The 45,598-nt window shown below is 65.8% G+C and carries 39 protein-coding genes and 1 pseudogene; 6 read left to right on the top strand and 34 right to left on the bottom strand.

Going from position 1 to position 45,598, the window contains the following annotated elements:
• Nucleotides 1-507: 507 nt before the first annotated feature.
• Complete coding sequence (locus SMD10_RS19425) at nucleotides 508-2,481, top strand: methyl-accepting chemotaxis protein (RefSeq protein WP_331687390.1); 1,974 nt, start codon at nucleotides 508-510, stop codon at nucleotides 2,479-2,481.
• 170 nt (nucleotides 2,482-2,651) lie between these two features.
• Here SMD10_RS19425 and irrA read toward each other — a convergent pair whose 3' ends face one another.
• Nucleotides 2,652-3,095: an iron response transcriptional regulator IrrA gene (gene irrA, locus SMD10_RS19420; protein WP_331687389.1), complete on the bottom strand. Its 444-nt coding sequence runs from the start codon at nucleotides 3,093-3,095 to the stop codon at nucleotides 2,652-2,654.
• A gap of 106 nt (nucleotides 3,096-3,201) precedes the next feature.
• Nucleotides 3,202-3,666 (bottom strand): hypothetical protein, encoded by a 465-nt coding sequence (locus SMD10_RS19415; protein WP_331687388.1) that lies wholly within the window; start codon nucleotides 3,664-3,666, stop codon nucleotides 3,202-3,204.
• A 216-nt stretch (nucleotides 3,667-3,882) separates the two neighbouring features.
• On the opposite strand from SMD10_RS19415, the gene fabA reads away from it, so the two are divergent.
• Genes fabA through fabI form a run of 3 tightly spaced genes read left to right on the top strand, consistent with a single transcriptional unit; the run spans nucleotide 3,883 to nucleotide 6,555 of the window.
• Entirely contained in the window at nucleotides 3,883-4,422 is a 540-nt protein-coding gene (gene fabA, locus SMD10_RS19410) for a 3-hydroxyacyl-[acyl-carrier-protein] dehydratase FabA (RefSeq protein WP_331687387.1), read from the top strand.
• Between the two features lie 52 nt (nucleotides 4,423-4,474).
• Nucleotides 4,475-5,692 carry a beta-ketoacyl-ACP synthase I gene (fabB, locus tag SMD10_RS19405; RefSeq protein ID WP_331687386.1) on the top strand — a complete coding sequence of 406 codons (1,218 nt, stop codon included), beginning with the start codon at nucleotides 4,475-4,477 and terminating at the stop codon, nucleotides 5,690-5,692.
• An 11-nt stretch (nucleotides 5,693-5,703) separates the two neighbouring features.
• Nucleotides 5,704-6,555, top strand: coding sequence for an enoyl-ACP reductase FabI (gene fabI / locus SMD10_RS19400; protein ID WP_331687385.1), 852 nt, complete (start codon nucleotides 5,704-5,706; stop codon nucleotides 6,553-6,555).
• 45 nt (nucleotides 6,556-6,600) lie between these two features.
• Here fabI and SMD10_RS19395 read toward each other — a convergent pair whose 3' ends face one another.
• The 7 genes from SMD10_RS19395 to rbfA form a co-directional block, all read right to left on the bottom strand.
• Nucleotides 6,601-7,524, bottom strand: a complete 924-nt coding sequence (locus SMD10_RS19395; protein ID WP_331687384.1) for an EAL domain-containing protein — start codon at nucleotides 7,522-7,524, stop codon at nucleotides 6,601-6,603.
• Between the two features lie 346 nt (nucleotides 7,525-7,870).
• Nucleotides 7,871-8,548, bottom strand: coding sequence for an alpha/beta fold hydrolase (locus SMD10_RS19390; protein ID WP_331687383.1), 678 nt, complete (start codon nucleotides 8,546-8,548; stop codon nucleotides 7,871-7,873).
• 134 nt (nucleotides 8,549-8,682) lie between these two features.
• On the bottom strand, nucleotides 8,683-10,818 hold the full coding sequence (gene pnp / locus SMD10_RS19385; protein WP_331687382.1) for a polyribonucleotide nucleotidyltransferase: 2,136 nt from the start codon (nucleotides 10,816-10,818) through the stop codon (nucleotides 8,683-8,685).
• 493 nt (nucleotides 10,819-11,311) lie between these two features.
• Complete coding sequence (gene rpsO, locus SMD10_RS19380; protein ID WP_331687381.1) at nucleotides 11,312-11,692, bottom strand: 30S ribosomal protein S15; 381 nt, start codon at nucleotides 11,690-11,692, stop codon at nucleotides 11,312-11,314.
• A gap of 92 nt (nucleotides 11,693-11,784) precedes the next feature.
• Nucleotides 11,785-12,957: a magnesium/cobalt transporter CorA gene (corA, locus tag SMD10_RS19375; protein WP_331687380.1), complete on the bottom strand. Its 1,173-nt coding sequence runs from the start codon at nucleotides 12,955-12,957 to the stop codon at nucleotides 11,785-11,787.
• The gene (gene truB, locus SMD10_RS19370) at nucleotides 12,954-13,940 is read right to left on the bottom strand and encodes a tRNA pseudouridine(55) synthase TruB (protein WP_331687379.1); all 987 of its coding nucleotides are present in this window, start codon (nucleotides 13,938-13,940) and stop codon (nucleotides 12,954-12,956) included. Before truB ends, corA begins: the two co-directional genes overlap by 4 nt.
• Entirely contained in the window at nucleotides 13,940-14,359 is a 420-nt protein-coding gene (rbfA, locus tag SMD10_RS19365; RefSeq protein ID WP_331687378.1) for a 30S ribosome-binding factor RbfA, read from the bottom strand. The genes truB and rbfA overlap by 1 nt, the downstream gene beginning before the upstream one ends.
• A 130-nt stretch (nucleotides 14,360-14,489) precedes the next feature.
• Between rbfA and SMD10_RS19360 the strand changes: the two genes are divergently transcribed.
• Entirely contained in the window at nucleotides 14,490-15,086 is a 597-nt protein-coding gene (locus tag SMD10_RS19360; protein ID WP_331687377.1) for an acyloxyacyl hydrolase, read from the top strand.
• 131 nt (nucleotides 15,087-15,217) lie between these two features.
• Here SMD10_RS19360 and SMD10_RS19355 read toward each other — a convergent pair whose 3' ends face one another.
• The 24 genes from SMD10_RS19355 to mutS form a co-directional block, all read right to left on the bottom strand.
• Nucleotides 15,218-15,724, bottom strand: coding sequence for a YcxB family protein (locus SMD10_RS19355; RefSeq protein WP_331687376.1), 507 nt, complete (start codon nucleotides 15,722-15,724; stop codon nucleotides 15,218-15,220).
• Between the two features lie 69 nt (nucleotides 15,725-15,793).
• The gene (gene infB, locus SMD10_RS19350) at nucleotides 15,794-18,835 is read right to left on the bottom strand and encodes a translation initiation factor IF-2 (protein ID WP_331687375.1); all 3,042 of its coding nucleotides are present in this window, start codon (nucleotides 18,833-18,835) and stop codon (nucleotides 15,794-15,796) included.
• Entirely contained in the window at nucleotides 18,832-19,503 is a 672-nt protein-coding gene (locus SMD10_RS19345) for an RNA-binding protein (protein ID WP_331687374.1), read from the bottom strand. Before SMD10_RS19345 ends, infB begins: the two co-directional genes overlap by 4 nt.
• Before the next feature lie 15 nt (nucleotides 19,504-19,518).
• A complete protein-coding gene (gene nusA, locus SMD10_RS19340; protein WP_331687373.1) occupies nucleotides 19,519-21,120 on the bottom strand; it encodes a transcription termination factor NusA in 1,602 nt (533 codons plus the stop codon).
• Between the two features lie 118 nt (nucleotides 21,121-21,238).
• A complete protein-coding gene (rimP, locus tag SMD10_RS19335) occupies nucleotides 21,239-21,829 on the bottom strand; it encodes a ribosome maturation factor RimP (protein WP_331687372.1) in 591 nt (196 codons plus the stop codon).
• A 221-nt stretch (nucleotides 21,830-22,050) separates the two neighbouring features.
• Nucleotides 22,051-22,758 (bottom strand): tRNA (guanine(46)-N(7))-methyltransferase TrmB, encoded by a 708-nt coding sequence (gene trmB / locus SMD10_RS19330; protein WP_331687371.1) that lies wholly within the window; start codon nucleotides 22,756-22,758, stop codon nucleotides 22,051-22,053.
• 134 nt (nucleotides 22,759-22,892) lie between these two features.
• Nucleotides 22,893-24,101: a methionine adenosyltransferase gene (gene metK / locus SMD10_RS19325; RefSeq protein ID WP_331687370.1), complete on the bottom strand. Its 1,209-nt coding sequence runs from the start codon at nucleotides 24,099-24,101 to the stop codon at nucleotides 22,893-22,895.
• A 495-nt stretch (nucleotides 24,102-24,596) separates the two neighbouring features.
• The gene (locus SMD10_RS19320; RefSeq protein ID WP_331687391.1) at nucleotides 24,597-25,028 is read right to left on the bottom strand and encodes a helix-turn-helix domain-containing protein; all 432 of its coding nucleotides are present in this window, start codon (nucleotides 25,026-25,028) and stop codon (nucleotides 24,597-24,599) included.
• Nucleotides 25,029-25,160: 132 nt separating this feature from the next.
• Complete coding sequence (gene lnt / locus SMD10_RS19315; RefSeq protein ID WP_331687369.1) at nucleotides 25,161-26,867, bottom strand: apolipoprotein N-acyltransferase; 1,707 nt, start codon at nucleotides 26,865-26,867, stop codon at nucleotides 25,161-25,163.
• 129 nt (nucleotides 26,868-26,996) lie between these two features.
• The gene (locus tag SMD10_RS19310; protein ID WP_331687368.1) at nucleotides 26,997-28,088 is read right to left on the bottom strand and encodes a hemolysin family protein; all 1,092 of its coding nucleotides are present in this window, start codon (nucleotides 28,086-28,088) and stop codon (nucleotides 26,997-26,999) included.
• Between the two features lie 103 nt (nucleotides 28,089-28,191).
• Nucleotides 28,192-28,743, bottom strand: a complete 552-nt coding sequence (gene ybeY, locus SMD10_RS19305; protein WP_331687367.1) for an rRNA maturation RNase YbeY — start codon at nucleotides 28,741-28,743, stop codon at nucleotides 28,192-28,194.
• Complete coding sequence (locus SMD10_RS19300) at nucleotides 28,740-29,786, bottom strand: PhoH family protein (protein WP_331687366.1); 1,047 nt, start codon at nucleotides 29,784-29,786, stop codon at nucleotides 28,740-28,742. The genes ybeY and SMD10_RS19300 overlap by 4 nt, the downstream gene beginning before the upstream one ends.
• Nucleotides 29,783-31,213 carry a tRNA (N6-isopentenyl adenosine(37)-C2)-methylthiotransferase MiaB gene (gene miaB, locus SMD10_RS19295; protein WP_331687365.1) on the bottom strand — a complete coding sequence of 477 codons (1,431 nt, stop codon included), beginning with the start codon at nucleotides 31,211-31,213 and terminating at the stop codon, nucleotides 29,783-29,785. Before miaB ends, SMD10_RS19300 begins: the two co-directional genes overlap by 4 nt.
• A gap of 8 nt (nucleotides 31,214-31,221) precedes the next feature.
• The gene (olsA, locus tag SMD10_RS19290; RefSeq protein ID WP_331687364.1) at nucleotides 31,222-32,139 is read right to left on the bottom strand and encodes a lyso-ornithine lipid O-acyltransferase; all 918 of its coding nucleotides are present in this window, start codon (nucleotides 32,137-32,139) and stop codon (nucleotides 31,222-31,224) included.
• Nucleotides 32,140-32,196: 57 nt separating this feature from the next.
• Nucleotides 32,197-32,721 carry a ribosomal protein S18-alanine N-acetyltransferase gene (gene rimI, locus SMD10_RS19285; protein ID WP_331687363.1) on the bottom strand — a complete coding sequence of 175 codons (525 nt, stop codon included), beginning with the start codon at nucleotides 32,719-32,721 and terminating at the stop codon, nucleotides 32,197-32,199.
• Between the two features lie 200 nt (nucleotides 32,722-32,921).
• Entirely contained in the window at nucleotides 32,922-33,629 is a 708-nt protein-coding gene (tsaB, locus tag SMD10_RS19280) for a tRNA (adenosine(37)-N6)-threonylcarbamoyltransferase complex dimerization subunit type 1 TsaB (protein WP_331687362.1), read from the bottom strand.
• 25 nt (nucleotides 33,630-33,654) lie between these two features.
• A complete protein-coding gene (locus tag SMD10_RS19275; RefSeq protein WP_331687361.1) occupies nucleotides 33,655-34,218 on the bottom strand; it encodes a NifU family protein in 564 nt (187 codons plus the stop codon).
• A gap of 219 nt (nucleotides 34,219-34,437) precedes the next feature.
• Nucleotides 34,438-34,929 (bottom strand): universal stress protein, encoded by a 492-nt coding sequence (locus tag SMD10_RS19270; protein WP_331687360.1) that lies wholly within the window; start codon nucleotides 34,927-34,929, stop codon nucleotides 34,438-34,440.
• A 72-nt stretch (nucleotides 34,930-35,001) separates the two neighbouring features.
• Nucleotides 35,002-36,066 (bottom strand): tryptophan--tRNA ligase, encoded by a 1,065-nt coding sequence (gene trpS, locus SMD10_RS19265; RefSeq protein WP_331687359.1) that lies wholly within the window; start codon nucleotides 36,064-36,066, stop codon nucleotides 35,002-35,004.
• Nucleotides 36,067-36,166: 100 nt separating this feature from the next.
• Complete coding sequence (locus SMD10_RS19260) at nucleotides 36,167-36,565, bottom strand: VOC family protein (RefSeq protein WP_331687358.1); 399 nt, start codon at nucleotides 36,563-36,565, stop codon at nucleotides 36,167-36,169.
• A complete protein-coding gene (gene murJ / locus SMD10_RS19255; RefSeq protein ID WP_331687357.1) occupies nucleotides 36,562-38,169 on the bottom strand; it encodes a murein biosynthesis integral membrane protein MurJ in 1,608 nt (535 codons plus the stop codon). The genes SMD10_RS19260 and murJ overlap by 4 nt, the downstream gene beginning before the upstream one ends.
• Nucleotides 38,166-41,030 (bottom strand): [protein-PII] uridylyltransferase, encoded by a 2,865-nt coding sequence (locus tag SMD10_RS19250; RefSeq protein WP_331687356.1) that lies wholly within the window; start codon nucleotides 41,028-41,030, stop codon nucleotides 38,166-38,168. The genes murJ and SMD10_RS19250 overlap by 4 nt, the downstream gene beginning before the upstream one ends.
• A gap of 115 nt (nucleotides 41,031-41,145) precedes the next feature.
• The gene (locus SMD10_RS19245) at nucleotides 41,146-41,997 is read right to left on the bottom strand and encodes an SDR family oxidoreductase (RefSeq protein ID WP_331687355.1); all 852 of its coding nucleotides are present in this window, start codon (nucleotides 41,995-41,997) and stop codon (nucleotides 41,146-41,148) included.
• A gap of 179 nt (nucleotides 41,998-42,176) precedes the next feature.
• Nucleotides 42,177-44,882: a DNA mismatch repair protein MutS gene (gene mutS, locus SMD10_RS19240; RefSeq protein ID WP_331687354.1), complete on the bottom strand. Its 2,706-nt coding sequence runs from the start codon at nucleotides 44,880-44,882 to the stop codon at nucleotides 42,177-42,179.
• 253 nt (nucleotides 44,883-45,135) lie between these two features.
• On the opposite strand from mutS, the gene SMD10_RS19235 reads away from it, so the two are divergent.
• The gene (locus SMD10_RS19235; protein WP_331687353.1) at nucleotides 45,136-45,435 is read left to right on the top strand and encodes a DUF1236 domain-containing protein; all 300 of its coding nucleotides are present in this window, start codon (nucleotides 45,136-45,138) and stop codon (nucleotides 45,433-45,435) included.
• 12 nt (nucleotides 45,436-45,447) lie between these two features.
• On the opposite strand, the pseudogene SMD10_RS19230 reads toward SMD10_RS19235, so the two are convergent.
• A pseudogene (locus tag SMD10_RS19230) lies at nucleotides 45,448-45,598 on the bottom strand (IS630 family transposase); the annotation flags it as partial.

Below are 45,598 nucleotides of genomic sequence, written 5' to 3'. Positions count from 1 at the left end.
ATCAGGCGCAGGGCGCGCGCACCGCGCGCCGCCAGGCGGCGGCTCCGGCTGCCCGCCCTGCCGCGCCGGCACGTCCTGCCGCCAAGCCGATGCCGCAGATGAAGGTGATCGGCACCGGCGGCGCTGCCCCCGCATCCGCACCGGCGGAGGACGGTTGGGAGGAATTCTGAGGCGATCTTACAGCGGGCCGTTACGGCCTCGCTGGGCCTCCGGCCGCTGACCTTCGCGCTCAGCTACGAGGCAGCGGCCACCGGCGGCGGTTGAATTTCGAAATCATCGAGCGATTTCTCTTCGGCAGCGACGGCTGCGACCGATGCCGAACCCGGCTCGGCACATCACATCCCACCTTCCTATAACGGCGGCCTGCGGGCCGCCGTTACCGCATATTGCCGACTATTTCCTTACGTAAACAACGCTTACTATTATAGGACCATACGACAGGATTAATACTTGCTTGACCCATAAGAAGTATTGTCATCGGCACAGTAGATACCGGAGCAGCGTTGCATGAGTTTCCTCGGTTCGTTCTCGATTGCCGCCCGATTGAAGTCGGTCGTGGCACTGGTTGGCGCCACCTTCATCGTCATGGGATCCCTGACGTGGATGCAGGGCGAGCGTATCAACAGCAAGATGCTCGAATCGGAACGCATCCGGTCGGATGCCGCGATCATCTCGGAGATGCGGCTGCGCAACATCGAGCTCGTTCTGGCGGCGATGGACAGCATCATCGACCGCGAAGACGGGGTGATCGCACCGGAGCGGATGGCGATCATCAACGACGCATTCGACAGCCTTCGCCAGAATGCCACCTCGGCGGAACACCTCGCTATGGCGCTCGGCCATCGCGAGGTGGTCGCGACCTTTTTGCAGGATGTGGACGCGCTGGCCGAAGCGGTTCAGAACCAGTTGCCGGATCTGATCCTGCGTCGCGCCTCCGTCGACGACTTCGCCGCCATCGATGATGCCATCGACGGCGCCGGCGAGCGTGTCGCCACGGCACTGCAGATCTTGAGCGAGGGTGCATCCGAGGAACTGAGAAACCAGCTCGCCAGCGTTGCCGAGGGCACCAACCGCTCGAAATGGATCCAGTTCATCACGATCGCATGCGGCCTCGGCTTGCTGGCGCCGTTCATCCTACTGATCAGCAGTTCCATTACACGCGCCATCGGTGTCTTGCGTGACGACATGGTGATGCTCGCCAACGGCAAGCTCGACATCGTGGTGCCGTTCAAGGACCGCAAGGACGAGATCGGTTCCATGGCCCAGGCCGTCGAGCGCTTCCGCCAGGCAGCGCTCAAGCAGGAGCAGTTGGAGGCCGAAGCCGAGCAGATGCGCCGGGAGCAGGAGCGGGAGCGGGAGCGCCAGACGGCCGAGGCCCAGGCCAAGGCCGACGAACTCGGGTCTTTCGTCGCCATGATCCGCGACGGTTTCGAGCGCCTTTCCGACGGCGATCTGACGGTGCGCCTCACCCGGCCCGTGGCCGCGGCCTACGAGGAAGTTCGGACCCGATTCAACGCTTCGGTGGAGAAGCTGGAGACGACCTTCGGCACGGTGATCGGCTCGATCGGCTCGATCCGCTCCGGCCTCGACGAAATCAACACGGCCACCGGCGATCTTGCACAGCGCACCGAGCAGCAGGCGGCAAGCCTCGAAGAAACGACCGCCGCCCTCAGCGAGGTGACGCGCGGCGTCAACGAGACGGCCAAGAGCGCCAGCGAGGCTCAGACCTCGGCCGAACTGGCGCAACGCAACGCGGAAAAGAGCGGCGGGATCGTCAATCAAGCGGTCGAGGCGATGACCGAGATCGAAAAGAGCTCCGAGGAAATCGGCAAGATCATCGGCGTCATCGACGAAATCGCCTTCCAGACCAACCTCTTGGCCTTGAACGCCGGAGTCGAGGCGGCGCGGGCCGGCGAGGCCGGCAAGGGCTTCGCCGTCGTCGCCCAGGAGGTGCGCGCGCTGGCGCAGCGTTCGGCGGAAGCCGCCAAGGAGATCAAGGAGCTGATCTCCAAGTCCGGAGAGCAGGTCGGCCGGGGCGTGGAACTGGTCACGGCTTCGGGCAAGAGCCTGGAGGAGATCGTGTCCGAGGTCGCCGCCATGTCCGGCGTCGTCTCACGGATCGCCAAGAGCGCCCGCGAGCAGGCCGTGAGCCTGAAGGAAGTCTCGTCGGCGGCCGACCAGATGGACAAGGTCACCCAGCAGAACGCGGCGATGGTGGAGGAGACCACGGCCGCCGCCCAGTCGCTGGCCGCCGAGACCGACAACCTCGCCCGCCTGATCGCGCAGTTCAAGACGGCGACGACGGCCGGTCACCAGGCCCAGGGCACGCGAACGGCAACTCGCCGGGCGGCAGTCGCAACGCCGCGTCCGGCTGCTCCAGCGAAAACCGCCACCAAGCCGGTTGCGCAGATGAAGACCACCGGCACCGGCGGTGCCGCTGCCAAGCCGGTCGCGCAGGAGGACGGCTGGGAGGAATTCTAGATCGACCGGCACGGTTCGCCGCACAATCGCGGATCGCGTTCCGCACGCGCATCAGCCTCCCCGCCGGCAAAAGCCGACACCTGCGGGGAGGCGCCGAACTGGAGCGTTCGTCCGGACGGATCGAAAGGCACGGCGTGATGCGAAACGGCTTGCCGGCACGGCGCCCGTTTCTAGAGTTCCCGCGTCTCGCTCCCCTTGCGGCGCACCCGCACGACCACGTCGACATTGACGATCTCCATCCCGTCCGGCGCGACCGGCAGGTCGTTCAGTCGAACCATGCCGTTGGGGATATCGATGATCTCGTTGTCGCCTTCGACGAAGAAATGGTGATGGTCGGAGGTGTTGGTGTCGAAATAGGTGCGCTGCCCCTCCGCCGAGATCGGCCGGACCAGACCGGCCTGGGTGAATTGGTGCAGCGTGTTGTAGACCGTCGCCAGCGAGACGGACTCGCCGGCCCGATGAGCTTCGTCATGCAGCTCTTCGGCCGACAGATGCCGATCGCCGGCGCTGAAGATGAGGTTGCAGAGCGCCACACGTTGGCGCGTGGGGCGCAGGCCGCTCGAACGCAAGCGTTCAAACGCGCAAAAACTCGGGCGTCCCGTTCGTGTGTCCATCGTCTTGAGCCATCGTCCTTTCGAAAGACCGCCGTTCAGCGACGGCAACCCAACAGCCTATTGCCCTTATATAACCTGTCCGGCCATCAAGAACAAATCAGCCGTCCTATCGCCCTCCCGCCGCTAGCGGACAGGCCGCCAGCAAGGTGCCGAGCGCGGCGCCCGATCCGTCGAGCGGAATCGTATAGCGGCCGAGCGGCGTGGCGATCTCGACCTGCCGCCCGCGCCGCAGGGCCGGCAGGACGGTCTGGCGGTCGTGGGCGTCCAGCCGGTGCACCAGGACGTCGCCGTCCGGCCCGGACACCGCCTTTGAGGGTAGAATGAAGGCCGTGTCGTCGACGGTGGCCACCACCGTATAGGCCAACCCCTGCTGCAACGACCAATCGTCCACCGAAAACACCAGCCGCAAGGCACCGTCGGCGCAATCGGCCGAAATACCGACATATCGACCGGCGTCGACGAAACCGGCGCTTCGTCCGGAGCCGCCGAGATTGGCCCAATCCGCGGCGGCCGACGACAGGCCGCCCGCCATGAGAGCGATTGCGATCACGATCCGCATTATCGTTGTCATCACACTTGTCCTCGCGCCTTGGCAAACACATCTGCCGGCAGACGGCCATCGAGCGCCGTCGCGATGCAGCCTGCCGATCGATCCTGTTGAAAGACGTGCGTCAGATGGCATCAAACCGAGAGAAGGCCAACAAGCGGATTTTGCCGTGGGGCTTTGGCGTGCTATGGGCTCGCCGTTTGGTTAATAAAGGCGCTGCGGGGGAAGCAGAAGGGCATCATGGCGACACGCAAGACGCGATTCGAATATGACGATTTGCTGGCCTGTGCGCGCGGGCTGCTGTTCGGACCGGGCAATGCTCAGCTGCCGTCGCCGCCCATGCTGATGTTCGACCGCATCACCGAGGTCAGCGAGACCGGTGGCGAATTCGGCAAGGGCACGATCCGCGCGGAGTTCGACGTGCATCCCGATCTGTGGTTTTTCGGCTGCCATTTCGAGGGCGACCCGGTGATGCCGGGATGTCTGGGCCTCGATGCGCTCTGGCAACTGACCGGCTTCTTCCTGGGTTGGCTCGGTGAGCCGGGCCGTGGCCGGGCACTCGGCGTCGGCGAGGTCAAGTTCTCCGGTCAGGTGACGCCTCTGGTCAAGCTCGTCGAGTATGGCGTCGAGTTCAAGCGGGTGATGCGCTCGCGGCTGAAGCTCGGCATCGCCGAGGGCTGGGTGAAGGCCGACGGCGAGGTGATCTACCGGGCAAAAGACCTGCGCGTCGGCCTGTTCCAGGACGAAGACGTGCCGGCGGCAGCGGCTCAGCCGGCTTGAGGCATTCGATGCGCCGCAGGGAATGGATTGCTCCAGTTTGGAGGGACGGACGATGAAGCGTGTCGTCGTGACCGGAATGGGTATCGTGTCGTCGATCGGCAACGACCTCGACGAAGTCACGGCCTCTCTCAGGGAGGCCCGCTCCGGGATCAGCTTCGCACCCGAATATGCCGAGCTCGGCTTCCGGTCCCATGTTCACGGCAAGCCGACGCTCGACCCGACCACGATTCTGGACCGTCGGGCGCTGCGCTTCCACGGCGGCGGGACCGCGTGGAATCACGTCGCCATGAACGAGGCGATCAAGACGGCGGGGCTCGGCCCCGAGCTGATCTCCAACGAGCGCACCGGCATCATCATGGGCTCGGGCGGCGCATCCACGCAGTCGATCGTGGCGGCGGCCGACACGACCCGCGAGAAGGGGCCGAAGCGTGTCGGTCCGACCGTCGTGCCCAAGGCGATGTCGTCCACCGCCTCCGCGACGCTCGCCACCTGGTTCAAGATCAAGGGCGTCAACTATTCGATCTCGTCGGCCTGCTCGACTTCGAGCCATTGCATCGGCAATGCCTACGAGACCATCCAGATGGGCAAGCAGGACATCATCTTCGCCGGCGGCTGCGAGGATACGCACTGGACGCTGTCGGTGCTGTTCGATGCCATGGGCGCCTTGTCGGCCGACTTCAACGAGACGCCGTCGCGTGCCTCGCGCGCCTACGACAAGGATCGCGACGGTTTCGTCATCGCCGGCGGCGCGGGCGTCCTCGTTCTCGAAGAATACGAGCACGCGCGGGCCCGGGGCGCCGACATCGTCGCAGAGCTCGTCGGCTATGGCGCGACCTCGGACGGCGTCGACATGGTCGCGCCTTCCGGCGAGGGTGCGGTGCGCTGCATGAACATGGCGTTGCGCGACCTCGACGGACCGATCGACTACATCAATCCACACGCCACCTCGACGACCATCGGCGACCGGATCGAAATCCAGGCGGTCCGCGAGGTGTTCGGGTCCGAAATCCCGCCGATTTCGGCGACCAAGTCGCTGACCGGACACTCCCAGGGCGCCACGGGAGCGCACGAGGCGATCTATTCGCTGCTGATGCTGCGCAACAATTTCATCGCCGAGAGCGCGCACATCGACGAACTCGATCCCGAATTCGCCGACATACCCATTCTGCGCCAGCGGGCCGACGACGTGCGCCTCAATCGCGTGCTGTCCAACTCCTTCGGCTTTGGCGGCACCAACGCGTCACTCGTGTTTCAGCGGGTCGAGGACTGAACGAGGGGATCATGAGTGACCTGATGAAGGGTAAGCGCGGCCTGGTGATGGGCGTGGCCAACCACAATTCCATCGCCTGGGGCGCGGCAAAGGCGCTCGCCTCCCAGGGCGCTGAAGTCGCGCTCACCTATCAGGGCGAGGCGTTCGGTCGTCGCGTCAAGCCATTGGCCGAGGAGCTAGGCACCGGCCTGACGATCCCCTGTGACGTCGAGGACATCGCGTCCGTCGACGCGGTCTTCGAGACCCTGAAGAAACGCTGGGGCACCATCGACTTCCTCGTGCATGCCATCGCCTTTTCCGACAAGAGCGAGCTCAAGGGCCTCTACGCCGATACCACGCGGGAAAACTTCTCGCGCACCATGCTGATTTCCTGCTTCTCCTTCACCGAGATCGCCCGCCGCGCGGTCGACATCATGGAGAACGGCGGCTCGCTGGTGACCCTCACCTATGGCGGCTCGACGCACGTCATGCCGAACTACAATGTCATGGGCGTCGCAAAGGCGGCGCTGGAGGCGTCGGTCCGCTATCTCGCAGCCGATTTCGGTCCGCGCAACATCCGCGTCAACGCGGTCTCGGCCGGCCCGGTGCGCACGCTGGCCGGGGCCGGGGTTTCGGACGCGCGCCTGATGTTCAACTACCAGCGCCGCAATGCGCCCATGCGTCGCAACGTGACCATCCAGGAGGTCGGCGGCGCAGTGCTCTACCTCTTGTCGGATCTGGCGAACGGCGTCACCGGCGAAATTCACTTCGTCGATTCGGGCTACAACATCATGTCGATGCCGGCGCTCGACGAGCTCAAGGCGCAGGAGCGTCGCGCGGTGTTCGTCGAGGGTGAGGAGATCGACGAGGTCGAGGGCAAGTAACGGTCCGCGTCGGCAGCCGAGCAGCAGAGGCCTTCCTTTGCGACTCTACCGAACCATGTTCAGTGCCTCGGCCGCGGGAACGGCCTGGGACACGAGGAATCCTTGTCCGAGCGGGCAGCCGAGGCTTTCAAGAAGCCGCCGCTGATCTTCCGTTTCGATACCTTCCGCCGTCACCGTCATCTTCAGCGCCTTGGCCATCGCGATGATCATCCGCAGGACCTGCCGCTGCCGGGGCGCGGCCGCCCCCGGCTGAACCAGGCTGCGGTCGATCTTCAGGTTGCTGAAGGAACACGACGTCAGCAAGGCCAGATTGGAATAGCCCGCGCCGAAGTCGTCGAGCGCCAGTTGCACTCCGGCCGTGCGCAGCAGATCCAGCATTCGTTGCGCGTTGTCGATATGCAGCGTCGGCGCCGTTTCGGTCACCTCGATCTGGAGGCGGCTTGGCTGGAAGCCGGCCCGCTCGGCGATATCGACAAGCTTCGGCACCCACTGCGCACCGGCCCGCTCCAGTTGCGAGGGACTGATGTTGAAGGACAAAAGAACGTCGTCGGGCCATAGGCGGGCGTCACGACAGGCGCGGTCGAGCAGTTGTTCGGACAGGGTCTCGGCCAGACCGCAATGCTCGGCCGCCGGAAAGAAGATCGCCGGAGAAACCGATTGTCCGTCCGGCTTGCGCCAGCGCGCCAGGGCCTCGAACGCGCGAATGCGAAAGGTCCTGATCTCGAAGATCGGCTGATAGCACAGGCCGATCTCCTTGCGCTCGACCGCCCGCTCCAGCTGCCGCCGGCATTCCGCCGGCGGTTCATCCAGGACCGGCTGCAAGCAATCGCAGGTCGGCGGCTCTTTGCCGACGGGCTTCGTTTCGACCTGTTCGGTCGGGTGACTGCGCATGATACCCCCCATAGCCATGAAGGTCGCCCAGTCCTGCGCCATCGCACTACCGCGAGGCAGGCATTCAGGGTTGCTCATAACCTTCCTCCATTGCCTGATGGTCCAAGTCCGATGGTCGTTTCCTTGGACAACACTCCGGCCAATTCCGGAATTGCCGACCTGCCGGCGAGGATCCTTTTCCCAGTAAAGCTATGGTTCGACATTCGAGCGGTTCGTGTTTCATGAACGAAGCTCAGTTGCCATCGCCCTCCCCAGGGCGCCACAGCACGACGAGTCCAAGGCCGCAGACAAGGCGATAATTTAGCCAGGAGACAAAAAGTTTCTGTAGACTTAGATTTATAGTTAACAAAAAATTACTTTGGTTGACGCAAAGTCACGTCCGTATTTTCGAGATTGAATTCTTCTGCCCGAATAACCGAGTTGTTTAGGGTAGAAAAACCCGGCGGATTTCGGAGGCGACCCGCATTGGGCGTTCCAGGGCCGGCAAATGGCCGCACTCGGCCAGGACGGACAGCTCGGAATCGGGGATCGCCGAAGCCATCCGGCGCGCTTCCGATGGATCGGAAAACACGTCCTTCTCTCCCCACAGGAGCAGCGTCCGACAGGCGATCCGTTCGAGATCCGCCGTTCGGTCGGGCCGCGTCGCCAGGGCGGCGCTCTGGTTCAAGAAAACCTCGGGCGAAACCGAGCGGGCCATCGCGCGGAAGGCATCCGCGGCGGCCTCGCCGCGTTTTTCCGATTCGAACACGATGGTCCGTGCCATGGTCTCCAGCAGGTCGTCGAGCCGACCCTGGTCGACCGCCCGGCGCCGTTCCTCGTAGACCTGTGAACCGGCTGGAGCTGACGCTCCCGCGCCCATCACCAGCAGTCCCGACACGCGCTCGGGCGCCGCAAGAGCGACCTCGCGCGCCACGTGGCCGCCGAAGGACGTGCCGGCCAGGATGAAAGGCTTGGACGGCGTCGCTTTCAGCACGGCATCGACGCACTCCGCCATAGTCGGTGCGGACGGAACCACGACTTGGCAGTCGAAGCCGCCGCGCAGCAGCTCGATCAGCTCCGTGTAGAGCCGTTCGTCACAGGCCAGGGCTGGGATCAGGACCATCTGCATGGCCCCGATATTTACGGAGCCAAGGCCGGGCGGCAAGGGTCAGCGGAACCAGGAGAAGGGCGGAAACAAAAACGAGGCAGGAGCGCGTAGCCCCTGCCCCGTTCAATCGGGATCGATGAGATGGCCGCTCAGGCGGCCGACTCTTCCTTGTCCTTCTTGACCTCCTCGCCGGTCTCCTGATCGACGACCTTCATCGACAGGCGGACCTTGCCGCGCTCGTCGAAGCCCATCAGCTTGACGAAGACCTTGTCGCCTTCCTTGACCACGTCGGTGGTCTTGGCGACGCGCTCGGAGGCGAGCTGCGAAATGTGGACGAGGCCGTCACGCGAACCGAAGAAGTTGACGAACGCGCCGAACTCCATGGTCTTGACCACGGTACCCTCGTAGATCTCGCCCACTTCCGGCTCGGCCACGATCGAGTGGATCCACTTCTTCGCCGCCTCGATCTCCTTGCCCGAGGCGGAGGCGATCTTCACCGTGCCGTCGTCCTCGATGTTGATCTTGGCGCCCGTCTTTTCGACGATCTCGCGGATCACCTTGCCGCCGGAGCCGATCACGTCGCGGATCTTGTCGACGGGGACCATCATCACTTCGATGCGCGGTGCGAACTCGCCGAGTTCGGCGCGGCTTTCCGACAGCGCCTTGGACATCTCGCCGAGGATGTGCAGACGGCCGCCCTTGGCCTGGTCGAGGGCGACCTTCATGATCTCCTCGGTGATGCCCTGGATCTTGATGTCCATCTGCAGCGAGGTCACGCCTTCCGACGTGCCGGCCACCTTGAAGTCCATGTCGCCGAGATGATCCTCGTCGCCGAGAATGTCGGAGAGCACCGCGAAGCGCTCGTCTTCCTTGATCAGCCCCATGGCGATGCCCGCCACCGGACGGCCCAGCGGAACGCCCGCATCCATCAGCGCCAGCGAGGTGCCGCAGACGGTCGCCATCGAGGACGAGCCGTTCGACTCGGTGATCTCGGAGACCGCGCGCAACGTATAGGGGAACTGCTCCTTGGCCGGCAGCATCGGATGGATGGCGCGCCAGGCGAGTTTGCCGTGACCGATCTCGCGGCGACCCGGCGAGCCCATGCGGCCCGTCTCACCGACCGAGAACGGCGGGAAGTTGTAGTGCAGAAGGAAGGTTTCCTTGTAGGTGCCGGTCAGCGCGTCGACGAACTGCTCGTCCTCGCCGGTGCCGAGCGTGGCCACCACCATCGCCTGGGTTTCGCCGCGGGTGAACAGCGCCGAGCCATGGGTGCGCGGCAGGATGCCGACCTCGGCGACGATCGGGCGAACCGTCTTCAGGTCGCGGCCGTCGATCCGGCTGCCGGTGTCGAGGATGTTCCAGCGGACGATCTTGGCCTGCAGGTGCTTGAACACCGTGCCGACCTGCTCCTTGGACCACTTGGTCTCCTCGGCGCCCTCCGGCAGGAAGTGGCCCGTCACCTTGGCCTTGACCGCGTCGACGGAGGCATAGCGCTGCTGCTTGTCGGTGATCTTGTAGGCGTCGCGCAGCTCGCCCTCGACCAGGCCGAGCATTTCGCTCTCGAGTGCCGAAAGGTCGTCGAGCGTGTGCTCGCGCGGCTCCTTGGCGGTGTGCTCGGCAAGCTTGATGACCGCGTCGATGACCGGCTGGAAGCCCTTATGGCCGAACATCACGGCGCCGAGCATGATGTCCTCGGGCAGCTCCTGCGCTTCCGACTCCACCATCAGCACCGCTTCATCGGTGCCGGCGACGACGAGGTCGAGCTTCGATTCCGCCATCTCGTCGACATGCGGATTGAGCTTGTACTCGCCGTTGATGTAGCCGACGCGGGCGCCGCCGATCGGGCCCATGAAGGGCACGCCGGACAAGGTCAGAGCGGCGGAGGCCGCCACCATCGCGAGCACGTCCGGATTGTTCTCCAGATCATGCTGCAGCACGGTGATGATCACCTGGGTGTCGTTCTTGTAGCCTTCGGCGAAGAGCGGACGGATCGGCCGGTCGATCAGGCGCGAGATCAGCGTCTCGGACTCCGACGGACGGCCCTCGCGCTTGAAATAGCCGCCGGGGATCTTGCCGGCTGCAAACGCCTTTTCCTGATAGTTGACGGTCAGCGGAAAGAAGTCGAAGCCGGGCTTCGGCTGCTTTTCCGACACGACGGTCGCCAGCACCGTGGTCTCGCCGTAGCTGGCCAGCACTGCGCCGTCGGCCTGGCGGGCCACCTTGCCCGTCTCCAACGTCAGCTTGCGGCCGGCCCAGTCGATTTCCACTTTGTGAGAATTGAACATATCGTTGCCTCATCATGGCCCGTCGGCGACATCGCCTGACGGGACGTTTCGGGTCGACCCAACCGCGCCATGGGCAAGACAACCGGATGCTTCGGGCTCTGTGCTCCGAGAGACCGATCGGACGATGATGTCCCATCGAAAATCCCGCGGACGGGAAGCATCCGGCAATCCTGCCCCATGACCGTTCGGGTCGTATTGGGCGGGGGATCCGGCCGGTTCGAACCGCCTCCCCCATCTACACTGCGGCAGCAGGCGCGATCCGGCCGATCAGCCTCCGCGCCATTGCCTCGTTTCCTGCATGATCCGCCCGAAAAGTCCGCGACTTCGCGGGTTCATGCTTCATGTTTTGACACGATCCGGTCCGGATGCCGGACAAATTTTCGAGATCGTGCGGCGTGTCCGGCAACATGAACCCCGCCGGACCGATCGGTATCGGCCTTCATAGCCGAAAGCGGCCCGGCGAGGACGCAAGCCTTCGCCGGGCCGGGGTGATCTAGCGGCGCAGTCCGAGACGGCCGATGAGATCGGTATAGCGCGGCTGTTCCTTGGCCTTCAGATAGTCCAGGAGGCGGCGGCGCTGCGAAACGAGCTTCAGAAGACCCCGACGAGAATGGTTGTCCTTCTTGTGAGTCTTGAAGTGCTCGGTCAGATTGGCGATGCGCTCGGTCAGGATGGCGACCTGGACCTCGGGCGAACCGGTGTCGCCTTCCTTGGTCGCATATTCCTTGAGCAGCTCGGCCTTACGCTCGGGCGTGATCGACATCGCACGGTCCCTTTCTTGTCTTGGGAGGGTTCGGGTCGCCCACAGCCGGGATGTCGTCCAGCCAGGGCCATCATACGGCGCGGCAGGCTCGCTGCGGCGCTCGGCCGCCATATAGGCGAAAACGCAACCGATTACCAGCCACTTCGCAGGCTCTGAGAATCACCGCAACCCCAGCGCTTGCCGGGATCGCGGCGCATGGTGCCCTAGATCCAGCGCCGCCTGCGGAAATAGGCCAGCAGGCCGATGCCGATCGCCGCCATCACCGCGAGCGCGATCGGATAGCCGTAGCGCGACTGGGTGAGCGGCATGTTCCAGTCGGACATGTCGGGATTGAAGTTCATGCCCCAGAGCCCCGCCAGAAAGCCGAGCGGAATGAAGATCGCCGAGATCACCGTCAGCAGATTGACGACTTCGTTGGTGCGCGCCGCCGACAGCGTCATGTGCAGGTCGATCAGACCCGACACCGTGTCGCGATAGGTGTCGTTGAGGTCGATGAGCTGATCCGCATGATCCCGGATATCGGCGAAATAGACCTTGGTGTCGTCGCGCAGCCAGCGCCGGTCGAGGCGCAGCAGGACGCCGATGGCATCGCGCGTCGGCCTGAGCCAGCGCTTCAGCCCGAGCATATCCCGCCGCATGGCGTGCAATTCCGGCACCTGGATCGCGTCGACGTCCTCGAATATCTCGTCCTCCACCGCCTCGATCCGCGCTCCGTGTCTATCCACAACGGAGAAATAGGCGTCGACCACGGCATCGATCAGCGCATAGGCGAGATAGTCGGCGTTGCCGGCATGAAGCCGCGGCGCGCCCCTGGCGATGCGCTCGCGCACCGGCTGAAAGCTGTCGCCCGGCCGTTCCTGGAAGGTTAGGACGAAGCCGTCGCCGAAGAACAGCGAGAGCTGTTCACCCTGCCCGTCGCCGTCCAGCATCCGCACGACGACATAGGCGTGGTCGTCATAGGCATCGCATTTCGGCCGCTGGTCGGTGTTGACCACGTCTTCCATCGCCAGGACATGGAGACCGAAGGCCTCGCCGATCCGCCGGATCGTTGCCACGTCGGCCAGTCCGGCGCAGTCGAGCCAAAACAGCGGCCAGTCGCCCCGCCGCGAGAGCGCCTCGCCGAGCGATACGTCGACGAGCATTTCGCAGCGCCCGCTGCCGAGGCCGGCGACCGAAAGACGCGTGCGATGCGCCTCGGGATCGGCGACGAGTTGGCCGGGCGCCGATCCGACCGGAGACCGCTTGGCCTTCGATCGCTTTTCGTGACGCCCGCGAGCCCCTACGGCCGCCCCGCCGGCCTCGTCGTCGAAGTGTCGCTTATGACGAGAGCCGGCCGTCGCGCGATGCCTGGTCTCTACCGGCTCCGGGTCGCTCATCCGGCCCCGCCGAAGACGCGCTTGGGCTTGAACGAACCCTGCTCGATCGCCCCCAGAGCCACCAGCCGACCGCCTTCCGTCGCCATCGCCTCCTCGCAGAAGGCCGGCGCGTCGCGGCCGCGCAGCAGCACCGGATTGCCCTGGCGTACGCGGCCGGCCTGCTCACCCGTCAGAGTGACCTCGTAGAGGTCGTCGAGCGCAGCCACCGGGTCGAGCAGATATTCGTCGAGAGGCGCGAAATCGACGACGCGCGCCCTCGCGCCCGCTTCCGCGGCTTCCGCATCCAGCGCTTCGCGGCCTTCGTCGGCGGCCGTCTCCAGTTCGTCGAGCGGCACCATCTCGTCTTCCTCGAAGCCGGCGACGGACAGTCGCCGGAGGTCGATGACATGGCCGAAGCAGCCGAGATCGCGACCGAGATCGCGCGCCAGCGCCCGCACATAGGTGCCCTTGCCGCACTCCGCCTCGAACACGGCGGTGTCGGCCTCCGGGCATTCCAGCAGGTCGAGCTGATGAACCACGACGGTGCGCGCGGCGATCTCCACCGCCTCGCCGCCGCGCGCCAGGTCGTAGGCGCGCTCGCCGGCGATCTTGACGGCCGAGAACTGCGGCGGCACCTGTTCGATCTCGCCGACATAGGCCGTCAGCGCCGCGCGGATATCGTCTTCGGCCGGGCGATTGTCCGAGGTCCGGATCGCTTCGCCCTCGGTATCGTCGGTGGTGGTCTCCACGCCCCAGCGCACCGTGAAGCGATAGACCTTACGGCCGTCCATGACGAAGGGCACCGTCTTGGTGGCATCGCCCAGGGCGATCGGCAGCATGCCGGAGGCCAGCGGATCGAGCGTGCCGGCGTGGCCGGCTTTCTGGGCGAAATAGAGCCGCTTGATCTTCGCGACGGCATCGGTGGACCCGAGCCCCTTGGGCTTGTCCAGCACGACCCAGCCCGAAATCGGACGTCCCTTCGGCTTCTTGCCGCGGCGCGCCATCACTCTTCTCCTTCTGCGTCGTCGGCGTCGTCATGATCGAGGTCGCGCGCCACCTCGGGCGAGCGCAACAGCGCCTCGATCCTGGCAAAATTGTCGAACGACTCGTCTTCCCGGAAGCGGAGCTCCGGCATCGACTTCATCTGCTTCAGCGCCGGCGTGAGGCGCCCGCGGATGAAGCGGGCGTGGCGGTTCAGCGCCGTGACGTAGGGCTCGACGTCGGTCTGTCCGAGCACCGTGACATAGGCGGTTGCGATTTTGAGATCGGGTGACATCCGCACTTCCGAAACCGTCACCAATGCGCCCTCGAGAGCCGGATCGGCAATGTCCTGGCGCTGCAGCAGTCCGGCGAGCGCATGGCGCACCGTCTCACCGACGGCCAGTTGGCGTTGCGACGGACCTTTCCGTTCACGTCCCGTCATTGCGAAGCCTGTCTCCTATTCGTCACGGTCTCTGGCCTAAACTTGGAACACGACTGTTTCCGGTAAGCCCGGTGAATTAGCGTCGTCGTCTCCGAACTATCGATTCGCTTCATCCAGCCGCCTCAAGGTCATGCTCAAATTCAATTTTCGTAGCGTCGCAGCGCTCTGCGTTGCGACCGCCGCTCTTTTCGTCGCTCCACCGTCTCAGGCTGGGGATCGCACCCTGTTCGGCGACTTCGGCGTCGTCGGCAAGAATGCCGACCGCTGGGAAGCCCGTTTGGGGATCGCCTCATACGACACCGGCGTCTTCTCGCACAAGGCGTTCGACGGCGTGGTCGTCAACGGCGAAATTCTCGCCCCATCGCCCGACTTCCTGTACGGGCTCGGATCGCCCCGTCCCTATGTCGGCTTCGACGCCGCGATCGCCGACGATCCGGTCCACTTCTTCTACACCGGACTGAACTGGGAGACCTACTTCACCGACCGGCTCTATCTCTCCAACAGCCTCGGCGGCGCCATCCACACGGCCGACAAGCTGGAACACCCCGACGGCGACTACAAGGCGCTCGGCTGTCGCGCCTTGTTCCATCTCGGCATTGGCGTCGGCTACGACCTGACCCGCGACGTCACCGCCCAGCTCTATGCCGACCACTTCTCCAACGCCGATTTGTGCGACAAGAACAATGGAGCGGAATCCGCCGGCATCAGGGTCGGCTATCGGTTCTGACGATTCGCGGCGGTCTCGGTCCGCTCAAACACGAAACGGCCGAAGCGACGCTCCCGTCCTTGCGGATCATCTCGCAACAAACCGGTGGGCGAAATGCCTCAGCGACCGTGCGTGCAGACATCGGGACGCCGTCAGGCACCGGCCCGCCGGCCGCCCTCAACCGCATCGATAAACTGCCCGGCACTCATTCTCGCTCCCAGCGCTCGCTTGGGAAGGATCACGGCCTGCATGTCGTTGACCCACAGAAGGATGTGATTGCGCCGATCGTCGACTTTGGTGATCGAGCCATCATTCAACTGGGTCTCGATGCCGCCACCTTCGATGCGCACCGAGGTCTCGGTCAACTCAAGCGTCACGTCGGCGTCGCCAAGCCGCTGTCGCCGGAAGGCCCGCTTGACGTAGAGCCAGTAGAGCGACGGTGCGGAGAAGGCGAGCGCCGCCCCGGCGGAGAGCGTGATCACGATCCATAGGCCCGCAGATTGGTCGACGACGACGATCGCGGCGATCAGCAACGCCAGATCGGCAACCCCAAGCCCATACCAGAGCCAACGCGACGGCTGCCCGAAATGCCGACGCAATCCGCGCGCGTTGATCAGCGCGGCATAGTCCTCCACCGTCAGCCGATAGGTAAAGCGCATCGTGCGCTCTCCATCCGAGCCGACGGCGGTTGACACGGCGACCCCGGCCGAATTTTCGGCCGGCGCCGGCTACAGCGTCCGCGCGACGTGCTCGACCCGGAAGGCTTCGATGACGTCGCCCTCGCGGATGTCCTCGTAGTTGGCGAACGCCATGCCGCACTCCTGACCGCCCGGCACTTCGGCGACTTCGTCCTTGAAGCGCTTCAGCGTCTTCAGCGTGCCCTCGTGGATCACAACGTGGTCGCGAATCAGGCGCACGCCCGCTCCACGCTCCACCTTGCCCTCGGTGACGCGGCAGCCTGCGACCTTGCCGACCTTGGTGATGTTGAACACCTCGAGGATCTCGGCATTGCCGAGGAAGGTCTCGCGCCGCTCCGGCGAGAGCAGGCCCGACATCGCCGCCTTCACGTCATCCACGAGGTTGTAGATGATGTTGTAGTAGCGGATCTCGATGCCTTCGCGTTCGGCCGCGTCGCGCGCCTGCTTGTTGGCGCGGACGTTGAAGCCGATGATCGCCGCGTTCGAGGCGGCGGCCAGCGACACGTCGGACTCGGTGATGGCACCGGCGCCCGAATGGACGACGTTGGCGCGCACCTCGTCGGTGCCGAGCTTGTCCAGAGCGCCCTGAATGGCCTCGACGGAGCCCTGCACATCGCCCTTGATCAGCAACGGGAACTCTTTCAGCCCCGTATCCTGAAGCTGCGACATCATCTGCTCCAGCGAGCCGCGCTGACCGGCCGACTTGGCGACGGCCTTCTCGCGCGCCAGACGCTGGCGATATTCCGCGATCTCGCGAGCCCGGCCTTCGTTCTCGACCACGGCAAAGCGGTCGCCGGCCTGCGGCGTTCCTTGCAGGCCGAGCACCTCGACCGGCGTCGCCGGCCCGGCGTCCTTCATCTGCTCGCCGCGATCGTTGACCAGGGCGCGCACGCGGCCCCACTCGTCGCCGGCCACGATGATGTCGCCCTGCTTGAGCGTACCGGCCTGAACGAGCACGGTGGCGACCGGACCCCGGCCGCGATCGAGTTGAGCCTCGATGACGACACCTTCGGCGGTCCGTTCGGGATCAGCCTTGAGTTCCAGCACCTCGGCCTGCAGCAGGATGGCCTCCAGCAGCCTGTCGAGATTGGTGCCTTTCAGCGCGGAGACCTCGACGTCCAGCACCTCGCCGCCCATCGACTCCACGAAGACCTCGTGCTGCAGCAGCTCGGTGCGGACCTTCTGCGGATTGGCCGAAGGCTTGTCGACCTTGTTGATCGCCACGATGATCGGCACACCCGCCGCCTTGGCGTGATTGATCGACTCGATCGTCTGCGGCATGACGCTGTCGTCGGCAGCCACCACCAGGATCGCGATGTCGGTCGCCTGGGCGCCACGGGCGCGCATCGCCGTGAAGGCGGCGTGGCCGGGCGTGTCGATGAAGGTGATCTTCTGACCGTTCTGCTCGACCTGGTAGGCGCCGATATGCTGGGTGATGCCGCCGGCTTCGCCGGAGACGACGTTGGCATGGCGGATCGCATCGAGCAGCGACGTCTTGCCGTGGTCGACATGCCCCATGATGGTGACGACCGGAGGCCGCGACATCATCTTTTCCGGGTTGTCGGCCACGTTGAAGATGCCCTCCTCCACGTCGGAGGCAGCGACACGCTTGACGGTATGGCCGAATTCGCCGGCGATGAGCTCGGCCAGATCCGCATCGATGATGTCGCCCGGCTTCATCATCTGGCCCTGCTGCATCAGGAACTTGATGACGTCGACGGCGCGCTCCGACATGCGGCCCGCGAGTTCTTGAATGGTAATGGTTTCAGGCAGAATCACTTCGCGAGAAATCTTCTCTCTGGGCTGGCTCTGCTGCGAGCGTTTGAATTTTTCCTGACGACGCCGGATCGACGACAGCGAGCGGCTGCGCCCGCCTTCTTCCGACGTCAGCGCCTTGTCGAGCGTCAACTTGCCGCGACGACGGTCGTCGTCGCCGGTGCGCGTCCGGGTAGGCTTTGGCGTTTCGACCCGCGGCGCGCCACGACGCGCGCCCGCCGGACCACGACTGGCGCGACCGGCCGCCTCTTCTTCGTCGGCTTCCACGCGCCGGCCGCGCGGCGCGGCGCGGACCGCGGAGCGAGCGGCGGCGTCTTCGGCCGGAGGAGCATCCTGTCGACGCGTCGACTCATCTTCCGCCTTGCGGCGCGCGGCGGCTTCCGCCTCGAGGCGCGCAGACTCTTCCGCCTGACGACGCTCGCTTTCCTCACGCTCGCGGATACGGCGCTCTTCGTCGGCGATGCGACGGGCCTCGGCCTCCTGGAACAGACGACGGTCTTCCGCCTCACGCTGCTTGGCAAGCTCCAGCGCACGCCGGCGCGCATCCATTTCACGCGACGACAGATCACTGAGCACGGCACCGCGCGGCGTCCGTCCGGAAGACGACCCGGACCGGCGATCGTCGCGCCCACCCGAGCGCTGCGACGGACCGCCCTGGCGGCCGGGCTGTTGTCCCGGCCGGCCCGACTGACCGGATGCGCCACCACGATTGGTGGAGGATCCCCGGTTGTCGGCGCCAGCGGCCGGCGCAGGCCGGCTGCTGGCCTGCGGCGCGGGAGCCGACGGCTTCGGCGTCTCCACCCGGGCTTCTGCCTTCGGAGCGGGAGCCGGAGCCGGCTCAGGGGCCTTGGCGACCGGCGCCACGGGCTCTTCCTTCGGCGCAGCAGGAGCCGGTTCAGGAGCCTTGGCCTCGACAGAAGGTGCAACGGGAGCGGGCTCGGCCGGCTTCTCACTCACCGGCTGGGACGGAGCGGCCGGCGGCGAAGCCGTGGGCTGCGCCGGCTGCGGCGCGGGCCGCGCTTCGGCGCTCACCGGGGCGGCCGGCGTCGGGGCCGGGCGTGGGGCCGGCGGCGTCGGCTGAGGCGCGCGCGGCGCCGCAGCCGCCGGAGCGGCCTCCTTCGGCTCTTCCGGCCGGCTGATCCGACGCTTCTTGGTTTCAACGACGACGTTCTTCGTCCGACCGTGCGAGAAGTTCTGCCGCACGGTGGACTGCTCGACCCCACCACGCTTCAAAGTCAGCGTCTTCTTCGTGCTCACGCTCAGCGTCTTGTCGTCGCCGGATTTCGTATCACTCATTCCGCTTCCGCTTCCTGCGCGGGACGTCGCCCGCACCCACCAGTCTCGTCGGCGGGGCGTTCACCCCGATAATTCGAGAGCGCTTCCAGGCGCCTCAGAAGAGCAGCGCCTGCATCGCCGGCAAGGACCGCTGCATGTATCACATTATCTCCGCCCAAGGCCAAACCCATTTCGTCCGAGGTTAACACCCGGAACGCTGGGATCGCCCCGCCGGAGGAGGCTGCCGCCCGGCGGGCCGCCTCCATCTTTCGTATGCCGTCCGGCGCCGCATCGCTCGCATGGAGCACAGCGCGCGCCTTGCCCGACCGGATAGCCGCGTCGACCTTGGCCGCGCCGGTCACCAGTTGACCGGCCTTGCGGGCCAGCCCCAGAGATCCCGCGACACCGCGGCGAAGCAGATCATCGACCTCGGCCCCCAGCGTCGGACTTGCCTTGACCTCGGCCTTCAGCGCTCGCCCGAAAAGCTTGCGCTTGACGGCGAGATCGACCGCCTCTCGGCGGGCTTCCACATGGGCGCCACGGCCCGGCAGCCGGCGCTTCAGGTCAGGCACCACGGCCCCGTCCGGCCCGGCCACGAACCGGATCAGGGCCTCCGCAGGATAACGCTCACGCGAGACGATGCACATCCGCCCGTTCAAGCCGTCAACCTCTTCCGGCTCCTGAGCCATCGGCCCACCGCCCAATCAGACGGCCTCCGCCTCCTCTGCCTGTTCCTCGGTCTCCGGCTCCGCCAGATCCTCCTCAGTGATCCAGCCCGCCTTGAGGCGCGCCTGAATGATCATCGCCTCGGCATCGGCCCGGCTCAGCTCGAACGGCGACAATGTGCCGGCATACCGCTTGACTTCGCCGTCCTTGCGCTCGCTCCAGCCGACCAGATCGTCGACGGCGCAGCCCGCGAAATCCTCGATCGACTTGATGTCGTCCTCGCCAAGGGCCACCAGCATGGCAGTGGTCAGGCCATCGATCTCGCGCAGTTCGTCGGCCACGCCCAGGTCCTGGCGCTTGGCGTCGAGCTCGGCCTCGAGACGATCCAGATAAGCCTTCGCACGGCTCTGGATCTCCTCGCCCATCTCCTCGTCGAAGCCCTCGATCGAGGCGACCTCGTCGGCATCGACATACGCCACCTCCTCGACAGTCGCAAACCCTTCGGAGGCGAGCACCTGCCCGACCATCTCGTCGACGTTGAGCGCTTCCATGAACAGTTCGGAGCGTTCGACGAATTCTTTCTGGCGCCGCTCCGACTCTTCCTGCTCGGTCAGAATGTCGATGTCCCAGCCGGTCAGCTGCGAGGCGAGGCGCACGTTCTGGCCGCGCCGGCCGATGGCCAGAGACAATTGGTCATCGGGAACGACGACTTCAATGCGCTCGGCGTCCTCGTCGAGCACCACCTTCGAGACCTCGGCCGGCTGCAACGCGTTGACCAGGAAGGAGGCCGCGTCCGGCGACCAGGGAATGATGTCGATCTTCTCGCCCTGAAGTTCTCCGACGACGGCTTGCACACGCGAGCCACGCATGCCGACACAGGCGCCGACCGGATCGACGGAGGAATCACGCGAGACCACGGCGATCTTGGCGCGCGAACCGGGATCGCGGGCCACCGACTTGATCTCGATGATGCCGTCGTAGATCTCCGGCACTTCCATGGTGAAGAGCTTCGCCATGAACTGCGGATGGGTGCGCGACAGGAAGATCTGCGGACCGCGCTGCTCGCGCCGCACGTCATAGACATAGGCGCGCACGCGGTCGCCATAGCGGAACAGTTCGCGCGGGATCTGCTCGTCGCGGCGGATGATGCCCTCGCCACGACCCAGATCGACGATGACGTTGCCGTATTCGACACGTTTGACCGTGCCGTTGACGATCTCGCCGACGCGATCGCGGAATTCCTCGTACTGGCGGTCGCGCTCGGCCTCGCGCACCTTCTGCACGATCACCTGCTTGGCCGACTGCGCGGCGATGCGGCCAAAATCCATCGGCGGCAGCTGCTCGGCGATGAAATCGCCGGGCTCGGCGTCGGGATTCTTGTCGCGCGCCAGATCCAGATAGATCTGCGTGGCCGGATCCTCGACGTCCTCGACCACTTCGAGCAGCCGCTGCAGCTTGATCTCGCCGGTCTTGGAATTGATGTCGACCCGGATGTTCGTCTCCTGGCCGTAGCGCGAGCGCGCCGCCTTCTGGATCGCGTCGGCCATGGCCGCCACGACGATCTCGCGGTCAATCGACTTTTCCCGCGCGACGGCATCTGCGATCTGCAGAAGCTCGAGCCGGTTCGCACTGACTGCCATACGTCATCTCCTCATCGGGCCTCGAAGCGGCAGACGCTCGTATCCGGCCCTGATCTTCCGTTTTGTCGCGAAGACGCGCCCGCTCCGATCGGCGAGCGACGGATGTCCTGCGACAACGCTAGTGCAACGATCCGCCCATGGCCGGATCGTCGAGATTGCGCCCCTTGCGCGCTGCCTTCTCCGCCTTCAGCGCGGCCTCGACCAATTCGTCCGTCAGGACGAGGCGGGCCTCGCCGATCGCTTCGAAGGGAATGTCCACCACGGTCTCCTCGCCATAGGCGGGTCGATCCCGTTCCAGTCGGATCGTCTGGCCTTCGACCGCCACCACCTTGCCGCGGAAACGCTTGCGGCCGTTGAGCAGCCGATTGGTCTCGAGCTTCAAAAGATGCCCGGCCCACGCCTCGAAATCGGATCGCCGCACCAGCGGCCGATCGATACCGGGGGACGAGACCTCGAGGTGGTAGGCGCCGTCGATCGGGTCTTCGACGTCGAGCACCGGCGAAATGCCGCGGCTTGCCGCCTCGCAGTCCTCGATCGACATCGTGCCGTCCGGCCGCTCGGCCATGATCTGGAGCGTCCGGCCGTTCATCTGCGACAGCCGGACCCGGACCAGCCGGTAGCCCAGTTGCCGCAGCGCCGGCGCCACGATCTCGGCGACCCGGCCCGCCAGGCCATCTTCAACGATGATGCGTTGATCCTCGCCCGTCACGTTTTCTCGTCCGTTGGGTTTCTGACGCTCGATGCACTGTCATTTGCGTCCCACGATGCGAGCCAAGCTTCCGTCAGTCGCGCCGACCGGCACTTTGCCAAGCCCAAGTAACAAAAAAGAGCGGGACCGGGTGGACCCACTCTCTCGATTGCATCGTAGAGAACTTGGTTTCTATATACGCCGGTTCTTCGTCCGCTTCAACCCAGCTGTCGACGGATCGCTCAGTCGTTGCCATGGACACGGCGCCGAAACGTCAGATAGGCCGGGACACGGCCCTCGCGCAGCGCCTTGGCTTCATATCGTGTGCCGGGCCATCCGGAATAGGGTTCGCGCCAATCCGACGGGCGCCGCGCCGTCCAGGCGAAATCGGGGTGGTCGCGGCAGTGAAGAAGGGTCCAGTCGACGTAGCCGTCGATGTCGGAGGCGAACCGGAAAAGCCCGCCCGGCTTCAGCACCCGCGCCAACCGGTCGAGATTGGCCCGGCCGACGAAGCGGCGCTTCCAGTGGCGGCGTTTTGGCCAGGGGTCGGGATAGAGGAGATCGACCCGCTCCAGACAGGCGTCCGGCAGCCGATCCAGAAGCAGCGTGACGTCGTCATGAAACAGCCGCAGATTGGCGAGCGGCCTCTCTTCGACCGCCGCCAGCATCTTGCCCATGCCGTTGACGAACGGTTCGGCACCGATGAAACCGATATGCGGCTGGCGCGAGGCTTCGGCGAAGAGGTGCTCGCCACCGCCGAAGCCGATTTCCAGGCGGACGGACTCGACCGAAGCCGAAAACAGCGCCTTCGGGCTTGCGAGTTCCGGCGCGTCGAGGTCGATACGATAGCGCGGCAGCAGCGTCTCGAAGAGCCCGGCCTGATGCGGGCGGAGTTTCGGCCCTTTGCGGCGCCCGAAAAAAGCTTCGCGCGCTCTGGTGGGATGAGGCATGTCCCGCTCGCTCGTTGCGCCCTTCGAGACGGACGCGGCGCGCTGGCCGCCTCCGTCCGTCCCGGGCCGGGGGCCGGTCCGGGCGCGGCCGTCGCCGCGCGGCCTTGATCGTCAGTCCGGAACGATCCGGTGCTTCAGGCCGAAACCGCGGCCTTGATCTCGCGCGTCAGATCCGTGCGCTCCCAGGAGAACGAACCGTCGCGGCCCGCCTTGCGGCCGAAATGGCCGTAGGCCGAGGTCTTGGCGTAGATCGGCCGGGTCAGTTGCAGATGCTCGCGAATGCCGCGCGGCGTCAGGTCCATGACCTCGCGCAGAGCCTTCTCCAGCTTGTCCTCGGCAACGGTGCCGGTGCCGTGCAGGTCGACATAGATCGACAGCGGTTCAGCGACGCCGATGGCATAGGACAGCTGGATCGTGCAGCGCTCGGCGAGCTTCGCGGCGACGACGTTCTTGGCCAGGTAGCGCGCCGCATAGGCGGCCGAGCGGTCCACCTTGGTCGGGTCCTTGCCCGAGAAGGCGCCACCGCCGTGCGGCGCCGCGCCACCATAGGTGTCGACGATGATCTTGCGCCCCGTGAGACCGGCATCGCCGTCGGGGCCGCCGATCACGAACTTGCCGGTCGGATTGACGTGCCAGACGCAGGTGTCGGCGATCTTGAGATCGGCCAGCACTTCGCGGATGAACGGCTCGACGATGCGGCGCACGTCCTCCGACGTCAATTCGGCATCGACATGCTGCGTCGACAGGACCAGCGAAACGACCTCGGCCGGCTTGCCGTCCTCGTAGCGGATGGTCACCTGGCTCTTGGCGTCGGGACCGAGCTTTGCGGCTTCGCCCTCGCCGTCCTTGCGCGCCTTGGCCAGGCGCTCCAGGATCTTGTGGGCGTAATAGATCGGCGCCGGCATCAGCTCCGGGGTCTCGCGGCAGGCGTAGCCGAACATGATGCCCTGGTCGCCGGCGCCCTCGTCCTTGTTGCCCGCCGCATCGACGCCGCGCGCGATGTCGGCCGACTGGGCGTGCAGCAGGACGTCGATCTTGGCGGTCTTCCAGTGGAAGCCATCCTGCTCGTAGCCGATCGACTTCACCGCGCGCCGCGCCGCAGCCTTGACCTTCGAGCGGATCTTCTTCTCGTCGATCGAGCACCGCACCTCGCCCGCGATGACGATGCGATTGGTCGTCGCCAAGGTCTCGCAGGCGACCCGGACGAGCGCGGGATCCATCCCCGACGTCTTCGCTTCGCGGTAGAAAAGATCGACGACTTCGTCCGAAATCCGGTCGCAGACCTTGTCGGGATGTCCTTCGGAAACGCTCTCGCTGGTGAAAAGGTAGTCGCTGCGCGTCATAAACTCACTCGCTATCAAACCAGGGCGCGAACCGGGCGATCCGGACACCGCCCTTGAAGGACTGAAGCTTCGATGTCTGTGACGCTATGATGGAAAGACGTCACCAAGGCCTTAAATCGGCCCGCCGAACACTCGTTTCGTAGACAGCGGGCTTCGCAGACCTCGATGTCTTTCGTCAAGAGGAATCTGTTAACCAACCGAACGCCCAGCGCCCCCATCAGCTCCCAATCCTCAGCTCAAATGGCTTTCCAGCCCGTCGAAGAAAGCGCACTCGCCGGGGATCGAGAGCGTGGAGGCTTGGTCGCAATGGTCTGAATTGCTTTGCCAGTTCGAGCGGCCGCTTGCCCCGGGGCAAAAGCATGAACGGCTCGCGTTCGTCGGCCTATCCGTCTCGAACGAAAAACAGGACTGCTGCACAATCCAAAGTTGCAAGGTTCCGCTTCGCCCACGACAGGACCCGACATGATTCCGGAAACGATATTCGGAGAACTGGCCTCAGCCGTTATCCTGATCGGGGTTCTCTGCGAGAGCCCGCACGAGATCGATGATCCGGCGCCGGACCTTCGGATCGGGAATTTTCACGAATGCGCGATTGAGTTGCAGCCCTTCGGAACTTGACAGGAAATCGACGACGTAGTCGGGTCCGGACGAGTCTTCCATTCCCGTCGCGACGGAGCCCGACTTCGAACTGCCCGGCAGGTCTTCGAAGAAAAAGGACACCGGAACGCCCAGCACCTCCGAAATCCTCTGAAGCCGGCTCGCGCCGATCCGATTGGAACCCTTCTCGTATTTCTGTACCTGTTGGAACGTTATGCCGAGGCTTTCTCCGAGCTTCTCTTGGCTCATGCCCAGCATCGTCCGGCGCAGCCTGACGCGTGATCCTACATGCACATCAATTGGATTGGGTTTTTTCTTGTTCTCCATCATTGTCACGCGACCCAACTGGTGATCCTCTGAAGCCACTCAAGCATCATGCTTGAGCAGAATGATGGCCTTTCGGCGCCAACGGGATCATCTGATACGTTACATATCGTGCCTAGGCGTTGCGCGACTGTCGAGTCAATCGCTGCGGACGCTCATCGTTAATGCAGTTGCAGTTGCAACCGCGCATGTCACTGCAAAAGCACACCAAAAAAGCAAGTCAGGAAATTGTGCATAAAATGTCGCACCGATGGCCCTCGGTAGCGGCGACACAATCGCCCCGGTCGAACCGAGGGCCATCGCGTCAAGTGTTTGGCCATACGCATCATTAACGATCGAGATGCCGGTATTGGCGCTGCGCACCAACGGCAGCCCGACGGCAATTGCCGACAACTCGGCCTGGCGCAGATGTTGGAACGGCCCCGGCGTGTGGCCGTACCAGGCGTCGTTTGTCACGTTAACCATGAAGCCAATCGAATCGCTCTGGGCGACGAGTTTGACGAATTCGCTGGGAAAGATCGCCTCGTAGCAGACCAGAGGCAAAAAGCCGCGCTTGCCGTCGATCGACACGACGCCATGGGCGGCACCCGCGGTGAAGCCCCCGGCAACCATGGTCAGTTGCCGGAAGCCGAGGCTCTCCAGCACGGGCTGGAACGGCAGATATTCGCCGAAAGGCACCAGATGGACCTTGTCGCGGGCATCGATGATGGCGCCCTGATCGTCGATCAGGTAGACCGAGTTGTAGACTCGGGTCTGGGCGTCCGTGTCTTCTTCCAAACGCGCGGCGCCGGCGACCAGCAATTCGCCGGGCGCCAGCAGATCGCCGAGATCGGCGATCGCGTCCGGACGATGCGTCAGAATGAAGGGCAGCGCCGATTCCGGCCAGACGACCAGGGTGGTCGCGCCCTGCGGTGACGCGGCGGCGGCGGCGTCCTGCGAACCGGCCTGGCGTGTCACGTCGAGCAGCCGCGTCCAGATTCGCGCCACCTCGGCATCGTCCCACTTGTCGCTCTGCTCGATGCCCGGCTGCACCACGCGCAGCCGCACATCGTCGACGAAACCGGTCTCGGCCGTCGCCAGACGCCAGGCGCCGAAGCCGAGATGCGCCAGAGTCAGCACCACGGCAAGGCCGAGCGTGGCGGTCCGCCAACGCCCCCGCGGATCGGCGAGCAGCGCCGGCGCCGAAAAGACGAGGATCGCCACCAGGGTCAGGCCATGCAGGCCGACGACCGAGACGGACTGCATCATCAGCGGCACCGGCGCCGCCATCACGCCGATCTCGTTCCACGGAAAGCCGGTGAACAGGATGCCGCGCAGATATTCGAACAGGGCGAACGACGCCGCCAGGGCGAACAACCGCCCCGCCCCATCGCTCCACACCAGCTTCGCCAGAGCGGCCGCCAATCCGAAATAGATGGCCAGAATCGCCGGAAGGATCAGGACTGCCAGCGGGATCGCCCAGGCGAAGAGGGCCGCATCGACCATCATCGCAGCGCCCAGCCACCAGAGGCCGGCCACGAAATAGCCGAAACCGAACATCCAGCCGATCTGGAACGGAACGCTCAGCCGACGCAGAACGCCGCGCCCCGGATCGCCGACAGCGCCGTCGAGCAGCCAGACGAGCAGGGTGAAAGCGACGAAACCGAACAGCGGCACGTTGTAGGGCGGCAGAGCCAGGGTGCCGAGGGCCCCTGCGAGGATCGCCAGGAGCGCTCTTCGCCACCCCTCCGCCAGGATGACGCCGTCTGCCAGCCGAACGAACCAGGAGCGCTCGCCATAGGGCGAGCGGAGGGCCGAGGCGGGCGGCAGGACGGCGCGATCCTGTTCGGAGGGCCAACCGTTCAACGCATCTTCTCCATCGCCGCACCTCGCCGCATACCGCGGACATTCGAGCCCCGCCCGCCTGCATTGGCAGATGGGAAGGGCACTGCGCAAGCCTGACGGGCAAAGCGTCGAGGTCGCAGGATCAGAGGCTCACGACGCGTCGGCGAGCCCCTGGACGATGCGTCGGCGTCGATCCCCCTGGCGGAAGCGGACGATCCGCACGCGACGGACGCGGCGTGGATCGGCGTCGAGCACTTGGAATTCGAAGCCGGGAACGGCCTGGACCACCTCGCCACGGGTCGGCACGCGGCCAAGCTCCGAAAACAGGAGGCCGCCGACCGTGTCGGCCTCGTCCTCGTATTCGGAGATGTCGAAGTCGTCGCCGATCAGCTTCCGGACGTCGTCGAGGTCGGCGCGAGCGTCGGCATAGTAGATGCCATCGCCGCTCTGGGTGATCATCACCTCCTCGTCGTCGTGCTCGTCGCCGATGTCACCGACCACCATCTCGAGGATGTCCTCCAGCGAGACGAGGCCGTCGGTGCCGCCGTACTCGTCGATCACCAGCGCCATCTGCATATGGGTCGACTGCATCCGCGCCATCAGGTCGGAAGCGAGCATGGAGGGCGGCACGTAGAGCAGCTTGCGGATGATGCCGAGTTCGCCGACCGGCCGCGCCAGATTGATCTGGCGCAGGTCGAGCCCGGCTCGCGGGCGCCGGCCCTGCTGCTCGCCGGCCGGCTGCTTGGCGCGCCGCGCGGTGCGCGTGATGTGGGCGAGCACGTCGCGGATGTGGATCATGCCCCGCGGATCGTCGAGGCTTTCTCCGTAGACCGGCATGCGGGAGCGGCCGTTCTTCTCGAACAGCTTCATCAGATCCCCGAGGGTGGTCGTGATCTCGACCGCCTCGATATCGGCCCGCGGCACCATCACGTCCTCGACGCGAAGTTCTCGCAGCCGCAGGATGTTGTTGAGCATCGCCCGTTCGCTGGGCGTAAAGGCGCCCTCATGGCCATGGGCGGACAGGGCGTCCTCCAGGTCCTGCCGCAGGAGGGAGGGAACCCGGGGCCGGAGCCGCGACAGCAGGCCTTTGAACAGACCGCCCTCCGGGCGGCCTTCGTCGCGCGGCTGCGGACTTCGATCGAGCGCCGCGTCACCGTCTTTCATGGATGCCGGTTCGGACGGGCTCGCCGGCGCATCCGCACCCCAATTGCCTGCCGCCTTCATCATCGTTGAATCGTTCATCTCAAGTCTCTTCAGCAAGGTCGAGCGAAATGCAGCCGCACCCTCGCCCCGTCACCCCCTTGCGCCCAGCCGCCCCGAAAGACGCGCCTTTTCGGTCCCGACACTACCGGCTCGCCTCCATCGATGGCGACGCCTCTTCCGATACCCCATAAGGATCGGCAATCCCCAGATCGGCCAGGATCGTCACCTCGAGCCGCTCCATCGTCTCGGCATCGGTCTCCTCGAGGTGATCATATCCGAGGCAATGCAGAAAGCCATGAACAATCAGATGGGCGAAATGCTCTCGCGGCAGCTTGCCTTCGGCCGCCGCCTCGGCGAGCACGGTTTCGCGCGCCACCACGATATCGCCGACCAACGGACCCGGCATCTCACCGGGGCGGATATCGAAGGCCGGAAACGACAGCACGTTCGTCGGGCGATCCTTGTCGCGCCACTGCCGATTCAGCTCGTGCACGGCGGCGTCGCCGGTGAGAACGACCGACAGCTCGGTCTCGATGGCCCCGAGCAGGACCGCGCGCTCGGCAGCGGCGGCCACCGCACGCTCGACGAGACGACGAAGGTCGCCCCACAGCGCGTCGTCCCAACCATCGTCCTCGATCGCGAGAGCCAGTTCGATGCCCCGGCCCCGGGACAGAGTTGCTGCGTCTTCGCTCACAACCCGCCCTCGGGAATGTCGGAGGCCCGGCGGCGCGCGGAATCCGCCTCGTAGGCCTCGACGATCGCCGTCACCAGCGGGTGGCGCACGACATCCTTGGCCTCGAAGCGAACGGTGACGATGTTGCCGACGCCCGACAGCACCCGCAACGCCTCGATCAGACCGGACTTCTGGCCCGACGGCAGATCGACCTGGCTCGGATCGCCGGTCACCACCATGCGGGCGTTCTCGCCGAGTCGGGTCAGGAACATCTTCATCTGCATGGTGGTGGTGTTCTGGGCCTCGTCGAGGATGACGGCGGCATTGGCGAGCGTGCGGCCACGCATGAAGGCGAGCGGCGCGATCTCGATGGCGCCCGCCGCCAGGGCGCGCTCCACCTTCTCGGCCGGCATCATGTCGTACAGCGCGTCATAGAGCGGCCGGAGATAGGGATCGACCTTCTCCTTCATGTCGCCGGGCAGGAAGCCGAGGCGCTCGCCCGCTTCCACCGCCGGACGCGAAAGGATGATCCGGTCGACCTGGCCGCGTTCGAGCAGCATCGCCGCATGGGCGACCGCCAGATAGGTTTTGCCGGTACCGGCCGGACCGACGCCGAACACCAGCTCCGCCCGTTCCATGGCCCGCATATAGGCGTCCTGGGTGGGCGTGCGGGCGTGGATCGTCTTCTTGCGCGTGGTGATCTGGGCAAGCGACATGCGTCCCTTGCGCTCCAGCGTCGGCAGGACGAGCTGATCGTCCTGGGCGATCGCCATGCGAATCGCCCCTTCCACGTCCGAGGCGTGGAGCTCATGGCCCGCCTGAAGCCGTTCATAGAGATAATCGAGAGCACGGCGGGCCTGCTCGCAGGCGGTGGCGTCGCCGCGGATATCCACCTGATTGCCGCGCGCCCGCGCGTCGAGCCCGAGCTTCTGTTCGATCAGCGCGAGGTGCTCGTCGAACTGGCCGAACAGCGATCCGGCCAGCCGGTTGTCCTCAAAGGTCAGCACGATGTGGGCCATGTCGGATGCACCCGGCGCGGGCGCGACGCCACGTGCCATGGTCATGCGGTTCTCCGTTCGGCCGGACGGGCTTCAGACGGGGGCTCGGCACCCTCCGCCATCAGCGAGTTGGGCAGTGCGGCGGCAACGCGCACGCGCGCAAAATCGCCGATCTCGCCCGCATCGGCGGCGAGCACCACCGGTTGCAGGAAGGGCGAGCGCCCCACCCGCTGATGCGGATAGCGGCCCGGCTTTTCGACGAGCACGTCCATCTCCCTGCCGACCAGGCTTTCGGCGAAAGCCACCTGCTGGTCGCGCAACGCTGCCTGCAGACGCTCCAACCGTTCGCTCTTGGCCATCTCGTCGACCTGATCGTCCATCCCGGCGCCGGGCGTGCCGGGCCGCGGCGAGTATTTGAACGAGAAGGCGGAGGCATAGCCGACCTCTGCGACGAGGCGCATCGTGTCCTCGAAATCCGTTTCGGTCTCCCCGGGGAAGCCGACGATAAAATCGCCCGAGAGCGCGATATCGGGCCGCGCGTCGCGGATGCGCTCGATCAGCGCCAGATAGTCGGCTGCCGTATGACGTCGATTCATGGCCTTGAGAATCCGATCCGAACCCGCCTGCACCGGCAGATGGAGATACGGCATCAAAATGTCGAGATCACGATGGGCGGCGATCAGCGCATCATCCATGTCGCGCGGATGCGAGGTGGTGTAGCGCAGCCGCTTCAGGCCCTCGACCTCGGCCAGACGATGCAGGAGACCGCCGAGCCCGATCGGCCGGCCGGCCTCGTCCTCACCGCTCCAGGCGTTGACGTTCTGGCCGAGCAGGGTGACCTCGCGCACGCCCGCTTGCGCCAGCCGGCGCGCCTCCTCCAGAATCTGGACGAGCGGCCGGGACACCTCGGCGCCCCGCGTATAGGGAACCACGCAGAAGGTGCAGAACTTGTCGCAGCCCTCCTGCACGGTCAGGAAGGCGGTGACGCCGCGCGCGCGAATCTGCCGTGCCTCCGTGGGCGGCAGATGCTCGAACTTGTCTTCGACCGCATAGTCGGTCTCGACCACGGTCTCACCATTGGCGACACGGGCGAGCGCCTGCGGCAGGCGATGATAGGTTTGCGGTCCGATGACCAGGTCGACCACGGGCGCGCGGGCGACGATCTCCTGGCCCTCGGCCTGGGCGACGCAGCCGGCCACGCCGACGTGCAGCGTGCGGCCCTTGGCGGCCTGTTCCATCTTCAGACGCCGGATCCGGCCCAGTTCCGAATAGACCTTCTCGGCCGCTTTCTCGCGGATATGGCAGGTGTTGAGAAGGACGAGGTCGGCATCCTCGATGTCGTCCGTCGGCTCGTAGCCGTCGCGCGCCAGGGCATCGCCCATGCGCTGCGAATCATAGATGTTCATCTGACATCCATAGGTCTTGATGAACACCCGCCGGACATTGGTGCCGCCGGCCGGGGCCTGGCTCGCTCTGTCGTCTCTTTCCGTCATGCGCCCTTCTACGACCTATGAGGAGCTGGCTCGTCCTGGAGCATCTCGCGGCCCATCGAAATCATTATATCGGCCCGCTCGCTCTCGGACGCAAGCGCACCGGCGTTCGCCGTCTCGGCGGGCCGGATCGTGCCCGGGCCGCGCCCCTGCAAGGCCGTGCTCAGGAGCCGCGCCACCGCGCTCTCGGCCTGGCGCGCCACGCGCTTGCGGTCGCTGTCCGCAGTAAAGCGCAACGGCTCGCCGAAGACCACCTCGACGTCCACCGCGCCTTCCTTGAGAAAAGCAAGAAGATGTGGACCCAGCGTGACATCGCCCGGCCAGGCGACGAGCGGCCGGCCGAAGCGCCCGAGCGGCAGCCCGTTGGCCTTCGTATAGGCGACCGCCACCGGCTGGATCATCATGTCCTCGGCACCCGACGCCGTCAGCGCCGCCTGCGCCGCCCCGAAAAGCGCCGTCTTGAAGGGCAGCACCTCGTTGCCGTCGGAGGTCGTGCCCTCAGCAAAGAGCACGATCGCCTCGCCACCGTTCAGACGCTCGGCAATGGCCTGCGTCTGCCGTGCGACGGCGCGCCGCTCCGCCCGCTCCACGAAGACGGTCCGCTGAAGCTTCGCCAGCAGGCCGAAGGCCGGCCAGTCCCGCACCTCGGCCTTGGCGATGAACGACAATTCCGTCACCCAGCCAAGCGCCAGGATATCGGCCCAGGACTGATGGTTGGAAACCAGCAGCAACGGCCGCCGCTCCGACGGCGCCCCTTGGACGTGGACCCGCAGCCCGATCAACGGACAGGCGACGCGGTGCCAGACGAACGGCAGGCGCCGTGCCAGCCGCCACCCGCGCCGCGCCGCCAGGAGCTGCAGCGGCGCCAGCACCAACGTCATCACGCTGAGCACCACCACGATGAGGGCAATGCGGATCCAGGCGATCATGCCACGTCCATCGTCCGCACGAAGATCGTTGCCGAAAGAGTCAAATCGGCCGTCCGCCTAGCGGAGATCGCGCCTGAGCACAAGCGCGTTGCTTCGGTGGCCGGCGGCGTCGAGATAATAGGCCGGGCGTCGGCCGGCCTCCTCGAAGCGCAGCCGGCGATAGAGCGCACGGGCCGACTGATTGCCCTCATCGACCTCGAGAAACAGCCGCCGCACGCGCTCGGCGTAAAGGCGCTGCAAGGCATTGTCCATCAACAGGCGGCCGATCCCCTGGCGCCGCGCGGCACGGTCGACGGCGATCGTCAGGATCTCGGCCTCGTCAGCCGCCGCACGTACCAGCACGAAGCCGACCGCGCTGGTCGCCGGCTGGCCGATCTTGCGCGCCACGAAGCCGAACGTGCCCCGATGTGCCAGAAGCGCCGTCAGCTCGTCAGCCGACCAGGCGTGATCGAAGGCGCGTGAGTGCAGCTCGGCGGCTGCCTCCACATCGCCCCGTTCCACCTCCGTGACGATGATGTCGGCACTCGACACCATGCTGCCCCACAGAGAAACGGTCCAGACCCACGGCCAGTACCAGTACATCGCGAAGATTCCCCCTCCTCGCCCATCATGAGGATGGACCTTGCGCAAAGCAGGTCCGTCCGAGGCGGTCAGCCCCGGACTTCACGATATATAACCGATATAGGGATCGGCGTGAGTTGCAAGTTTCCTTGAGGACGGCCGCCGACTGACGTCCAACGGCGTTTGCGATCCGTTTCGAGCCGAATCACAATTCACCCGATCTAAGGCACAGCGACCTCATGCTCCGCCCGAGCGATCGCGGCGTTGGCCTGCGCCTTGGCGTCGGGCCCCCGCAAATAGAGCGGCACGGGGGCATGTCCGGCCGGACGGGCGGCGCCGAGTCGGGCCACGACGGCGATATCGCAGGTCACATCTTCGCGAACGGTGCCGATCCGGGCCCGGTCCAGAATGGCAGCGGCAATGGTGGCACCGGTGCCGACCAGCGTCATCGGGCCTTGAAGGCCGAGCGCCCCGATCCGCCCGGCGAGATCCTCCGGCGCGACAGCCGCCGGCTCCAGCAAGCAGGCCCCGGTCGCGCCGTAGAGCGCGGCATAGAGTTCGCCGCGCTTGGCGTCGATCACCGCGAGCACCGGATCGCCCCGATCGAGATGCGGTTCGGCCAGGGCCTCTAGAGTCGAGACGCCGACCGCCGGCACGCCCCGAGCCAGCGCCAGGCCGCGCGCGGCGGCCACGCCCACCCGAAGCCCGGTGAACGAGCCGGGGCCTACCGTCACGGCGATCTTGCCGATGTCGGCAAATTCGGCGGACGCCTCGGCCAGCACGGACGAGAGGATGTCCATCAGACGCTCGGCATGACCACGGCCGATCTCGGGATCGGCACGCGCAAGCACCACTCCGTCGGACGGATCGTAGACACAGGCCGCGCAACGCGCAGCCGCCGTGTCGATGGCCAGAACGAGACCGGACACGCCTGAATGGGACGTCGGCAGCGGTTCAGACCGGCTCCACCTGCTGGACTTCGGGAATGAAGTGCCGCAGGAGGTTCTGGATGCCGTGCTGAAGCGTCGCGGTCGAGGACGGGCAGCCGGCACAGGCGCCGCGCATGTTGAGATAGACGGTGCCATTGCGATAGCCGCGGAAGGTGATGTCGCCGCCATCCTGGGCGACGGCCGGACGCACCCGCGTCTCCAGAAGCTCCTTGATGGTGTCCACCGTGTCCTTGTCGGCCTCGTCGAAGAACTCATCGCCGTCCGCGGCACCGGCGTCGGCCGAGACCACCATCACCGGCTGGCCCGACATGAAATGCTCCATGATGCTGGCGAGGATCGCCGGCTTCAGGTGCTGCCAGTCGGTGGAATCCTTGGCGACGGTGACGAAGTCGTAGCCGAAGAAGATCCCGGTGACGCCCGGAATGCCCATCAGGCGCGCGGCCAGGGGCGAGCGCGCCTCGGCGTCCTCGAACGACAGGAACTCTTCGGTGCCGGACTGAAGGACCACCCGCCCCGGCAGGAACTTCATGGTCGCCGGATTCGGCGTGGCTTCGGTCTGTATGAACATGGCGCTTCTTCCAAAACGCAATCGGAGCCGTCGGCGATCGACCGCTCTATCATCTTGTTTTTGTGCATGATTAGGAGACGGTACGCAACCCGCCGCCCATCATGCTCGAATGGCTTACGGTCTCTACAGAGCTAAGACCCCGGCGCCGCTGCCGCAAGAGAAGCGCCCACCGAGCCTCGACGAACCGCATCATCCGAAACCTCGGCAATCGCGCCCATATCACGTCAGGCAGGCGATGTCCTCGTCGGAGAGTGTCGCAGGCACGATGGTCACGGGGATCGGAAAGGCCGCCCCGCGTCCGGCGACGGAGGAGACCAGAGGACCCGGTCCTTCGGAGGATTCGCCGGCCGCCAGCACGAGGATCGCGATTTCGCGATCGGCCTCGATCAGCCCATGGATTTCCTCGGCGATCTTGCCTTCGCGCACCACCACTTCCGGGTCGATGCCGATCGCGGCACGCAGATCCTCGGCAATCTTGGCGAGCCGGCTTTCGGCCTCCTCGGTCGCCTCGGCCCGCATGATCTTCTCGACCCCCAGCCAATGCTGAAAATCGCCGGGCTGAATGACATAAAGCAGGACCACCGCTCCGGCACTCGATTTGGCACGCCGGGCCGCATAGGCCGCAGCGCGCGTGCACTCCGGAGTTTCGTCGATGATGGCAAGGAACTTTCGCTTGCCGCCGGCTTCCCGGCTGATTCGCTTCGAAACCATGATCGTCAGTAAATGGCAGGTCGCGGCGGCGGCGACAAGTCACCTTGCCATCCGCCGCCGCGCAAAGACCATTCAGCCGAGAAGGCCGACGATCCGCTTCACGTCCGCCATGGTTCTTTCCGCGATCACGGTGGCGCGCTCGGCGCCGTCGGCCAGGACCCGGTCGATCTCGGCGGGATCGGCCAGGATGCGGCGCATCTCGGTCGCGATGGGCGCGAGCTTGTCCACCGCCAGATCGGCCAGCGCCGGCTTGAAGTCGGAGAACTGCCGGCCGCCATAGTCGGCCAGGACCTGCGCCTTGCTGGTCTCGGCCAGCCCGGCGAAGATGCCGACCAGATTGTCCGCCTCGGGCCGCCCGGCGAGCCCCTCGACGGCGCTCGGCAGCGCTTCCGGATCGGTCTTGGCCTTGCGGATCTTGCGCGAGATCTGATCGGGATCGTCCGTCAGATTGATCCGCGATAGATCCGAGGGATCGGACTTCGACATCTTCTTCGACCCGTCACGCAGGCTCATGACTCGCGTCGCCGGCCCCTCGATCAGAGGTTCGGTAAGCGGGAAATAGCCTTCGACCTGCTCCTCGCCCACCGTCATCGGCATGCCGAGGCCGAGCGAGGCGATGCGCTGCGAATAGTCGTTGTTGAACTTCTGCGCGATGTCGCGGGTCAACTCCAGATGCTGCTTCTGATCCTCGCCCACCGGCACGTGGGTCGCCCGGTAGAGCAGGATGTCGGCCGCCATCAGGTCGGGATAGGCGAACAGGCCCACCGAGGCGTTCTCGCGGTCCTTGCCGGCCTTGTCCTTGAACTGCGTCATGCGGTTGAGCCAGCCCATCCGTGCGATGCAGTTGAACACCCAGGCGAGCTCGGCGTGCTGATGAACGCGGCTCTGGTTGAAGATGATCTGCGTCTTCGGGTCGATGCCGGCCGCGAGCAGCGCGGCGGTCAGTTCGCGCGTCGAGCGCTCCAGGTCCTCCGGCTCCTGCCATAGCGTGATCGCGTGGAGATCCACGGCGCAATAGAGGCAGGGATAGGTGTTCTGCAGCGCCACCCACCGCTTGATCGCGCCGAGATAGTTGCCGAGGTGCAGATTGCCCGTCGGCTGGACACCGGAAAAGATGCGCGGCTCGAAGTCGGTCATGGGATTGAAAGCTCCATCGTCCCGTCGGCCATGGCGGCCGCGGAATTTGCCGGCGCGTTATGGCCGGGAAGTCTTTCGCGATCAAGCGGCGTGTCGTCGCCTATCGAGGCTCGATCAGGTCCCAGAAATTGCCGTAGAGGTCGCGGAAGACGGCAACCGTTCCGTAGCTCTCGTGCCGCGGTTTCTCGTAGAATTCGACGTCCTGGGCGAGCATGGCGCGATGGTCGCGCTCGAAATCGTCGGTGTGGAGAAACAGGAAGACGCGGCCCGCCGCCTGATCGCCCACCCGGCCAAGTTGTTCCGGCCCCACCGCGCGCGCCAGCAGAAGTCCGGTGTCGCAGCCCGGGGCGGCGATCACCACCCAGCGCTTGCCGTCGCCGAGATCGCCGTCCTCGACCAGACGAAAGCCGAGCCGGCTCTGGAACCAGGCGATCGCCTCGTCATAGTCGCGCACCAGTAGAGTGACGAGCGCCAGACGGCGCCGGGGTTCGCTGCTCATTCGGCTTTCCTTCTGCGGCGCAGGGTCTGAAGAAACAGCCGCCGATCGGCGGCGCCGGTGGCGAGCGCCAGCGCGAAATAGAGCGTCATCGCCGCGGCCACCAGAATGGCGATGGCAAGAGCCTGCGTGGCGACCGTCGCACCGGGAGCGAGCCAGCCGTCGAATTCGGCCATCAGGACGACCAGGGCGGCTCCCATCACGGCGGAGCACAGCACGACCAGGGCCGAGCGCTTGACCAGCGCCCGATCCACCTCCCAGAGGCCGCGCCGGCGCAGCCCCTCGAACAGAAGCACCGCGTTCATCCAGCCGGCGAGCGTGGTGGCCAGCGCGATGCCGCGCTCCGCCATGACGAAGAACAGCCCGAGCGACAGGATGATGTTGGCGACCGCCGAAAGGCCGGTGACGATCATCGGCGTCTTGGTGTCCTCACGCGCGAAATAGCCGGGGGAGAACACCTTGATCATCACAAAGGCGGGCAATCCCAGCGCATAGAGGCCGAGCACGTCGGCCACCGCCTTGGTGTTGTGCGGATCGAAGGCACCGCGCTCGTAGAGCAGGCGGATGATCGGCTCGGGCATGATGAACAGCGCCACCGCCGCGGGGATCGTCAGGAACAGCGCGAATTCGAGACTGCGGTTTTGCGTATGCTGCGCCTCGCGCAGATATCCCGCCTTCAGCGCCCGCGACAGTTCGGGCAGAAGCACCACGCCGATGGCCACGCCGACCATGCCGAGCGGCAGCTGGTAGGGCCGGTCGGCATATTGCAGGATCGAGACGGCGCCCGGCTTGAAGGAGGCGATCGCCTGGCCGACGAAAAGGTTGATCTGGGTGATGCCGCCGATCAGCGCGGCGGGCGCCGCGAGCACCAGAAGGCGCTTCAGCCCCGGCGTCCAGCGCGGCCGCTGGAGCGCCATGGAGAAACCGGCCATGCGCATGGCGACGGCGACCATCAGGAGTTGGCCGATGCCGGCGACGAGCACGCCCCAGCTCATATAAAGCCCGATGGTTTGCTTATCGGCGGCCACCTTCCAGCACCAAGCGAGTACGCCGATCAGCACGAAATTGAGAATGGTCGGCGCCACCGCGGCGGCAAAGAAACGCCGGAACGCGTTGAGGATCCCCGACATCATCGCCAGCAGCGACATGCAGGCGAGATAGGGAAACATGATGCGCGAAAACAGGACGGTGATCTCGTAACGCTCGGCGCAGGAAATCGCCTGGCCCAGCGAGGCGTCGTCGACGCAGGCCGACAATCCCGGCGCGATGATGGTCTTGACCAGGCTCGGCATGAAGACGATGGCGACCACCGTCAGCCCCGCCAGGACGGTAAAGAGCGTCGAGAAGATCTCGGTGGCGAAGCGCCGCGCGCCGGCTTCGCCCTCCTCCTCGAGCGAGCGGGAGAACAGGGGGATGAAGGCCGCGTTGAAGGCGCCTTCGGCAAACAGCCGGCGGAACAGGTTGGGGAAGCGGAAGGCCAGGTTGAAGGCGTCGGCCACCGGCCCGACGCCGAGCGCGGCCGCCATCAGCATCTCGCGGCCGAAACCGAAGACACGCGAAAACAACGTCGCGCCGCCGACGGTGGCGAATTTTCCGATCAGGCTCATCGAGTGGCGATACCGAACGCCCGCGTTGCCGGCATCGCACCGCCGCCCGAGACCTCGTCCTCGGGACTCTCGAAGACCGAAATGAGGCGGCGTTCGATCCGCTCGGCCCGGCTTTGACTGGTGATCTTGGTGCCCACGAGATCCGTCACATAGAACACGTCGACGACTTTCTCGCCATATGTCGTGATATGGGCGGAGCGAATGTCGAGATTGAGATCGGCAATGGCGCCCGTCAGGTCGGCCAGCAGACCCGGACGATCGAGGCCCTCGACCTCCACGACCGTGAACTTGTTCGACAGGGCGTTGTCGACGGCGACCTGCGGCTTGACCGGAAACAGCTTTTCGGCGCGTCGCGTATGCCGGCGGCGCGCCAGAAGGTTCGGCATCGCCTCGCGGCCCAGAAGCAGGGTTTCGATGTTGCGGCAGATGCGCTGCGCCCGGCGCTGTTCGTCCGCATCCTCGGGAAATTCGCGGTTGACGGTGATGATGTCGAGAGCGCGGCCATCGGTGGTGGTGAAGATCTGAGCGCCGGCGATGTTGGCGCCGGCCGCCGCGCAGCCGGCCGCGATCTGCGACAACAGGCGCGGATGATCGCTTGCGATGACCGTGATCTCGGTGATCGCTTTGAACGCATCCATGCGAACCGCGGTGGCCAGCGCCAATCCCGCGATGTTGACCTCACGCATGAATTCGGCGTGGCGGGTCTGTGTTTCCAGCGGCACTGTCAGGAAATAGTTCGGGTAGTGCAGATCGATACAGGCTTGGCGCTCGGCTTCCGGCCAGGCTTCCAGCGCCTCTGCCAGCCGGTCCTTGGCGCTGCGGACGCGGTCCTCGCGCGAGGCCTGGGAAAAGCCGCCGGTCAACAGCGGCTCAGTATCCCAATAGAGGGTGCGAATGAGCTGGCCCTTCCAGCCGTTCCACACGCCCGGCCCGACCGCCCGGATGTCGCAGACGGTCAGCACCAGAAGCAGCTTCAGCCGCTCGAGCGTCTGCACCCGATCGGCGAAGTCGTAGATCGTCTTGCGGTCGTTGAGATCGCGCTGCTGCGCCGTCATCGACATGACGAGGTGATCGTGAATGAGCCAGGACACCAGCTCGGTCTCGCGCTCGTCGAGGCCGAGCCGCGGGCACAGCGTGCGGGCGATCTCGGCGCCGGCCACCGAATGGTCTTCCGGGCGACCCTTGGCGATGTCGTGCAGCAGAAGCGCCACGTAGAGCGGCACCCGATCCTTGGTGTGCTTGACGATCTCGGTGGCGACCGGGTGCTGATCGCCCAGGAGGCCCCGCTCGATGCGCGACAGGGTCGAGATCGAGCGCAGCAGGTGCTCGTCCACCGTGAAGTGGTGGTACATGTTGAACTGCATCAGCGCCACGATGCGCCCGAACTCGGGGATGAAGCGGCCGAGGACGCCGGCTTCGTTCATGCGCCTGAGATGCAGCTCCGGGTCGCTTCTATCGGTCAGGACATCGAGAAACAGGCTGTTGGCTTCACGGTTGTTGCGCAGATCCTTGTCGACGAGGCGCAACGAGCGGCGGATCAGCTTGAGCGCATCCGGATGGTATTCGAGCTCCAGCGAGGCGGCGAGCTTGAAGACGCGGATCAGGTTGACCGGGTCCTTCTGAAAGACGTCCGTCCCGCTGACGTTGATCCGGTTGTTGTCGATGTGGAAGTCGACGGTGCCCGGAATCTTGCGGGCGCGAGTCCTCAGATTGCGCACCAGTCCTCGAAAGCCCGGGGCCTCCTTGGCCTGCTCCTCCTCCAGCGCCGCGCACAGGATGCGCGTCAGATCGCCAACGTCCTTGGCGATCAGGAAGTAGTGCTTCATGAAGCGCTCGACGTCCTTCAGCCCCGGATGGGTGTTGTAGCCGAGACGCTTGGCGATCTCCGGCTGCAGATCGAAGGAGAGCCGCTCCTCCGCCTTGCCGGTGAAGAAATGGATGTGGCAGCGCACGGCCCAGAGGAAATTTTCCGCCTTGCGGAACACCTGGGCCTCGCGGCGCGACAGGACGCCAAGCCGCACCAGCTCGTCGTTGGAGGAGACGCCGTAATAGTATTTGGCGATCCAGAACAGCGTCTGGAGATCGCGCAGGCCGCCCTTGCCCTCCTTCACGTTCGGCTCGACCAGATAGCGGGTGTCGCCAGTCTTGGCGTGGCGCTGGTCGCGCTCGGCCAGCTTGGCCGCGACGAATTCCGGCCCGGTGCCGGCCATGACCTCGTGACGGAACCGCCCGTCCAGCTCGTTCTCCAGCGCTTCGTCGCCGGCGACACGCCTCCGCTCCAGGATCGAGGTCCGGATCGTCATGTCGCTGCGCGACAGCCGCACGCACTCCTGCACGGTGCGGGTGGCATGGCCGACTTTGAAGCCCAGATCCCACAGCATATAAAGCAGGTATTCGGCGATCTGTTCGCCATGCGCCGTCTGCTTGTAGGGAAGCAGGAACAACAGGTCGATGTCGGAGCCCGGCGCCAGCGTACCGCGGCCATAGCCGCCGACCGCCATCACGGTCATCCGCTCGCCGGACGACAGATTGGCCGAGCCCACGACGTGGGTCAGCGCATAGTCATGGATCGCCCGGATCAGCTCGTCCTGCAGCGCGGCCAGGCGCCCGGCGCAGAGATAGCCGCTGCCGTCCTCGAACAGCATCTCCTCGATGCGCCGCCGCCCTTCGACACAGGCCGACCGCAGACGTGAGAGAACCTGGGAGCGGGCCTGCAGCGAACCGGGACCGGCAGCCTCCCCGGCGGCGATCAACTCGAGATCGCGCGCCAGGGCCTCTCCGTCGACGATTTCGTCCAACCTCAGCTTGGAGCCGGCATCCGTTGGCCGATCGGGCTCTATCCGCTTGGTTGAACTGGACATGGGCATGGATCCTGGAACTGCATCGGCCCCAGGCTATAGCGCGTTTTCCTTAAGCGGGCGAGAATGACCGAGGCGCTGAGCGATGCCGTCCCGGCCGACCGGCCGCGACGGAGCATCAGGCCCCGACGATCTTTCCGCCATTGGGATGCAGCACCTGCCCGGTGAAATAGGACGAGTCCTCGCAGGCCAGAAAGAGCAGCGACGGCGCCACTTCGTTGGGCTGACCCGGCCGGCCCATGGGCGAGGATTCGCCGAACCCCTCGACCTTGTCGGCGGGAAACGACATCGGGATGAAGGGCGTCCAGATCGGCCCCGGCGCGACGCCGTTCACCCGGATGCCTTTCTCGACGAGGTTGGTCGCCATCGACCGGGTGAAGGCGGTGATCGCGCCCTTAGTCGACGAATAGTCGATCAGCGCCGGATTGCCCTTGTAGCTGTTGACCGAGGTCACGTTGACGATGGCCGAGCCTTCCTTGAGATGATCGAGCGCCGCCTGGGTCATGTAGAAATAGGCGAAGATGTTGGTTTCGAAGGTCTTCCTGAGCTGCTCCTCGGAAATGGCGCGGATGTCCTCGTCCTCTTCCTGATGGGCGGCATTGTTGACCAGGATATCGAGCTTGCCGAACTCCTTCACGGTGCGCTCGACCGCCTGGGTGCAGAACGCCTTTTCGCGGACGTCGCCGCGGATCAGGAGCGCGGCGGAGCCTTCCTTTTCCACCGCGGCCTTGGTCTCCTCGGCATCCTTGTCCTCGTCGAGATAGACGATCGCGACCTTCGCGCCCTCGCGGGCATAAAGTACGGCGGTGGCGCGTCCGATGCCGCTGTCGCCACCGGTGATGATCGCGACCTTGTCCCTCAGCCGGCCGGACCCCGGATAGCGCGGCTCGTATTCGGGCCGCGGCGTCATCTCCGCCTCCACTCCCGGTTCCCGATCCTGGTGCTGCGGCGGAACGTGCTCGACGGACATGTCTCACTCCTTGCAAGTCGTGGCGGCTTCGCGGTCGCCGCGAAGCCAACTTGGTCGGATAAGGCAGAGCACCGGCAGCCGTTCCGGAATCAGGGCGCGACCAAACAAATAGCCGCTGGCGAACAGGCGGCCGGGCGCGGAGCGGGAGAAGATTTGCCAAACGTTGCCGCGAGTGCGGCTCAGGCCCCGGACGCGAGCGCTTTCAGCCGGTAGAGCGCATCGAGCGCTTCGCGCGGCGTCATCTCGTCCGGGCTGATGTCCGTCAGCGCCTCCAGCGCCGGCGAGGACGGCGGCACGGCTGGAACCGGCTTGCGCTCCTCGGTCTGGCGCAGGACGGCGGCAAACAGCGGCAGGTCGTCGACGAAGGCGGTGCGCCGCTCGCCCATCGCCCCTTTCTCCAATTCGGAGAGGACATGGCGCGCGCGCTCGATCACCGCCGGCGGCAGGCCCGCGAGCTTGGCCACCTGGATGCCGTAGGAGCGGTCGGCGACGCCGGGCTTCACCTCGTGCAGGAAGACGACCTCGCCCTCCCACTCCTTGACCCGCATGGTCGCGTTCTTCATCCGGCCGAGCTTGGCGGCGAGCGCCGTCATCTCGTGGAAATGCGTGGCGAAGAGCGACCGGCAGCGATTGACCTCGTGCAGGTGCTCCACCGCCGCGAAGGCGATCGACAGGCCGTCATAGGTCGCGGTGCCTCGGCCGATCTCGTCGAGGATGACGAGCGCCCGGGCGCCCGCCTGATTGAGGATCGCCGCCGTCTCCACCATCTCGACCATGAAGGTCGAGCGACCCTCGGCCAGATCGTCCGAGGCGCCGACGCGCGAGAACAGGCGGTCGACCACACCGAGATGAGCGCGCGCCGCGGGCACATAGGCGCCCATCTGGGCGAGCACGGCGATCAGCGCGTTCTGGCGCAGGAACGTCGACTTGCCGCCCATGTTCGGCCCGGTGAGCAGCCAGATCGCGCCCGCCTCTTCCTCCTTCGGCGGCGACAGATCGCAATTGTTGGCGACGAAGGGCGTGCCGCTGGCCTTGAGGGCCGCCTCGACGACCGGATGGCGGCCGGATTCGATGGCAAAGGTCAGGCTGTCGTCGACCTCGGGCCGCGACCAATCCTCGGCACTGGCGAGATCGGCAAGCGCCGCCGAGACGTCGAGCACCGCGAAGGCGGCGGCTCCCGCCTTGAGCGCCTCGCCGGCGGCGACCACGTCCGCCGCCAAGCTGTCGAAGGCGGCCAGTTCGAGCCGCAGCGCCTCGGCCGCAGCGCCGGAAATGCGCGCCTCGATGTCGGAGAGCTCGACGGTGGAAAACCGCATGCAGTTCGCCAGCGTCTGGCGATGGATGAAGGTGGCGCGCGCCGCCTCGCTGCCGGTGAGCGCGCCGGCCTGCGCCTCCGGCACCTCGATGAAATAGCCGAGCACGTTGTTGTGCTTGATCTTCAGCGACCGAACACCGGTCTCCTGGGCATAGCGCCCCTGCATCTCGGCGATCACCCGGCGCGAGCGGTCGCGCAAGGCGCGGGCCTCGTCGAGCTCGGGCAATGCGCCCTCGCGCACGAAGCCGCCATCGCGCTTGATAAGCGGGACGTCGTCGTCGAGCATCGCCTCCAGACGGGCGCCGAGGTCCGCCGGCAGGGACAGGATGCGCGACAGCGCCTCTTCCAGCTCGGGCGCGCCTTCGAGGTCGGTGGCGGCGAACAGCTGAACCGCCTCGGCGGCGCGCGCCAAGCCTTCACGCACGGCAAGGAGATCGCGCGGCCCGCCACGGTCGAGCGACAGGCGCGACAGGGAGCGTTCGACGTCCGGCAGACCGCGCAACAGCTCGCCCAGGGCGCGCCGTTCCTTGGCGTTGTCGAGAAAGAAACCGACCGACTGCTGGCGCCGCCGGATCGCCGCCGGCGCCGTCAGCGGCGCCGCGAGACGGGATGCCAAAAGCCGCGCGCCCGGCCCCGAGACGGTGCGGTCGATGACGGCAAGCAGGCTGCCCTGCCGCCGGCCCGAAATCGTGCGCGTCAGCTCCAGATTGGTCCGCGTCGCCGGATCGATCAGCATGACCTGGCCCTGATCGAGCCGCTCGGGCCGCGACAGAGGCGGCCGCGAGGCGAGCTGCGTCTTGCCGACATAGGCGATGAGACCGGCGGCGGCCGCAAGCTCGGCACGGGAAAAGTCGCCGAAGCCGGCAAGCGTCGCCACGCCGTAGAAGCGACAGAGACGCTCCTCGGCGGTGGCGCCGTCGAAGAGGACGGCGGGTTCCGGCCGCACCAGACGGCCAAGCCGGGTGAAGACGGGCTTCAGGCCCTCGTCGTGAAAGACCGAATCAGCGACGACGATCTCGCTCGGCTCGACAGCCAGAATGTCGGCGAGCAGCCGATCGGTTCGCGTCGCCTGGAGCTTGAACTCGCCGGTGGAAAGGTCGGTCCAGGCCAGCGCGAACTCGGCCGACGGATTCGATCCGCCGATCCGCGCGAGGCTCATCAGGAAGTTGGAGCGACCCGGCTCCAGCAGCGTTTCCTCCGTGATGGTACCCGGCGTCACCAGCCGCACGACGTCGCGGCGCACCACCGACTTTGAGCCGCGCTTTTTGGCCTCGGCAGGGTCCTCGGTCTGCTCGCAGACGGCCACCCGGTAGCCTTGCGCGATCAGCTTCTGCAGATAGTCGTCGGCGGCGTGGATCGGTACGCCCGCCATGGGAATGTCTTCGCCCAGATGCTTGCCGCGCTTGGTCAGCGTGATGCCGAGCGCTCGCGACGCCTCGGCCGCGTCGTCGAAGAACAGCTCGTAGAAATCGCCCATGCGATAAAACAGCAGGCAGTCGGGATTGGCCGCCTTGATCTCGATATATTGGGCCATCATCGGCGTCGCGGCGATGTCCTGGGCAGCCGTCATGAAGCGGGCAATCCATTCCTGGCAGGGCGTCTGGGGGGCGTCGGCACGGAAGCCGGCCTTTCCCCCCGGCTTATACCAAGCCGGAGCGGGCCGAAAGAAATCGCGCGCTCTGTCCAAAGCCTCTTTGCAACAAAAACGAAAATGCTGCGTCCGTTACAGGTCGAAGCCTTGCATGACGATGCGTCGTGCATCAGATTCTAGCGGCAACCAAACGGTGCCGCGGGATAGACTTTCGGCGCGACCAGGGAACGTCATGGGTTATCGGACTATTCTCATCATTGCCGGATTGGCGCTGTCCACCGTTTCGGCGCAGGCCCAGGACAACCAGCAGGCGAGCCAGGGGGCGTCCGGCAACGTCAACGTCTACAAATATGCCCTGGAGCACCCGATGCAGGACACCGACGTTTCGTTCCTGCCGATCCTGGGCGAATCCGTGCCTAAGCAGGTGCAGTTGGAGCAGCCTCAGGGCAACGAAACCTACGGCTATTTCTACTATGCCGGCCAGCCGGTCATCGTCGACCTGGCGACCCGCAGCGTGGTGCGGATCGACTAGAGCGGGATGGGATTAGGTTGGACCATATCCTGAGTTGACGAGGTAGTTGGCGCATTCGTCTGACGAGATCGAAGCGAGAATCTGCGCGATGGCGTCGGAGACGGCTTGGTAGGTCCGTTCTCCAGCCTTGCGCAGCAGATGCTTGAGTTTGGCAAAGAGCTGC

This window comes from Consotaella aegiceratis, from assembly GCF_036541425.1.
GTDB classification, from domain to species: Bacteria; Pseudomonadota; Alphaproteobacteria; order Rhizobiales; family Rhizobiaceae; genus Consotaella; species Consotaella aegiceratis.
Note: the sequence above shows the minus strand (reverse complement) of the source record. Positions and strands in the feature narration are given on the sequence as shown.

Excerpts from the sequence above, each read along its gene's own strand:
- SMD10_RS19425 (WP_331687390.1), top strand. The coding sequence starts at position 508 with ATGAGTTTCCTCGGTTCGTTCTCGATTGCCGCCCGATTGAAGTCGGTC.
- irrA (WP_331687389.1), bottom strand. The coding sequence starts at position 3,095 with ATGGACACACGAACGGGACGCCCGAGTTTTTGCGCGTTTGAACGCTTG.
- SMD10_RS19415 (WP_331687388.1), bottom strand. The coding sequence starts at position 3,666 with ATGACAACGATAATGCGGATCGTGATCGCAATCGCTCTCATGGCGGGC.
- fabA (WP_331687387.1), top strand. The coding sequence starts at position 3,883 with ATGGCGACACGCAAGACGCGATTCGAATATGACGATTTGCTGGCCTGT.
- fabB (WP_331687386.1), top strand. The coding sequence starts at position 4,475 with ATGAAGCGTGTCGTCGTGACCGGAATGGGTATCGTGTCGTCGATCGGC.
- fabI (WP_331687385.1), top strand. The coding sequence starts at position 5,704 with ATGAGTGACCTGATGAAGGGTAAGCGCGGCCTGGTGATGGGCGTGGCC.
- SMD10_RS19395 (WP_331687384.1), bottom strand. The coding sequence starts at position 7,524 with ATGAGCAACCCTGAATGCCTGCCTCGCGGTAGTGCGATGGCGCAGGAC.
- SMD10_RS19390 (WP_331687383.1), bottom strand. The coding sequence starts at position 8,548 with ATGGTCCTGATCCCAGCCCTGGCCTGTGACGAACGGCTCTACACGGAG.
- pnp (WP_331687382.1), bottom strand. The coding sequence starts at position 10,818 with ATGTTCAATTCTCACAAAGTGGAAATCGACTGGGCCGGCCGCAAGCTG.
- rpsO (WP_331687381.1), bottom strand. The coding sequence starts at position 11,692 with ATGGCGGCCGAGCGCCGCAGCGAGCCTGCCGCGCCGTATGATGGCCCT.
- corA (WP_331687380.1), bottom strand. The coding sequence starts at position 12,957 with ATGAGCGACCCGGAGCCGGTAGAGACCAGGCATCGCGCGACGGCCGGC.
- truB (WP_331687379.1), bottom strand. The coding sequence starts at position 13,940 with ATGGCGCGCCGCGGCAAGAAGCCGAAGGGACGTCCGATTTCGGGCTGG.
- rbfA (WP_331687378.1), bottom strand. The coding sequence starts at position 14,359 with ATGACGGGACGTGAACGGAAAGGTCCGTCGCAACGCCAACTGGCCGTC.
- SMD10_RS19360 (WP_331687377.1), top strand. The coding sequence starts at position 14,490 with ATGCTCAAATTCAATTTTCGTAGCGTCGCAGCGCTCTGCGTTGCGACC.
- SMD10_RS19355 (WP_331687376.1), bottom strand. The coding sequence starts at position 15,724 with ATGCGCTTTACCTATCGGCTGACGGTGGAGGACTATGCCGCGCTGATC.
- infB (WP_331687375.1), bottom strand. The coding sequence starts at position 18,835 with ATGAGTGATACGAAATCCGGCGACGACAAGACGCTGAGCGTGAGCACG.
- SMD10_RS19345 (WP_331687374.1), bottom strand. The coding sequence starts at position 19,503 with ATGGCTCAGGAGCCGGAAGAGGTTGACGGCTTGAACGGGCGGATGTGC.
- nusA (WP_331687373.1), bottom strand. The coding sequence starts at position 21,120 with ATGGCAGTCAGTGCGAACCGGCTCGAGCTTCTGCAGATCGCAGATGCC.
- trmB (WP_331687371.1), bottom strand. The coding sequence starts at position 22,758 with ATGCCTCATCCCACCAGAGCGCGCGAAGCTTTTTTCGGGCGCCGCAAA.
- metK (WP_331687370.1), bottom strand. The coding sequence starts at position 24,101 with ATGACGCGCAGCGACTACCTTTTCACCAGCGAGAGCGTTTCCGAAGGA.
- SMD10_RS19320 (WP_331687391.1), bottom strand. The coding sequence starts at position 25,028 with ATGATGGAGAACAAGAAAAAACCCAATCCAATTGATGTGCATGTAGGA.
- SMD10_RS19310 (WP_331687368.1), bottom strand. The coding sequence starts at position 28,088 with ATGAACGATTCAACGATGATGAAGGCGGCAGGCAATTGGGGTGCGGAT.
- SMD10_RS19300 (WP_331687366.1), bottom strand. The coding sequence starts at position 29,786 with ATGACCATGGCACGTGGCGTCGCGCCCGCGCCGGGTGCATCCGACATG.
- miaB (WP_331687365.1), bottom strand. The coding sequence starts at position 31,213 with ATGACGGAAAGAGACGACAGAGCGAGCCAGGCCCCGGCCGGCGGCACC.
- olsA (WP_331687364.1), bottom strand. The coding sequence starts at position 32,139 with ATGATCGCCTGGATCCGCATTGCCCTCATCGTGGTGGTGCTCAGCGTG.
- rimI (WP_331687363.1), bottom strand. The coding sequence starts at position 32,721 with ATGTACTGGTACTGGCCGTGGGTCTGGACCGTTTCTCTGTGGGGCAGC.
- SMD10_RS19275 (WP_331687361.1), bottom strand. The coding sequence starts at position 34,218 with ATGTTCATACAGACCGAAGCCACGCCGAATCCGGCGACCATGAAGTTC.
- SMD10_RS19270 (WP_331687360.1), bottom strand. The coding sequence starts at position 34,929 with ATGGTTTCGAAGCGAATCAGCCGGGAAGCCGGCGGCAAGCGAAAGTTC.
- trpS (WP_331687359.1), bottom strand. The coding sequence starts at position 36,066 with ATGACCGACTTCGAGCCGCGCATCTTTTCCGGTGTCCAGCCGACGGGC.
- SMD10_RS19260 (WP_331687358.1), bottom strand. The coding sequence starts at position 36,565 with ATGAGCAGCGAACCCCGGCGCCGTCTGGCGCTCGTCACTCTACTGGTG.
- murJ (WP_331687357.1), bottom strand. The coding sequence starts at position 38,169 with ATGAGCCTGATCGGAAAATTCGCCACCGTCGGCGGCGCGACGTTGTTT.
- SMD10_RS19250 (WP_331687356.1), bottom strand. The coding sequence starts at position 41,030 with ATGTCCAGTTCAACCAAGCGGATAGAGCCCGATCGGCCAACGGATGCC.
- SMD10_RS19245 (WP_331687355.1), bottom strand. The coding sequence starts at position 41,997 with ATGTCCGTCGAGCACGTTCCGCCGCAGCACCAGGATCGGGAACCGGGA.
- mutS (WP_331687354.1), bottom strand. The coding sequence starts at position 44,882 with ATGACGGCTGCCCAGGACATCGCCGCGACGCCGATGATGGCCCAATAT.
- SMD10_RS19235 (WP_331687353.1), top strand. The coding sequence starts at position 45,136 with ATGGGTTATCGGACTATTCTCATCATTGCCGGATTGGCGCTGTCCACC.